Raw genomic sequence first — 57,671 nt, 5'->3', positions numbered from 1 at the left:
ATCGGAACCTCGCCCAGGAGATCCAACACGTGCTGCCCGACACCCGCGTGGTCAAGGCGCTGAACACGGTGGGGCCGGCGCCGCTGATGGTCGCCCCGGCCAGCTTGGCCGTGCCGCCGTCGACCTTTCTGTGCGGCGACGACACGGATGCCAAAATCGCGGTGGCCGGGCTGCTCACCGACCTGGGCTGGGCGCCGCAGCGGATCATCGACCTCGGTGGCGTCGCGAACGCCTGGTGGCCGGAGTCCTTCGTGCTCATGGTCCGGCCACTGATCGCCGCCCTGGGACCGATCCCGTTCGCGCTGGCGATCGCGCATTGAGGCACCGGCGCTGCACAGTGCCCCATCTCGGACCTCGAGCGGATGGTGTGGTTCAAATGAAGGGTTCGGCGTAGACCCAGTGCTCCACCAGCAGCCCGTCGACGACCCGGACCATTTCCATCCCGGAGACTTCGAAGGTCTTGCCGGTCGGTGGCTGGCCGAAGAAATCTCCGGTGTGGGTTCCGGTGAACCGGTACCGGTGCGCCACCCACTCGCCACTCTCAATGCTGTGCAGCGAGGTCATGGCGAAGTCAGGCACGCCCGCGACGATGCCACGCCACTTGGCCAGCCAGTCCTCACGGCTCACTTCCTGGCCTTGGTCGAGCGAGTGGGGGGCGATGTGGCCTACGGCCGTCTCGAAGTCGCCGGCTGCCCATGCCTCATTGATCGCCCGCACCGTCTCGGCTGGACCCGTGGGAGACATCTCATCCCTCCATACAGGGGATACTCCCCGTTCGACAATACGGGGATTATCCCGGAAGGCCTCGACATCGTCATCGAGGGGCTCCGGCCGAACACAGTCGAGTAGGCGTCGACCGCCTCGCAAACCCAGCTATCCTATGGATCCAGTATGGATTCGTCCACGGTTTACCTCACGGTCGTGACAAGGGTGACAGGACGGGCCATCGAGCGTTGACACCGTCGACGAGTGCTGCTGCACTTGCGCCATGGCACCAGCGTTACGGTCTGCGATCCGCGGCCACATCGACGTCGGCCGCGTTCGGCCGACCCTCTGTCCGGCCTGACCTGCGCTCACCGCCTTCGTTCCCGCACGTCCGGGCAGGCGCACTCCCCCGTCGAACCAACAGCAGACCATTCCGGTGCGGCATCACGCCGGCCGAGCGGTACGTGCTGTCCGTACATCACGCCCGGAGGTTCGTGATGACCATCGCCCCCGTCCGACCCGAGACATCCACCGTGGACGCCGACCTGTTCCGGCGGCTGCTGCGCCACCACGCCGCGTCCGCCGTCGTGATCACCGCGGCGGGCGCTCCCCCGGCCGGCTTCACCGCCACGTCGTTTACGTCGGTCTCGCTCGACCCGCCGCTGGTGTCGTTCAGCCTGTCCCGCACCGCGTCGGCGTGGCGCACCGTCGAGCACGCCCGCACGGTCGCCGTCCACGTCCTGGGCCGCGAGCACGAGCACGTCGCCCGGACGTTCGCCACCAGCGGCATCGACCGCTTCGCCGCAGGCGTGCCGTGGGAGCCCGGCCCGGACGGCGTGCCGCTGCTGCACGGCGTGCCGGCCCGCCTGATCTGCCGGGTCACCGACCGGATCGCGGCCGGCGACCACACCATCGTGCTGGCCGCACCGGTTGCCGGACAGCACACCGACAACGAACTCGCGCCGCCGCTGGTCTACCACGCCGGCCGGTACGGCACCCTGCACCACGGCGGGCACCGGTGAGCCAGGTGTCCTCCCCGACGTCCGAGGTCAACCCGCCCGACCCGTCGCTCGACAACACAACGAGCGAGATCCTCGACAGCGCCGTCTGGGCCGCCCTCACCGGGCCACACCACCGGCCCTTCGCCGAGATCCGGGGGCAGGCCGCCCGCTACCACCCTGACGTCGCACCGTTCGTCACCATCTCGGGCCAGGCCGACGAGCGGGTGTGGGACGACCTCGCCGGACTAGTCGGCCCGGGCGCGACGTTTGCCCTGACCGGCACCAGCCTGACCCCGCCGGACGACTGGGACGTCGTCACCAGCGACGGCGGCGTCCAACTGGTCGACGTCGCCGTCGAGTTCGCCGACGACCCCGAGGCGGTGCCGCTCACCGCCGCCGACGTGCCGGAGATCCTCGCCCTCATCGAGCGGACCAAACCCGGTCCGTTCCGGCCGCGCACCATCGAGCTCGGCACATATCTGGGCATCCGCCGGGACGGTGCGCTCATCGCGATGGCCGGCGAACGGCTGCACCCGCCCGGCTGGACCGAGATCAGCGCGGTCTGCACCGATCCCGCGTACCGCGGGCAGGGGCTCGCCACCCGGCTCGTCCGGGCGGTCGCCGCCGGCATCCACCGCCGCGGCGAGACACCGTTCCTGCACGCCGCGGCGACCAACACCAACGCCATCCGGCTGTACGAGTCCATCGGCTTCAAGCTTCGCCGGCGTACCAAGTTCAGCGTGGTGCGGGTCCCGGAGGCCCGGACGGCATGATCAGCGGGAGGCGACACCGTCGTTCGCGGCGGTGAGCCGCAATCCGTCAGGCCAACTTGACGTCAGGGTGGCCTGACGACATGCTGGACGCATGGTCACACCGGACGAGGTGGAGCGTCGGTTCACACTGCTGACCGCGGCGACGCGGTTCGATGAGCTGCGCCGCCGCGACGCGCTGGCGCCGCCAGGGGCGGAGGACCCGGATCCGCAGGCGGTGCCGCTGACCCGGGACGAGGCGTTGGAACTGCTCGCGTTGGGCGAGGTGCTGATCCGCAAGGCGGGTTACGGGCGGCAGCTCACGGTGCGCACGGCCCGCGCCACCGGCGCCTCGTGGTCGCAGGTCGGCTCCGCACTGGGCACCAGCAAACAGTCCGCGTGGGAGACCCACCTTCGCTGGCTGGAAGAGCAGGCGGACCCCGATGAGTGACGATACGACCCTGCGTCCGTTCCGGCTGGCGGTGCCTGAGGCTGACCTGGCGGACCTGCGGGACCGGCTGGCGCGGACCCGCTGGCCACAACAGCTGCCGGGCACCGGCTGGAGCCGCGGCGTGCCGGTCGAATACCTGAAGGAGTTGGCCGAATACTGGCGCACCGGCTACGACTGGCGGGCGCAGGAGATCCGGCTCAACCAGATCCCGCAGTTCACCACCACCATCGACGCGGTCAACGTGCACTTCCTGCACGCACGTTCGGCCGAACCGGACGCGTTGCCGCTGATCATCACCCACGGGTGGCCGGGCTCGGTGGTCGAATTCCTCGACGTCATCGGCCCGCTCACCGGTCCCCGCCGGCACGGCGGTGATCCGGCCGACGCCTTCCACGTCGTGGCGCCGTCCATCCCCGGCTTCGGGTTGTCCGGACCCGTCCGCGAGTCAGGGTGGGACGTGCCGCGTATCGCCCGAGCCTGGGCCGAGCTGATGCGGCGGCTGGGCTATCACCGCTACGGCGGGCAGGGCGGCGACTGGGGGCACGCCATCACCCGCGAGCTGGGAATCATCGACAGCGACCGGCTGGTCGGGGTACACCTCAACACCGTGCTGACCCTGCCGTCGGGTGATCCCGGCGAGGCCGCGGCACTGGACGATGCGGATCGGGCCCGGCTGGAGCAGTTCTCCCGGGCAGAGCTGGAGCTGTCCGGCTACGCGAAGATCCAGGGCACCCGGCCGCAGACCCTGGCGTATGGACTGACCGACTCCCCGGTCGGCCAACTCGCCTGGATCGTCGAGAAGTTCAAGGAGTGGACCGACTCGAGGCAGTCGCCCGACGACGCCGTCGATCGCGACCAGCTGCTGACCAACGTGACGCTGTACTGGTTCACCGGCACCGCCGGCTCCTCGGCCAACCTGTACTACGAGACCTACCACCCCGCGACACCCCCGGCCAACCGGCGGTCGAGCACACCGACCGGGGTCGCCGTCTTCCCCCGCGACGCCGCGCTACCCGTGCGGCGGCTGGCCGAACGGGACAACCACATCGTCCACTGGCGCGAGTTCGACCGGGGCGGCCACTTCCCGGCCATGGAACAGCCCGCCCTGCTCGTGGACGACATCCGCGCCTTCTTCCGCCCGCTCCGGCAACGACGACAGCAGCCAACCTGAATCGCGACCTCGAGGCGCGGTGCGGCCGTTTCAGTACACCCGGAAATCGAAGGCGTCCGTGTACTGTCGCGTGCGTCCGGCCACGACCGTCAACGTGGCGGTCCAGGTGCCGGCGGAGGGCACGTTGACGGTGGTGCTGGAGAAGGTCATCGGGGTGGGTGCGCCGGGCTGGATCGCGCCCGGGATCCGATACGGGAAGCGGACCTCGAGCGCCCGCACCGGCCCGTCGGGCTGGCTCAGCACGAGCTGCAGCGACTCGGCCGGCGGCGTCGCGTCGGTGTGGCCGGCGACGGTGATCCGGAAGCTCTCCGGGCCTCGCCGCAACGGCGCGACAGCGATGCTCACAGCGTACGGGCCGATCGCGGTACGCAGCTGAAGTTGGGGGGCGTACGCCGCCTCGGCCGGTGTGATCGAGGAGAGTACGCCGGACACGACCACGACGGCGGCGCCGGCAGCGGCCTCAAGGCGAACCCGTCCGCGCAGCCGGGCCGTCTGCCCGGGAGCGGGCCGGGCGTCGGTGTCCGAGGAGCCGGCCAGGGCGATCTGCCGGCGAATCCAGCGGTAGCCGGTGAAGCCCAACGCCACCGCCACGACCACGAGGAGCACCTTCGCCGCCAGCACGAACCCGTACGTCGTGGTGGTCAGGGCACCGGGAAAGCGGACCTCGACGACCGATTGCAGCAGGCCGGAGGTCAGCAGAACGGCCACCGACACGGCGGCGTACACCGACCACAGCGGTAGGCGCCGTAGCCGCTCACCGGTGATGCGCCGGCGCAGCAGGAGCCAGCCGAGGGCGGCCAGTCCGCCCAGCCAGGCGGTCATCGCGGTGACGTGCAGCAGCGTGGACGCGAACTGCCACCACGCCCCGCTGCCGCCGTGGCCGTTGCGCACCACGCTGCCGAGCGTGGCGAGTGCGAGCAGGCCCGCGACCGTCCAGCGGATCCGCCGGTGCGCGGGCCGGCGCCAAGGCGGCAGCACCAGGACCGCGGCGCCCAGCAGGGCGAGCCTGGCCCAGACCGCCGCGGCGTACGAGGCTTCGGCGAACGTGCCGAGACCCGTCCAGCTGGCTCCGCCGCGCGTGGCGGAGGCCTGCCACAGGTACTGCACCACGGCTTGCGCCACGGAACCGGCCGCGACCACGGCCGCGCCGATGCGGGCCGATCGCCACAGGATCCGCCGTTCGTGCTCGTCGGCACCCAGGACCAGGGCCGCGGGGACGAGCCCCAGGGCTGCGATCAGTCCGAGGTACACCAGGGCCTTGGCGGCGGCCACCGCGAGCTCCCACCCGGTGCTCGGCGCGCTGCCGGCCGCCGGGGTGGAGACCGCGGTCGCGGGCACGCCGTAGCCGAACTCGATCGAGCCGCCGATCGGGTGTGTGTCCGCGGAGACCACCGACCAGCTGACGATGTACACGCCGTGTGGGAGGCCGCCGCGGAGGCCGATGACGAGGGTTCGGCGGCCGGGCTCCAGCCGGGCCTGCCCGGTGTCGACGCGCCTGCCGTCCTCGTCGATCGCACTCGCGGCATCGGCCGCTGACGGCAGTGTCACCGGCTCGTCGAACGTGACCCGCACAGCGGACGGTGCCGTCTGCAGTTGCGAGCCGTTGGCGGGGTCGGTGGACACCACATACGCGTGGGCCTGGGCCGGGGTGGCCCACAGGAGCACGGCGACCAGTGGCGTCGCCAGGACCGCGAGCACCGCCGCGGCACGTGTCACCGGCGGCCTCGGGTGAGGGCCGCGCCTGCCGCCGCCCCGGCGAGCAGCGCGAGGACGATCCCGGTGACGCCCAGCCCGATGCCCCACCCGTCCCCTCCGGCGGACGGGCCCACGGTGGTGGGCGGCTGCGCGCCGACGACGATGCTGGGGGCCGGATGTTCGGGCTTCGCGTCGCCCTGGGCCTGCTGTACCCAGTCGACGTCCGTGCCGTCGGAGTAGTGCTGGATCGCCGGCAGGTACACGGTGCCGCTGCCCGGCAAGGGGCCCACGGCGAGCGCGAAGGTCCCGAACTGGCCGGGGCCGATGCCGTCGCCGGTGGCGGTCCACTCCACCTTCGTGATCGCCGATGTGATGGTGTCGCCGTCGTCGTCGGTCAGCGGCTTCGGCAGCGTCGACCGGTACGTCTTGACCGTCCACCCGGCAACGGCCTGGGTCAGCACCGACGTGAACGGGGTGTCCGTGGGCAGCTGCACCGTGAGGCCCGTCGTGCTGGCCGTGTCGGACTCGGTCGGCACCTTGAATGTCAGGGTCGCCCAGGAGCCGGGCTGCGCCGACGAGGCGGAGACCGTGACGTGGGCACCGGCCGGCGAGGCGAGCCCGAGCGTCAGGACGAGGACGGCGGACACGACAACGGCGAACCTGTACATCGATCGTTCCTTTGTAGACGGTCAGCGGGCGGGCTTGAGCTCGTCGGGCGGTGTCGTCGCCTCTTCGTCCAGCAGTCCGAGGATCCGTTGCCGGAGCGCGACGAACGCGCCGTCGGACTGGTCCCGTGGACGGTCGAGGCCGACCTCGATCACCTCCCGGACCCGGGCCGGGCGCGGCGAGAAGACGACCACCCGGTCGGCGAGGATCAGCGCCTCACTCACGTCGTGGGTGATGAGCACGGCGGTGAATCCGCGGCTTCGCCACAGCCGCTGCAGCTCGTTCTGCAGCGCCCGGCGGGTGAGCGCGTCCAGCTTGCCCAGTGGCTCGTCCAGCAACAGCACCGACGGGTCATTGACCAGAGCACGGGCGAGCGCGGCGCGTTGCGCCATGCCGCCGGACAGCTGGGACGGCCAGGCGTCGGCGAACTCGGTGAGGCCGACGAGTCCGAGCGACTCGTCGACCCGGTTCCGGGACTCCCGGGTGGACAGGCCGCGCGCCTGCGGGCCGATCGACACGTTGCCGCGCACGGTGCGCCACGGCAGCAGCGTCGGATCCTGGAAGACCAGTGCCCGGCTCGGATCGGGGCCGCTGACCCGGCGACCACCGACGTTCACGGCGCCGAACAGCGGCTTGTCAAGCCCGGCCAGCAGCCGGATGAGGGTGGACTTGCCGCTCCCGCTCGGACCGATCAGGGCGACGAACTCGCCCGGCTCGACCGCGAGCGAGACGTCGTCGAGCACCGGCAGGTCCCGGCCGCCGCTGCGGAAGGCCTGGGTCACGTGGACGATGTCGATCGCGGAACCAGTGCCCGCACTCACCATCGGGTCAGCTCCTTCTCCCAGCGCAGCACCCAGTTGCGGGCGCGGAACAGCAGGGTGAGCAGAATCCCGCAGACGACCACGAGCACGACGATGCCGGCGTAGACCGCGGGGAAGTCGCCCCAGCCCTTCTTCCAGTTGAGGTACCAGCCGAGGCCGGAGTTGACGCCGAAGTTCTCCGCGACCGTGAGGCTCACGAACGACACGCCGAGAGCCATGAAGGCGCCGGTGAAGATGCTCGGCAGCGCCGCCGGCAGACTGACCCGCAGCACCAGGAACCAGCTGCGCGCCCCCAGCGTCTGCGCGACGTCGAAGTACGAGCGCGGGACGCTGAGGATCCCGGCCCGGGTCAGCACCGTGATCGGGAACCACACGCCGAGCGCGATCAGGAACACCGCACCGGAGTACGCCGTCGGGAAGAGCACGAAGATGATCGGCACCCAGGCCAGCGACGGCACCGGACCGAGGAACACCAGGACCGGGTGCACCCAGTAGTTGGCCGCCTGGAACCACCCGATCACCACACCGGTGAGCAGGCCTGCGACCAGCCCGACGACGAAGCCGGAGGCGAGCAGCAGCAGCGAGTTGCCGAGGCTCTCGGACAGGATCACCCGGTCGTCCCACAGCCGGTCGACGATCTGCTGGGGAGCGGCGAAGTAGGGCGGCGCGAGCACGACCGTCTTGGCCGTCGAGATCTCCCAGAACAGCACCCATATGCCTGAGCCGAACAGCCAGGCGGCGCCGTGCGACACCCGGTCGACGGCCCAGGCGCCCGTGCGCCCGCGCACAGCGGTCAGGGCCCAGATCGCCACCCACACCGCGGCCACGACGAGGCCGGCGATGACGGTGAAGGTCGTGGTCGCCCGGATCGACTGGGTGTCGCGCATCGGCAGTTTGTCGCTGTTGGGCACCGCTGTTGCGACGACGGAGAAGACGATCCAGGCAAGGATGCCCGCGCCGATGAGGATCGGGTTGACCCGCGCCGGGTTGGCGACCTTCTCCAGGGCGGCATGAATACGGACCGCACCCTGGACGGTCGCCTCGGCCTTGAGCGAGGCCGGGGCGGCAGTGATGGTGTCAGCGGCCACGGTCGTCTCAGAAGTTCAGGCCGAGGTCGACGAACGCCTTGTCGGCCAACGCCTGGACATCCACCCCGGCCGGCAGGAAGCCCGTCTTGACGTACTTCGCGATGCCCGGCTGCAGGGACTCGCGGAGGTTCTTCGGCGACGGGTCGAACGTGAGCGTCTTGAGCACCTGCAGGATCTCGTCGGGCTTGCCCGCGACGTAGTGCTTGCTCGACTCGATCTCGGCGGTCTCCTCGAGGTTGGCGCCCACCCACCGGGAGCCCTTGGCCCAGGCGGTCACAAGCTTGCCGGCGGTGACCGGATCCTCGCTCACGAACTCGTTGTTGATCGCGACCGCGCAGCAGGGCTGGTTGGCGTTGGCGCTGATGTCCCGGTTGTTCGAGATCTCCTTCGCCCAGCCCTCCTGGACGCCCAGGATGATCGGCAGGAAGCCGCCGCCTGTCGCGATGGCGTCCACCTTGCCGTCCTTCAGCGCCTGGGGCAGCAGGGCCTGCTCGATGACGACCCACTCGACCTGCTTGGCGGCCGGGCTGGAGTTGATGCCGGCGTCGAGCAGGTCGAGGGAGAAGAAGTTGGTCGCCGAGCCCTGCAGGTTGCTCACGCCGATCTTTTTGCCCTTGAGCGAGGCGACCGTGGGCACCGAGCCGTCGTTGCGGACGTAGAGGTCCAGGCAGCCGTGGTGCAGACCACCGCTGAGCTTGACGGGGGTCCCGTTGTAGATCGGGCCGAGGTAGTTGAAGAAGATGCCGTTGGAGGCGACGTACTTGCCCGAACCGACGGCCGCGGTGACGTCCTCGTCGGTGCCGGTCTTCTTCAGTACGACGTTGAGGCCCGCCTCCTTGAAGAAGCCCTTCTCGTAGGCGATGACCAGCGGTGCGTCGCAGACGCCACTGGGCGTGGTGAGGGTGAGCTCGCGGTCGGCCCACGACTTGGTCACCGTCAGCCCGTTGGCCGAGCTGGCTTCCTTGTCACGGCTGCGCACGAATGCCCAACCGGCGAGGCCGCCAGCGATCAATACACCGGCGCCGACGCCGGCTGCCGTGAGCAGGCGCCGGCGGGAGACGCCCTGCGGTGCGTCGAGGTCGACGTTGGCCTCGACGAGAGCGTCACCGGCCGGAGCGGGAGTGGGATCCGGCTCCTCCGGCCCGTGTTCCTGAGGTTCCTGCACAGGGCTATCCGTCATGGTGGACCACCTTCTATGCCGCGCTGGACCGCTTGTGTGGCTGGACGGACCGCATGGCGGCCCGGAGCATCTGGACCGTAGCGCGCGCCATCGCAAAGGGCAACTATTCCTATCTGTTAAATATATATTTAGCCATGTACCGGTATCTTCACACAGCCAGGGCTGGACGCATCCCACATTACCTATATGCTTGATAGGAAAACCTGCCTGGGAGGTCACCATCGCGATGGAACACGTCTACGAGTCGGTCCTCGACGCGGTCGGCCACACGCCGCTGATCCGGCTCACCCGGGTCACCGAGGACATCAGCACGCCGGTGTACCTCAAGGCGGAGTTCCTCAACCCGGGCGGCAGCGTCAAGGACCGCGCGGCCCGGCACATGGTCGCGGCGGCCGAGCGTGACGGGCTGCTGAGGCCGGGCGGCGTCGTCGTGGAGGGCACGTCGGGCAACACCGGCATCGGGCTCGCGATCGCCGCCGCGCAGCGCGGTTACCGGGCGATCGTCGTGGTGCCCGACAAGACCAGCACCGACAAGCTCGCCGTGCTGCGCGCGTACGGCGCCGAGGTGATCGTCACCCAGGGCGCCCTGCCGCGGGAGGACCCCAGGCACGTCAGCCAGGTCGCGCGACGCATCGCCGAGGAGACGCCCGGCGGATGGTTCGCCAATCAGTACGACAACCCGGCCAACCCGCAGGCGCATGTGGACACCACCGGCCCGGAGATCTGGGCGCAGACCGGCGGCCGGGTCACCCACTACGTGGCCGGCATCGGCACCGGCGGCACCGTCTCCGGCACCGGCGCCCACCTCAAGCGCGTCAGCGGCGGCAGGGTGCGGGTGATCGGCGCCGACCCCGAGTACTCGACCTACGGCGGCGGCGACGGCAGCCCCTACTACGTCGAGAGCATCGGCCACTACCTGCACCCCGAAACGGCCGAGGACGTCTGGCCGCAGTCCTACCACACCGACGTGCTCGACTCGATCGAGCGGATCGACGACCGCGAGGCGATCGCGATGACCCGCGCGCTGGCCCGCCGGGAAGGCCTGCTGGTCGGCGGATCGGGCGGCGCCGCCGTGGCCGCCGCGCTGCGGGTGGCCCGCGGCCTCGGCCCCGACGACCTGGTCGTGGTGGTCGCACCCGACTCCGGCCGCAACTATCTTTCCAAGTACTTCGACGACGACTGGCTGCTGCGCAACGGGTTCCTCGACGGCGACCGGACCCGGCCGGTGCTCGGCGACCTCGCGGCCGACGCGCCGGAGCCGGCCGCCGTGCCGGCCACGGCAACCGTGGCCCAGGCACAGGAGGTGTTCGACCGTACCGGCGCCGGGGTGGCGCTCGTCGTCCTCGACCGCTCCTCGACCTCACCGTCCCGGGCTTTCGGCGACGTCGTCGGCGCGCTGTGGCGCGACTCGCTGAAAGGCGACTCGATCGCGCCCCTGATCGCCGCCGCCCTGCCGACGGCCGGCATCGGTGAACCGGTCGACGCCGCACTCGCCCGTATCGACAGCAACTGGTTCGCGGTCCTCGCCGACGGCCGGGTCCGCGCGATCCTGCCCCGGCCCGCCTGAACCAGCCATCAGGCGATACCGCCGAAATCGGATGCCGCGATCAGCGGACTTCGATACGCTCCCCACGCCCAGGCAACGACGACACTCAGGAGATCGAACGATGAGGACCGCAGGCACCTCGCCGACCCCCACCCGATCTTTCATGTCCTCCTGGGAGCGCATCCTTGTCTCGCTTGTTCGACCTGCTCGAGAACTTCGTTGACCCGTTTGACCAACGCGATCTGAGCACGCCGCCGTCCGGCGCGCGTGCCTTCCGGTGCCGCGCCCATCGGCCTGATCGCGGCCGCACTCGCGCTCAGCTTCCGGATCACGGCGATGGCCGAATGGCTGCTCGACGGTGTGTCGTCGGTGTTCGGCGCGGTCGGTGCGCTGCGGCGCTCGCTGCGCACGATCGCCCAACCGCTGGCCGTGGCCGACCGGCCCGGTGCCGGCCCACTCGTCGTGCGCGGGGGCCGCATCCGGCTCACCGGGGTCAGCCATCACTACGGCAGCCCGGACGTGGCGGGCTGGACGGGGTGTCGCTCGAGGTCGCGCCCGGCGAGCGAGTCGGACTCGTCGGGCGTTCCGGCGCGGGCAAGTCCACGCTGGTCAACCTCGTGCTGCGGTTCTACGAGCCGGAGACGGGCACGATCGAGATCGACGGCCAGGACATCACCTCGGTCACCCAGGAGAGCCTGCGCCAGCAGATCGCCGTAGTGACCCAGGAGACGATGCTGCTGCATCGCTCGGTGCGCGACAACATCGCGCACGGCATCTCAGATCCCGGCGAGAGGACACCTGCGGACGAGGCAGCGGTCCGGGCGGCGGCGCGCCGGGCGGCGGCCGACGACTTCATCGCCGCGCTGCGCGACACCGAGGGCCGGCAGGGGTACGACGCGCACGTGGGCGAGCGCGGCGCGACGCTTTCAGGCGGCCAGCGGCAGCGCATCGCGCTCGCTCGGGCCTTCTACAAGAACGCGGCGGTCTGCGGCCTGTCGGCCGCGACCCGGACGTTCAACTGGATGCCGCTGGACCACGTCGGCGGCCTGGTCATGTTCCACGTCCGGGACGTGTATCTCGGCTGCCACCAGGTCCACGCCCGGATCGAGTGGGTCCTGGAGGATCCGCTGCGGTGGCTCGCGGCGATCAGCGAGCATCGCTGCGACACCACGTGGGCGCCCAAATCCGCCTTCGGTCTCGTCGTCGACCGGGCCGTGGACATCGCGGGCCGAGACTGGGACCTGAGCCGGCTGCGGTACATCATGAACGGCGGCGAACCGATCCGGGTGCGCACCGCGAACCGGTTCCTGGCGCTGCTGCGGCCCTACGGCCTGCCGGAGACCGCCATGCATCCCGGCTGGGGCATGTCGGAGACGTCGGCCGGGGTCGTCGACTGTGTCTTCCCCGCGGGGCTGGACGAGGCCACCCGCTTCATCCCGGTCGGCACCCCGCACCCGGGTGTGTCCCTGCGCGTTGTGGACGCCGAGGACACCGTCGTGCCGGAGGGCGTCGTCGGCCGGCTCCAGGCGGCGGGGCTGCCGATCACCCCCGGCTACCACGCCAACCCGGCACAGAACGCCCGCAGCTTCACCGCGGACGGCTGGTTCCGCACCGGCGACCTGGCGTCCATCACCGGCGGCGTGCTCACCGTCACCGGCCGCGTCGACGACGTCATCGAGGTCGGCGGGGTGCGCTGCCACGCCCACGAGGTGGAGGCGGCGGTCGAGCAGCTGCCGTTCGTCACCCCGACGTACACGATCGCGGCCACGGCACCGATCGACGGCACCGAGGCGCTGGTGATCTACTACCACCCGCGCTCCGGCGGCGGGACCGGCGAGGAGGCGTGGCGGATCGTCGCGCACGTCCAGGCCGCGCTGCGGGTGGCGGTCGGGCGGGTGGTACCGATCGCGAAGGACGAGGTGCCGAAGACGGGCATCGGCAAACTCCGCCGCGCCGCCCTCGCATCCACGTCCTGAGACTCCGCTCCTGCCGGCACCCGGGACGCAGGCCCGGGTGCTGGCACTCGGACCGAGACTGTCAAGAAAGTTCCCCGGTCACCCGCGGCACCCCTCGCCACCGGCTGCGCGATGGCCGCCGCCTGGGCGGGGCTTCAGTCCGTTTCGACGATCCGGTTTTCCCAGGCCCACACGGCGATCTCGGTACGGTTGCGCAGGCCGAGCTTCGCCTGAATCGCCGAGACGTGACTCTTGACCGTACTCAGGGAGATGAACAGCTGGGCACCGATCTCCAGGTTGGTGCGGCCGCGCGCGATCTCCCGTACCACCTCGACCTCGCGTTCCGACAGTGAACGTACCGATTTGTCAGGTTCTCGCAGGGGCGCGGTCAGGTGGCGCAACAGTCGTACGGTGACTGACGGGGAGACGAGTGCGTCGCCGTTGTGCGCCGCGCGCACCGCCTCGACGAGCAGCGCGGGGCCGGCGTCTTTGAGGATGAAGCCCACCGCGCCGCCGCGCAGGGCACCGTAGACGTATTCGTCGAGGTCGAACGTGGTGACCACGATGACCCGCATCGGGTTGGGCACGCCCGGCCCGGCCAACGCCCGGGTGACCTCGATGCCGTCGAGCCGGGGCATCCGGATGTCGACCAGGCAGACGTCGGGGCGTAGCCGGCGGGCCTGCGTGATCGCGTCGACACCGTCTGACGCCTCGGCGATGACGTTCATGTCCGGCTGGTCTTCGAGGATGAGCCGCAGGCCCCCGCGGATCATCGCCTGGTCGTCGGCGAGCAGCACGCGGATCGTCATCTCATCCGCCCGTTGTCGATAGGAAGGGTGGCCAGGACCGACCAGCCCGTATCGGGCCGGGGACCGGCGTGCAGCGTACCGCCGAGGGTTTCGACGCGTTCGCGCATGCCGATGAGTCCGTACCCGCCGCGTTGAGCGACGCGGGCACCGCCTCGGGGTGCATCGTCGAGCACCTCGACGGTGAGGCCGGAAGGGTTCTGCCCGACGGTGACGGTGACACTGTGGGCATCCGGCGCATGACGGGCCACATTCGTCAGCGCCTCCCGGACGATCCGGTACACGGTGCTGGCCACTTCCGGCGGCCACGCCGCACTCTCATCGGGTAACCGCAGGCGCACCGGCGGGCCCTGCCGGTTGAAGCGCTCGACGAGTACACCGAGCTGTTCCGGCCCGGCCGAGGCGGGTGGCGCGTCGTCGGTGTCGCGCAGCAGCCCGACCAAGCGACGCATCGCGCGCAGCGCCTCGGTGCCAGCGGTCTCGATCCCGGCCAGCGACTCGGTCACCTGCCGCGGGTTCTTGCGGGCGACGAGATGGGCGGCCTGCGCCTGGATCAGCATGCCGGTGATGTGGTGGGCCACCACGTCGTGCAGTTCCTGGGCCAGCTCCAGCCGCTCGTTCTGGCGTACCTTCTCGGCCGTGGCCGCGGCTCGGTCGTCCAGCAGTCGCAGCGCCAGCCCGACCGCGACGGAGCCGAGCCAGGCCGTGACGTTCATCGCCACGACCGCCGACGCGCCCGACGAGTGCGGCCGGGCGGCCAGGTAGGCGACGGCGACCACGGCGAGCCCTCCGGCGGCGAGCGCGCCGGCCGGCATCGGAGACAACGCGCGCAGGGCCGACCCGATGAGCACGGCGAGAGCCAGCGCCACGGCCGGTCCTGGCTCGGCCGGCAGGTGGAACACCCACGCCCCCGCGATGGCCAGTCCCGCGATCCCGAGAGCGGCGGCCGTTGTCCACGCCCGCTGCCGCCGCCGTACGAGCGCCAGCGCACAGACCAGGACGGCGGCCGCACCACCCGCGAGCCAATACCGGATGCCCCACGTCTGGGCGATCCCGACGGCCTCGATGCCGATCGCGCCGAGAAAGACCACGGCGAGGCCCGCCGTCGAAGCGGCCCCGAACAGCCGGTCCCCGATGCTCACCCAGGTCACGTTACGAGGCCCGGCCGGGCCGCGCGCAGACTGGCCTCGAACGCCACGGCAACCAGCCAGGCGACCGCGCGGTGTGTCGTGTCCATGTCGAGGACGCTAGAACGTCACCGTCCCGCGCGAACCGGCCGAAAGTAGGATCGTCCGCACGCCAGCCCCCGCTTTGGACCGATGCCAGGCCCGCGCACGGTTCGCAGGATGAGCCCATGGAAACCCAACTCGTACTGCACGCCGAGCGGCTGAGCAAACGGTACGGCCGCCGTGTGGCATTGACCGACTGCGACCTGGTGGTCCCGCGCGGGCATGTCGTCGGGCTCGTCGGCCCGAATGGGGCCGGCAAGTCGACACTTCTGCAACTGGCCTGCGGACTGATCGGCCCGACCTCCGGGACCTTGTCCATTCTCGGGTCCCGGCCCGCGGCCAACGGGAGGCATCTGGCCCGGGTCGGTTTCGTCGCTCAAGACACTCCGGTGTACGCGTCGTTCAGCGTCGCGGAGCACCTGAAGATGGGCGCGTGGCTGAACCCGTCCTGGGACTCCGCGCTGGCCGAGCGGCGAATCGCGGAGGTGGGTCTGGACCCCGCGCAGAAGGCGGGCCGGCTGTCCGGTGGCCAGCGCGCGCAGCTCGCACTGACCATCGCCGCCGCGAAGCGACCTGACCTCCTCATTTTCGACGAGCCCGCCGCAGCGCTGGATCCTCTGGCGCGCAGGGCCTTCATGCGCGGCCTGGCGGAGTTCGTGCGTGAATTGGGAGCCAGCGCCGTGCTCTCCTCGCACCTGTTGAGCGATGTCGAGCAGGTCTGTGACTACCTCGTCGTGCTCTGCGACTCACGCATCCAGATCGCCGGCCCGGTACGCGATCTGCTCGCCGCACACCACAGCATCATCGGCGATCCGGCCAGGATGGCCGCCGGGGTCGAGGTCATCTGGACGGAGCACGGCCGGGCCCTGGTCCGAGGCCACGCAGGGGCACACGACGGCACGGCTCGCAACATCGAGCCGGTCACGCTGGAGGAACTGGTCCTCGCCTACATGTCACGGGCCGCCGCAACGGGTGCCGCAACCACGAGTGCGGCGGTGGCACGATGATCCGGATGACCCTGCGGCAGTTCCGCGTCCCGGCGCTCGTCGCGGCGATCCTGTTCGTCCCGGCCGCCGGCTACCTGGTCCACCTCGGCCAAGACATCCGGGCCGCGCGCGACCCATCCCAGCTTCCGAGCCAGTACGAACAGACGATGCTGTTCCTCGCCGCCGGTTTCGCTCTGGTGCCCACGCTCATCGGGGCGTTCTGGGGCGCGCCACTCGTCGCCCGGGAACTGGAGACCGGCACCCAGCGACTGGCGTGGAACCAAAGCGTGCCCCGCCGTCGCTGGCTGGCGGTCAAGCTGACGGTCCTCGGCCTTACCAGCATGGCCGCCGCCGGCACGCTCAGCGCACTGCTGACCTGGGCGGCGGCCCCGGTCGACGAGGTGGCCGACGAGCGGTTCAGCACGATCCTGTTCGGCGCGCGCGGCATCGCGCCGATCGGCTACGCCGCCTTCGCCTTCACGCTCGGCGCCGTCACCGGGCTACTGGTACGCCGTACCCTGCCAACGATGGCACTGGCGTTCCTGGCCGTGATCGCGATGCAGTTCGCCGTACCCAACCTGCTGCGACCGCACTACATGCCCCCCGAACGGATCACCGCGCCGATGACTGCGGACGCCATCAACCAGGCCCGAATGCTGGGCAGCATCACCGGCGGGCCGGTCGTCGGGGGGCTGCGGATACCGCACGCCTGGATCACGCACGCCAGCAACCTCTTGACGCCCGACGGCCGGCAACTCTCCGACGCGGCCTTCAACGAGTGTTTCACCAACGCCCCCAAGACCGGCGCCACCGGCACATTCGGTGACATCGCAGTATGTCTCGGTAAGCTCGACCTCCACGTGGACCTGACATACCAGCCCAACCGGCGCTTCTGGCCGTTCCAATGGATCGAACTCGCCCTGTATCTGGCGTTCAGCGCGCTGCTCGCGGCGATCGGCCTGCGAACCGTTCGCTGAGGCGTTACGCCGGCTCGCCCGCGCGCGCGACGATGCGAGCGAGCAGCGCGACCAGTTGCTCGCGCTCGGCATCGCTGAGCGCGGCGGTCAGTTCGGCGTTGGCTTCCTCGCCCAGCTTCTCGGTGCGGCGAAGCAGGCGGGCGCCCGCATCCGTGAGCGATACCGCGTTCTTGCGCCGATCCACCGGGTCCGGCATGCGGACTATCAAGCCTTGCTCATCCAGGTCGTGCACGATCGAGGCCATGTCCTTGGGGTCGACCCGCAGAGTCCTGCCGAGCCCGGCCTGAGACACGGGCCCCAGTTCGGCGACCGTGGCCAGAACGGCATGATGCATCATCCGCATCCCCTCGCGAGCCAACGCCTGCGCGACGAGCCGATGACCATAGGCGGCGGCCCGGCCGAGAAGCCAGCTCGGCAGCACACGGATACCGGCGGGAGCGTAGGGAGGACCATCGGCCACGTTCGCCAGCGTATCCAAATCGTTGGGATGACCCAAGAATTTAGTCGCACCGACGCGCACCGCCAGCCACATTCCCGACCACGCCGACTACGTCCAGGCCGCGGCGCTGGTACGAAGCGGGCACGTCGCGTCGGCAGCGCTGCACACCGCCCACCTAACCGGCGCGGAATCCGTGCTCATCACCGGCGCGGCCAGCGGGGTGGGGCACCTGGCCGTCCAACTGGCCAAGATTCACGGCGTGCAGCGCGTCGTGGCGGCTGCCGGCACCGCCGAAAAGCGAGCCTTTCTGCGCGATCTCGGAGCCGACGAGGTCGTCACCTACGCCGACGAGCACTGGGGCGAACCCGTCGACGTCGTCCTCGACGCCGTCGGCGGAGACATCCTCCCGCGAGCCATCGCCGCGCTGCGCCCCGGCGGACGACTCATCTTCTTCAACTCCGGCGGAGGCACCGTCTCCGCGTTCGACCTGCTTGCCGGCTCCAAGACCATCACGGGCCTCACCATGGCCAGGTTCGCCAGCACCCAACCGGAGCTCTACCACCGCCATCATGAGCAGCTGTGGCTCCTGCACCGGACCGGGCAGCTCCGCGTGGCCATCCACGCCGAAATCCCGCTGTCCGACGCGTCATCCGCGCACGAGATCATCGAGGCGCGCGCCAATCAGGGCAAAGTGATCCTCCGACCCTCAATGCCACCGATCAGGAAGCCAGGCTGACCCGCAGCATCTCGTACGACGGGATCAGCACCCTGCGCCGGTACCGGCGCGCCACGATGCGATACGGCCGGCCGGTGTCGAGCAGTGTGCTCAGCAGCGCGCCGATCTCCGCTCGGGCCACCGGCGCCCCCAGGCACAGATGCCGGCCGGCACCGAACCACAACTGCCGGTTGTCCCGCAGATAGGAGCGGTCGAGCGAGAAGCCGCCCGGTGCGGTGTTGGCGGTCCAGGTGAGGATCATGACCCGGTCACCGGCCCGCAGCCGGCGCCCGGCGACATCCGTGTCGGCTCGGACCGAGCGCCCGATCAGCGGGGCCGGTGTGCTGACCCGCAGCCCTTCCCTGACGGCGTCCGGCAGCCGTTGCGGCTCAGCCCGCAGCCGGTCCTGCGCTCCGGTGTCGTGCAGCAGCGCGACGGTACGCGCCATCGCGCTCGCCGCCGTCTCGGTTCCGGCGACCATCAGCAGCGTCGCCAGGCCCTCCGTGTGCCGCATCTCGACGCCGAGCTCGCGGCACCGCCCGAGCAGCGTGTCCGCCGGCGCGGTCCGCCAGACCTGGGCGACATTGCTCGTCATCCGTGCCACGATCTGCTTGGCCCGGGCCACCGTCGCCGGCTCCAGCACGGTGGAGGTCGTGGTGCCCAGGGCGAGCGCGGCCAGCTCTTCGCCGGTACTGAACACCTCCCGGTACGCCGCGTCGTCGTCGCTCGCCACGCGCAGCCCGAGCAGGTCGGCCACGATCCGCCCGACCATCACCCGGGCCAGGTCCGCCACGTCGACGGTGCCGCCGCCCGCCAGTTGCGAGCCGGCCGCCGCCAGCCGCGGCCCGATCACCCGGCGCACCAGCGCCGCCGCGTTGTCCTCGGTGAACAGCTCCCGGGTCTGCGTCCGCAGCGCGTGGTGGCCCGGGCCGTCGAACACGTCGTACACCCAGTCACCCAGCACCTGCGCCCACAGGTGCCCCACCCCGCCCTCACCGAGCAGCGTGAAGTGGGTTGCGTCGTTGAGGATCAGCCGCGCGGTCACCGGGTCGGACACCACCCAGCCGAGGCGCGGTATCCGCCGGATGGGCCGGGCGAACCGGCCGATCGTCAGCAGGAGCGGTAACGCCGGGTTGGCGGCGGCCAACACCCGTAGCTCGTGCCGGGCGGCGGTGTCCATGCCGCTATCCTGCCCGATGAAGATCCAGGTCCGGACATGGGTGCGGCGTGACAGGGTTGGCTACGCTGCCCGGCAGGCGGGCGGAGGGAGGCAGAAACGTGTCGGCTGTGCGGGCAAGGCTGGTCGGCGTCGCCGTGCATCTGCCCGAATCGCGCCTGGACAACGCCGAGCTGGTGCGCCGCGTGAGCTCGGCCAGTGACGGATTCGTCCCACCCGCGGATCTGGTCCGCCGGCTGGCCGGCGTGACCACACGGCATCTCATGCCCGATGACTGGCAGGCGTCGGACCTCGCGGTCGCCGCGGCCGGCAAGCTGCTCGCCGAGACCGGCACGGCCGTGGGCGAGGTCGACCTGCTGATGTTCGCGTCGGCGTCACAGGACCTGTGCGAGCCGGCCACCGGCCACATCGTCGCCGCGAAGCTGGGCGCGAGCTGCCCGGTGTTCGACGTGAAGAACGCGTGCAACAGCGTGCTCAACGCGATCGAGCTGGCGGACGCGCTGATCGCGGCGGGGCGTTACCGGCGGATCCTCATCGCCTGCGGGGAGGCGCCGTCGCGGGCGATCCGCTGGCGGGTGGCCGATCTTGCCCAGTATCTCTCCGCGTTCGCCGGCTACACCATGTCCGACGCGGGCGCCGCGCTGCTGCTCGCGCCCGGTCCCGCCGGCCCGGCCGACCCAGGGGTGCTCGCGTGCGCGTTCACCGCCGACTCGACCGCGTGGCAGGTCGGCACGCTGCCGGGCGGCGGATCGGCGTTCCCGCGGGATCCGGAACGCACCTACTTCGAGCTGGACGGTGCCGGGCTGCGCAAGGCGTTCGAGGCGCTCGGCCCCGAACTGCCGCTGGAGACGTTGCGCCGGCTGGGACTGCGCTGGGAAGACTTCGCCGTGGTGGCGGCCCACCAGGTGTCCCTGGACTATCTTGAGGTCTTCCGGTCCGGGCTGGGCATCCCGCAGGACCGGCTCGTGGTGACACTGCCTGACCACGGCAACGTCGCGTCGGCGAGCCTGCCGCTGCAGCTGGTCCGGGCCCGGGAGGAGAGCCGGTGCGGGCCCGGTGACCTGGTCGCGCTCGTCGGCCTGGCCGGTGGCGTCAGCCTCGGCATCGTGGTGTTGCGCTTATGAACCTCTGGGTGGTGGTCCCGGCCTTCAACGAGGCCGCCGGCATCGGTGCGACACTCGGCGCCCTGGCGGCACAAGAGGATCCGGACTTCACGCTGGTGGTTGTCGACAACGGCTCGACGGACGGGACGGCTCGCGCGGTGCGCGCGGCGGCGGGCGGGCTGCGGCTGCACCTCGTCGACGAAGCGCGCAAAGGCACCGGCGCCGCCGCGGACACCGGCATGCGGTACGCCATCGCCCACGGCGCCACCCACCTCGCCCGCACCGACGCGGACTGCCTGCCCCTGCCCGACTGGACGGCGCGGATCCGCTCCGCCTTCGCCGGCGGGCTCGAGTTCGTCGCCGGGCAACTGGTGCCACGGACCGACGAGGGGGTGTCCCGGCCCCGCCGGGTCCTGCTCACGACCACCGTCGAGGTGGCCGCCGCCTTCGGCCGGGTCCGGCCCGGCAACCGGGATCCGCGCTACCTCGGCCCGTACATCATGGCGCCGGGCTGCAACCTTGCGATCACCGCGGACCTGTACGAGGCGGCGGGCGGCTTCCCGCGCACCGCCATCGAGGAGCTGCACGAGGACCGGGCCCTGGTCAACGCCGTGCGCTGCCTCACCACGAAGTACGCACTGCGGCGCGACGTGCGGGTGCGCAGCTCCTCCCGCCGGGTGCGGGCCTGGGGGCTGGTGAAAACCCTCGCGTGGTACGCCGACCATCGGTACCGGCCAGAGGTGGTCGACGTCCGGTGAACTGGGAGCGGCGGATCCAGTACGGTGCGCACCCGTTCGCCTACCCGGCCATCCGGGCACTGGCCCGGGTCGGTCCGGTGATCCGGGTGCCGGGACTCGGTGTGGTCGTCAGCGACGCCGCACTCGCCCACGAGGTGCTCGGCGATTCCGCGACGTACACCAAAACGGGACCGGGATCGTCCGCGGACCTGTGGACCCCGGTGCTCGGACCGGCCGTGCTGCTGAACATGGAGGGGGAAGAGCACCGGGCCCTGCGCCGCCGGCTCGCCGGACTGTTCTCAGCGTCCTATGTGGACCGGCTGTGCACCCGGGCACTGGGCGCGCCGCTCGCCGACCTCACCGACCGGCTCCGGTCGGGCGAGCCGGTCGAGTTCGTCGGCGTGGTACAGCGCCTCGTCGGCGCGGTGATCGCCGAACTCGTCGGGCTCAGCCCCGATCCGCGGACTGTCCAGGCGGCGTACCGGGAGGGTACCGCGATCACGTCGATGGTCCGGCTCGGCCGGCGTACCCTCACCCCTCGGCAGGTCACGATCGCCAAGCGGACCCTGGCAGCCCTGACCGCTCCCGCGTCGGTCGCCTACGCCGCCGGCGATCCGGAGACCGTGCCCGGCAGGCTCCGGGAGCTCGGCATGAGCGAACCGGAGGCGCGCGGCGCGGTGGCGGCGCTGGTGCTCACCGGGACCGAGACCCTGGTGTCATACCTGCCGCGGCTCGTCGCGCTCGCGCACGACAGCGGGTGGCTGGCCCGTCTCGCGGCCGACCCGAGCCGTGTCCCGGCGGTGGTCGCCGAGGCGCTGCGGGTGACGGTGCCGTCGCCGGTGATGCTGCGCAGTGTGATCGCGCCGGCCCGCCTGGGCAAGGTGCCGGTCCACCCCGGCGACCGGATCGTCATCGCGACGCTGTCCTGCGCGCAGGCCTACGGGCCGTTCGATCCCGAACGGCCGCACCCGCCGCAGTTGCGCCGGCTGTGGTTCGGCGGCGGGGCACACTTCTGCCTCGGTGCGCCGCTGGCGATGGCCGAGATCAACGCGGTGTTCGCTGCGGTGCTGGCCGCCCCCGAGGTGCACGTCGTCGAGCGCCGCGTGGCCCGTCGGGTGCTCATCCCCGGCTACGCCCGACTGGTGCTGCGATCATGACCGATCTCCTCGCGGCGGTCCTGAGATCCTGTCAGGCTCAAGGTGACGCCCCGGCGCTGACCGGACCCGACGGCCGTCCGCTCTCCTACCGCGACCTGGCCGCGCGGATCACCGCGACCGCACAGGCACTGACCGGTGGCGGGATGCGCACCGGGGACCGAGTCCTGTTCTCGGTACGTCCGTCCCCGGCCTGCGTGGTCCTCGCACTGGGCATCGTCGCAGCCGGCGGTACCGTCGTGTTCGCCGATCCGGGCGCGGGCGCGGAACTGTTCGCCGCCCGCTTCGCCCTGGCGGCGCCGCGCTGGGCCGCGGCGGAGTCGCTCCTGTACGCCGCGTCGGGCCGGATCGCGCGGGGCCTGACCCGGCGCCGTGGCCTGCTCCTGCCGGACTACGCCGCGCTCGCGGTCAAGCACATCTACGCCGGGCGCTGGCTGCCCGGCGTCCCCCGCGGCGCGCTGTCCGCCCGCCGCCTGGCCGGCGGTCGAGACGGCCGCGCTGTCCGCCCGCCGCTAGACACGATCGAAGCACCGCAGCGGGAAGCGCTCGTCGTGTTCACCTCCGGTACGACCGAGGCGCCGAAGGCGGTGGTACACACCCGGGGGTCGCTCGGTGCGTCGCTCGCCGTGCTCGCGAACGCCTGCCGGCTCGGGCCCGGGGACGTGGTGCACACCGACCAGCTGATGCTCGGCCTGCCGGCGCTCGTGGCCGGTGCGCACTGGACGATGCCGCCGTACGGGTTCAACCCGGCCACCGACCCGGCCCGGTACGCCACCGGACTCGCCGGCGCGACGCACACGTTCACGACACCGGTCGACCTCGCCGCGGTCGTCGATCTGGTCGGGACGGGCCGGCTCGGGGTACCGCAAACGCTGCGGCACCTGCTCGTCGGTGGTGCACCCGTCCTCGCCCCGCTGCTCACGAGGGCGCGCAATGCCTTGCCACACACCGAGATCCGCGCCGTCTACGGGATGACCGAGATCCTCCCGGTGTCGGTTGCCACCGCCGAGGAGAAGCTGACCCACGACGGTCCGGGCGATCCGGTCGGCGGCCCGCTGCCGGGCGTCCGCGCCAGACTGGGACCGGACGGGGAGCTGTACCTCAGCGGCGAGCATCTCTGCCACGGCTACCTCGGCGAGCCGCCGCTGACCGAGCACGCCACCGGGGACCTGGCCAGGCTCGACGACCAAGGCCGGATCATCCTGGTGGGGCGGAAGAAGGACATGCTGATCCGGGGTCGCACCAACATCTACCCCGGCCTCTACGAGCCGACGCTCGCCCGGCTGCCCGGCGTGGCGGACGTCGCGCTGATCGGCGTCCCCGACGAGATCGGCGACGACCGCGTCGTCCTGGTGGTGGCGCCGGCCGCCGACAGCGACGGTGTGCCGCGCGTTCTGCCCGGACACCCCCTGGCCGAACGGGTGCGCGAGGCGTTACCGGCGCTGATCGACGCCGCCGCGCTGCCCGACGAGGTGCTCGTGGTGAGCCGCCTGCCGGTCAGTGGCCGCACCGGCAAACCCGACCGAGCCGCGCTGCGGAACCTGGTGCGGGGCAACGGATGAGACTCGCCGTCACGGGTGCGTCCGGATTCATCGGTGCGGCGGTCTGCCGCGCCGCGGCGGAGGCCGGCTGGCAGGTGTACGGGTACGGCCGGCGGCCCGGCGTCGACCTGCCGGGCGTCGAGTACCGCCGATGGGACCTCAACGACGGCGCGCTGGCCGACCCGCCCGAGGTCGACGTCGTGCTGCACACCGCGGCCACGGTCACCGACTGGGGACTGCGGGCGGCGAGGATCCTGTCCGATGTGGACGGTCTCCGCCACGTTCTCACCACGTTTCCCGGCACCCGGCTGGTCCACATCTCCAGCGCGAGCGTGTACGACCCCAGTCGGCCGACGGTTCTCGCGAACGAGTCCGAGGCGCCGATCGAGCGGTACCCCACCGAGTACGCGGCCTCGAAGGCAGCGGCCGAACGGCTGCTGGCCGGCCGCGGCGACACCGTGATCCTGCGCCCACGCGCGGTCTACGGCCCGGGAGACCGGACCGTCATGCCCCGCGTCCTGTCAGCGGTCCGGCGCGGCACCCTCTGGATCGCCGGCGCCGGCACCCACCGCCAGTCGTACACCTCGATCGGCAACATGGTCTCGGCCACCCTCCTCGCGTGCCGGGCGAGCGCGACCGGGACCTACAACATCACCGACGCCGAACCGGTCATCCTGATCGATGCGCTTCGGGAGCTGCTCGCGCAGCGTGGCCAGCGGGTCCGGATCCGGCACGTGCCGGTCGGGCCGGCCACGGTGCTCGCGGGCACAGCGGAGCTTGCCTACCGAGCGGTTCGCAGCCGTACCCCGCCCAGACTGACCCGCTACGCGATCGGCCAGATCGCCGTCGAACGCACCCTCGACCTCACCGCCGCCCGGACGCACCTCGGCTTCCGGCCCACCTCGACCTCGTTCGACGGCGCGGCGGACTGGTGACGCTGTCCCGGCCGGGCGAGCGTTGCGCCCGCCCGGCCGGAGTGTGTCAGCCTACGGGTAGCTCACCACCTTGACCGGGCTGGTGCCAGACGGTGTGGTCGCACCCGTGTCGTTGATGACATGGGTGATGGTGCCCTTGAAGTTGAGCGACACGGTCAGCACGCTGTGGAACCGCACGCCGGTCGTGTTCGGCACCTCGAAGGCATGGTAGGAGCTCACCGCGGGGTTGTCGTTGAAGAAGCAGTAACTGCCCAACCCCCATGCCTCGTGCGTGGTGACGTTGGCACCCACCTTGTACGCGGCGTACCCGTTGATCCCGCTCGGGTTCATCCACGCCGCCTGGTTCGGCACGTCGTACGGCATCTCGTTCTGGAAGAAGATCGTCTTGCCGTTCTGGCCGTTCCAGACGACCTCGTACTTCTGGTAGTGCTCGACGAACAGGCCGGACGCCAGGACGTTGTCGCCGTTGACGATGACGCCGGTGTCTGCCGTGTTGATCGTCCAGCCGTAGGTGCCCGCGTTGCCGTGGTCGGCGCGCCAGGCCCAGGTGTGGTCGACGATCGCGTCGTTGCTGTTGACGATGAGGCTCGTCGTCGCCTTACCCGCGATCGAGCCGCCGATACGGAAGAACACGTCCTGCACCGTCGTCGGGTTGGCCGCGTGACCGGCGGTCGAGCCGGACTGGCCGATGGTCAGCAGCGAGGACGAGTTGACCGTGCCGGCGTCGAACAGCAGACCCTTGATCCGGACGCCGTCGACGTCGGCGACCTGCATGGCGTCGACCCCGTTGTCCGGGATCAGCGTCGGGTAACCGATGCCGAGGACCACGGTGTTGGGCCTCGTCACGTTGAGCGTCTGGTTGAGGTGGTAGACGCCCGGGGTGAAGAACAGGTTGCAGCCCGCGGCCAGTGCGGAGTTGATCGTCGAGGCGGTGTCGCCCGCGTTCACCACGTAGAACTGGCTCATCGGCAGCGACGTGCCCGGGGTGCTGCCGCCTGCCCAGCTCGGGCCGACGGCGTTGGTACGCAGCGACGGCAGGAACACCCGGTACTTACCGGTGCCGTCGATGTAGAGGTACGGCACGTCACGGGAGACCGGGGTGGTGGCGAGCGTGGTGTACGGCGGGGTCGGGAAGCTGTTCGCCGGGGCACCCGTGGTACCGGAGAACACCATGTTCCACACGCTGCCGTTCCAGCTACCGAAGTTGCTGTCCCGGGTGTACCACTGCTGCTGCGAGGCCGAGGAGGTCTGCCCGGAAACTCGCGTGTCGGCGATATAGCCGCCGCTGGCAAAGCCGAAGCTCGCCGGGTAGAGAATCAGGTTGCCGTTCACGTTGATCCGGCGGAACGGAGCGGCCTGCGCCACCGCCCAGCGGTTGGAGCCGTTGCTCGGGTTGATGGTCAGGTTCTCGGCGGAGCGCCAGAAGTTCTGCGTCGCGTTGCCGGCGTCCGAGGCGTTGAAGGCGTCGACCGTCACGTCACCGTTGATGACCACGTCGCCCGGGTTCTGGCCGAGGCCGGCGACCGAGGTGTAGAAGCCGACGTCGTCGCGCACGCCGTACGTGCCCGGCTTGAACAGGTGGGCGACCCGTCCACTGGCCATCTGGGCGGTCTGCGTGCTCTTCTGCGCGTTGAAGTCGGCGTCCAGCTGCGCCTGGATCGACGCGGTGGACATGCTCGGGTCGAAGATCCGCGTGTTCGGGCCGAAGTTCGGGATGTCGGGCTGGGTCGTGCACGTCGCCGTGCCGATCGTGTAGGTCGCGCTCGCGACCGCGGAGTTGCTCAAACCGGCCGCGATGCCGATCGCCCGCACCGTCGTCGTCGCGGACACCGTGATCGCCCCGCTGTACAACGCCGACGACGCCGTCGGAGTCGAACCATCCAGCGTGTACCGAATGCTCGCACCAGCCGTCGTCGTCGCGATCGTCACCGACTGCGCCGAACTGTACGTACCACCCGGCGGGCTGAACGCCGGCGTCGCAACTGCCGCAGTGTTGATCGTGTAGGTCGCGCTCGCGACCGCGGAGTTGCTCAAACCGGCCGCGATACCGATCGCCCGCACCGTCGTCGTCGCGGACACCGTGATCGCCCCGCTGTACAACGCCGACGACGCCGTCGGAGTCGAACCATCCAGCGTGTACCGAATGCTCGCACCAGCCGTCGTCGTCGCGATCGTCACCGACTGCGCCGAACTGTACGTACCACCCGGCGGGCTGAACGCCGGCGTGGCGACCGCCGCGGTGCCGCCGCCGTGGGTGTAGAAGAAGTGCGGCGTGTCGAACTGGGGGCCGTTCTTCTCGTACGTGAACCAGTACTCCAGCACGAAGCCGCTGGACAGCGAGCTGACGGTCCGCTGCCAGGTCCCGGCGTTGTCGGTCATGCGGAAGTTCTGCTGGCCCGAGTTGGGCGAGAGGTAGTGGACGTCGACATAACGCGCGGGCGTCGTCGGCGTGAACGAGATCTGCGCCTGCGTCGCGTTCAGCTGCGTGACGCTCTGGGTGTAGTCGTCGGCAGCTGCGGCCGGGCTGGCGGTGCCGGCGAGGACGACGACGACGGCGGATGCGGCGACGGCGACCCGGCCTAGGCGGGAGCGCCAGCGTGAGTGATGACGGACGATGCCTCGAGAGCTGTGATTCATCGGGTGGACGCCTCCAAGCATGGAAATCCGGGTGGGCGGACAGGCGTGTGAGAGCGCTCTCTCGTGGCGAGACGATAGACTGGCAACTCTGGCAACGGAAGGTTTACAAGCCAGAAACATCCCCATGGATGAAAACAGCCGGGGATAAGCGCGCCGCGACGCCACCCTCGACGGGTGGCTTTTGCGAGGGTGGCGGGCTACGCCGTCTCAGCAAGCGACGGCCGCGTGGCCGGGGCCGGCAGCACCGTGGTGGGGCGCGGCGCCGATTTGACCGGTACCGCGAGCAGCAGCACCAGGCCGGTGATGACGTGCATGTTCGCGCCCGGCAGGTAGAGCGGGTTGGCGGGGTCCTTGAACAGCCAGAGGACCCTGGTGGCCATCAACCCGTAGATGCCGGCGCCGAGCAGCAGGTACCAGTACCGGTGGCGCCGATCGGCCCGCCGGTCGACGAGGACGAGCAGCGCCGGAATCTGCCAGACCAGGTGGTGCACCCAGCTGATCGGGCTGATCAGACACACCGCCACACCGGTCAGCGCCAGGCCGGCCCAGGCGTCGTCGGCGGCGGCCCGCCGCACCCGGTAGGCCCAGACCGCCAGGATGACCACGACGAGCGCGGGCCACACCGCCGCGGGCGCGTGCATCCTGGTCAATGCGCCGTCGAGGGACTGGTTTGGCACGGAGAAGATCTCGCCGACCCGGCCGGTCCGCCAGACCAGCGACGTCCAGTACGCGCGGGATGCCCCCGGGGCGATCAGCCATCCGAGGCCGACGGTCGCCAACGCCGTACCGGCGGCAATGAACCCTGCCCGATAACGCCTGGCGAGCAGCAGGTATGCGATGAACACCGCCGGGGTGAGCTTGATGCCGGCGGCGACACCGATGAGGATACCGGCGGCGGGATGCCGTCCGACCAGGTACAGCAGGTCGACCGCGACGAGCGTGAGCAGCACCAGGTTGATCTGGCCGAGACTGAGGGTGTCCCGCCAGGGTTCGGCCGCGGCGAGCAGAATCCCGCCGGCGAGCGTCGGTGCCCACCGGTGAAACCGTCGCCAGAGCAGCAGCAGCGTCCCCGACACCGACGTGATCGCGAGGGCAACGGCGGCGACCGGCCACGCCACGATCGTCATGGGCAGCATGGCGATCGCGGCGAACGGTGGATAGGTGAAGCCGAATACCCGCACGGTCTCCGGTTGGCGGTAGGCGTACAGGTCACCGCCGTGCGCCCAGGAACGGACCGCGCCGTGGTAGATCCGCAGGTCGAACTGGTGCTGCCAGCGCGCCGAGGCGGCGACGAACAGGGCGACGCAGACCGCGAGGACGGCCAGGCCGACCCATTGCCGCCCGGACACGCTCGACGCTGACGCGGATTCGCCCGCCCGGGTGTCCAACGTTCGGCTCTCCCGTCGGTATCGATGAGGCGCGAACCGCGGTCGACACCGCACGTGTACACATGTGGTGTCGTCCAGGAATGCGGTTCGACCGCAGCGAATGCCGGGCGGAGGCCTCGCGGCGCGATGTCGCGGTCCAGTGTTCCAAGCAGCGGGGCATCCCCGTGGCGTCTTGGCGAGACCGGGCCGGACGGACCGGGCTGATCGCCCGGCGGACTCACCCGCCGGGCGAAGTACCGACTGGGCGGTACTACTAGCGAGCCGACTCGCCGCCACCGCCTGGCCGACCCGGACTGACGGGCGGCGGAACCGGGCACCATGCCCGTCGCCGCCTCGCGTAAACCCGCCGGCCGCGGACGTCCAACGCACGGCGCCAACTCGCTCGATTACCCGGATCCGGCGGCGGCCGCCGTGGTACGCAATACCTGCAAGGCGTACAGAACGGATCAATCGTGAGTTTCTATTTCTGGCATCACGGGACAGTCGTCGCCCGTATACGAGGTCCGCGTCCCGCCGCGATGGCCGAGCTGGTCGGCTGATGGCGCTCGGGCACCTTCGCTCCGGCGCGCTCGCTGCGCTCACCGCCGCCCTACTGCTGGGTGCGTGTTCTTCCGGGCCCGCACCGAAGAGCGCGGGCGTCGGCGACCACCACACGCCGGAGGCCATGCCCGGCATGAGCATGCCCGGCGTGGCCACGTCCCGGCCGCCCGGGAGTTCGGGCGGGGCCACCGCGCCGAGCGCCGCGCTGCCCGGCATGCCGCCACCGCTTGACCCGCGCGACCTCTACGCCGCGGACCGGCCCGGCGCGCTCGCCGACGCGGTCAGGAACGACCCCGTCCGGGTGTACGTGCCGAACCTCGACAGCGACACCGTCTCCGTCATCGACCCGGCGACGTACAAGGTCATCCAGACGGTCAGGGTGGGCGACGCACCGCAGCATGTCGTGCCGGCGTGGGATCTGCGCACGCTGTGGGTCAACAACAACGACGGCAACACGCTGACCCCGATCGACCCGGCGACCGGGACGTTCGGCACGCCCGTCCCGGTCGAAAACCCGTACAACCTGTACTTCACCCCCGACGGCAAGTTCGCGATGGTCATGGCGGAGCTGCTGCACCGCATCGACTTCCGTGACCCGCACACGATGGCGCTCGCGCGATCGGTGCCGGTCGACTGCTCCGGGGTCAACCACGCCGACTTCTCAGCCGACGGCCGCTACTTCATCGCGACCTGCGAGTTCTCCGGAGACCTGATCAAGGTGGACGTCCAGCGTCAGGAGGTGGTCGGCCAGCTGCACCTGCCACGCGAAGGGGCGATGCCGCAGGACGTCAAGATCACCCCGGACGGGCGCACCTGGTACGTCGCCGACATGCACACCTCCGGTGTGTGGATCCTCGACGGGGACGCGTTCACCGTGCGGATGTTCCTGCCGACCGGGGCCGGCGCGCACGGGCTGTACGTCAGCCGCGACTCGAAGCGTCTCTACATCGCCAACCGGGGCGAGGGTTCGGTGTCGGTCCTCGACTTCGCCACCGGCACCCTCGTCGCCAAGTGGAGCATCCCCGGCGGCGGCAGCCCGGACATGGGCGGGGTCTCGGCGGACGGCAAGGTCCTGTGGCTCTCCGGCCGGTATAACGGCGAGGTCTACGCCATCTCCACGGACGACGGGCACCTGCTCGCCCGGATCAAGGTCGGCGGCCAGCCGCACGGGCTGTGCTTCTGGCCGCAGCCCGGCCGTTATTCCCTCGGCCACACCGGCATCCTGCGCTGACAACGGCGTACCGCCGGCGCAATGCGGATGCGCGACCGTCGATCACCTGTTTGGATCGAGGGCATGACGCATGGCCTTGTCCATCCTCCGAAGGCCCGGCCGGGAGATCGCATCGCGGTCATCTCGCCGTCTTTCGCGGCGGCCGGTGCCTTCCCCGAGGTGCATGAACAGGCGATGCGTCGGCTCACTGACGTGACTGGCCTGATTCCGGTCGAGTACCCGACGACGCGCGAGGTCGGCGCCACACCGGCGGCCCGCGCCGCGGAAATCAATGCCGCCTTCGCGGACCCCCGGATTCGCGGGATTCTCGCCGTCGTCGGCGGCGAGGACCAGATCACGGTGATCCCGCACCTGATTGCCGACCTCGCTCGCACGGATCCCAAGCCGTTCCTCGGCACCAGCGACAACACCAACCTGCATCACTGGCTCTGGGAAAACGGCATCGCGAGCTTTTACGGTGGCTCGTCCCAGGTGCACCTCGGTCCTGGGCCCGCCGTGGACGACATCCACGCACGGTCCCTGCGTGCGGCCCTGCTGACCGGAGAGAGACTCGAGCTCACCGATCCGGGAGAGTCCGAGGACTTCGGCATCGACTGGGCCGACCCTCGTGCCCTGGAGTCCTTCGGAGAACGAGAGGCAACTGCGCCGTGGAGCTGGCACGGGCCGGCCAGGTCCGTGAGCGGCAGCGCTTGGGGCGGCTGCCTCGAGGTGATCGAGTGGATCCTGACTGCGGGACGGTTCCCGTTCCCCCCGGAAGTCCTCCAGGGCGGGGTGCTCATCATCGAGACTTCCGAGGAGCTTCTCCCCGCGCGCAACGTCGGATGGATCGTCCGCTCGCTCGGCGAACGCGGGATTCTCCGCGCGGTGGACGCGGTCCTGGTGGCTCGTCCGCCGGTCTCCGATTTCACTCGCCGCCCCTCTGCCCAGGACCGGGCACGACTGCGCGATGAGCAACGAGATGCGGTCGTGGAAGTGGTGACCCGCTACAACCCGGAGGCCGTCGTCTGCGTCGGCATTCCTTTCGGCCACACCAGGCCGCAATGGATCCTGCCGCACGGCGGCACCATGACCGTCGACGGCGCCGAACGCCGGATCTTCGCCGACTACCGATAGCAAGACTCCAGTTGCTGCCGTGGTCGCTCGGGCCGCCGCGGGAACGAGGGCGCCGGCCACAGCCGCCGCCCCCGGCCGCAGCGGCCCGGGTACCTCCGGAAAGTGCTTTGTTGCTCCTCAGCCTCAGTTGATGGGGGTCGGGACCGGCAGCGGCGCGGGCACCGGGGGCAGGGTCTGTCCGCTGAGCGTGTCGAACGTGCCGTCGACGTCGACGACCGCGTTGGTCGTACCGGCGAAATTGGCCAGGTTGAACGTGTTACCCGTGCCGAGGCCGGCGATCGTGGCGTTGGACCGGATCTCGCCCGGCCTGAGGTTGAGCGTGCTGGCCGTGGGCCTGGTCCCGCCGTTGGGCCACACCGTGAGGTACGTGTTGACGGTCGGCTGGACGCCGGTCACGTTCAACGCCAGCGCCTTGGCCGTCGGGCCGGTGACGGTGACCTGGCCGCCGGCGCCGAGCGCTTGAGTCGTGCGGGTGTCCAGCAGCCGGGTGGGCACCGTGGGCGTGTAGTGCAGGCCGCCCAGCGTCGTGCCGTCGTCGTAGTAGCCGATCACGTCGACGATCAGGTCGATGCCGGCGGACGACCGGTTGGCGATGACGATCGACGGCAGATTGAACCGGGCGTCCGTATCAGGATCCGGCCCGGCGGAAATGATCGCGAAGTTGGCGACCGTGTCGCCGGGTGTGAAGTTGAGCGTGGACGTCGGGGTGACCGAGGCGTTGCTGCCGACCGCGAGGAACCCGCTGCTCTTCGGGTTGGTCACGGTCAGGTTGACCGCCAGCGCCCGGACGTGCGGGTTGATCGCCGCGCCGTAGTCGACCGCCACCCGGGCCGACTGATTGGTACCGAGCTGCTTGGATCCGGTGCGGGTGTCGAGCACCCGGGTCGGCGCGTGCGGGAAGTACTGGCCGCCGCTGGAGTTGGTGTCGTCGGCGCCGCCGGTGGCGTAGTAGCCGACCAGGTCGACGATCACGTCGACGGTGCCGGCATGGTTGAAGATGACGACACCGCTCGGGCCGTTGGCGACGGTCACCGAGTTGGCCTCGACCACGCCCTTGGGGAAGTTGATGCTCGACGCGTTTGGCGTGCTGGCGCCGGTCGGGTAGAGCGTCAGGAAGTCGTCGACGCTCGCGTTGACGACGGTGACGTTGAGCACCAGCGCGGCGGCACCCGGCTTCGGGTTGATCGTCAGCGTGCCCCCGGGGCCGAGCGGTCCGGACGTGTTGCGGGTGTCGAGGATCCGCTGCCCGCCGTCCGGCCCGATGGGGTAGAAGTTGCCTGCCGACGTGATCGTTCCCTTGACGCTGACCGGGATCGCACGGGAGCGGCCCGCCGCGTCGACGACGGTCAGGGTCGCCGTGTAGGTGTCGACGGTGGGCACGCTCTTTGCGGACAGCCGCACGGTGCAGGTGTGCCCGTAATCCAGCGCGACGCCTGGGGCGCAGGTGCCGCCGATGACGCTGAACGTGCCGGAGGTGTCGTTGCTCAGCCCGATCGACCCGATGGCGGTCGGGTCGCTACCGCTCGCGGTAACTGTGACCGTTCCGTTCACGGGGGTGGATGCGTGGACGTTGATCGTGCCAAGGTCGGCCTTGGGTGTGACATCCCAAGCCGTGTATGGGGTGGGCGAGTTGAACCGCAGCTCGCTGTGCAGGTCACAGCTGGGGTTCTGCACAGTTACCGCGATCGAGGTGATGGCGTTCTGCCCGTCGCGGGTCAGGTCGTGCACGGTGAAGCTGCCGTCGCCCGACTGGCAGCCGGGTGCGCCGGTGGCGACGATAGCGATCCAGGAGTTTCCACTCCCGCTCGTGTAGGTGGTGTCGGCCGTCAACCGCTGACCGACAGCCGAGTAGATCCTCGCCGCGTAGTTGGTGGAACCCCCGGCGCCGTTGCTCACGTTGCCGAACCACACCAGCACCTCACGGTCGATGGTGCGGGGCACTTGGTAGGTGAACTGAAACGCGCTGCTGGTGCTGTCGATGACCACGGTCGGCTGGGTGGGCACCTGGATCGTCATGACACTGTACGGCGTGGGTGGGGCAGCCTGTGCCCCACTCGGGAGGAGGGCGACCACCGCGGCGATCACACCACCGATGACGCTCCATGTACGCGAAATGCGCATATCATCCCCGTTTGTTGAGAGAGCGCGAGAGCCGTGATCGTACCGCGGTCACTCGATGGATACCGATGCTCGAACGCCACAAGTGCGCCCGCGAGATCGACATCAATAATCAGCTACTCGATTGGTGCTGAAGCCAGCACCGCGAGTGGTGTCAGCGGCCGGCCCAGGCGCCGCCGTTGACGTGGATGGTCTGGGCGGTGCACGGCAGCATGACGCCTCGCACAGCAGGGGAGTCACCCCGGCGGGGTGGCCGATCGGGCAGCCGTCGGCCAAACCTCCCTGGCCAGCCGCGGAGCGAGGCCATGATGCCCGAATGACACAGACCACGGGCCGCGACCGCTACCTCGACGCGCTACGCGCGATCGCCATCGTCCGGGTCGTGACATACCACATGTTCGCCGTCCCGTGGCTGAGCTGGGCGTTCCCGGCGATGGGCGTGATGTTCGCGTTGGGCGGCTCGCTCATGGCGGCGTCGATGCAGCGTTCCGCCGCCCGCGCGGTCCGCGGCCGGATCCGGCGGCTGCTGCCGCCGCTGTGGGCGATGGGCCTGATCGTGGTACCGGCGATGTTCTGGCACGGCTGGACCGCGGCCGACGGCAACGGCCGCGACCTCGCCGCCCTGGTCTTCTGGGTGGTGCCGCTGGCCGAGCCGCCCGGCAACGCGTGGGCCGCCAACGTGACGGTGGTGCTGTGGTACCTGGTGACATACCTGTGGCTGGTCCTACTGTCTCCGGCGGCGTGGTGGCTGTTCCGCCGCCGGCCGTTGCTGACGGTGCTGCTGCCGCTGGCGCTGCTCGCGCTCCTCAAGCTCGGCTCGTCACCCGGTCTGACACGGCTGGACCCCTTCGCGCTGAACGGTCGCGCGGCCGCCATGCTGCTCCACGTCGCCACCTACGGCGCATGCTGGTGCACCGGGTTCGCGCACCGCACCGGGGCCCTGCACCGCATGCGCCTGCCGCTGCTGCTCACGGCCGCCGCCGCGTGCATCGCGGCCGGGGTGGCCTGGGCGCTGATCCACCACGGCGATGCGAGCGCCGCCGACCTCAACAACTTCCCGGCGGCCCAGGCGCTGTACTGCCTGGGCTTCGTCCTGCTGGTCCTGCGCGCCGCCCCGGCGATGTCCTGGCTGCGGCGCGCGCGCCCGCTGGACGCCCTCGTCACGGTCCTCAACGCCCGGGCCATCACCGTGTACCTGTGGCACAACGCCGCCATCGCCGTGTGCTTCCCGATCGGCGACCGGCTGCAGGCCTGGCGGGCGGGCCAGTTCGGCTACTTCGCCGTGGCGCTGGTCCTGCTCACCCTGGTCGTCGCGGCGCTCGGCTGGGTCGAGGACCTGGCCGCGAAACGCCGGCCGGCGCTGTTGCCAATCCATCACCCACACGCCGCGCAGCCCTCGCACGTCGCGCCACCGCCACCACCGGAGTCCCAGCAAGCCGCAGCCGGCTATCGCGACCGGTAACACGGCGCTGCTTCTTGAACACCGGCGCGCCGGACCGCCCGCCTCGCGAACACGAAGCACGGGGCCCCCCGGCCTGGGTGAGCGCCGGGGGCGGACGTGAGGGTCAGGCGTGCCGCCAGAAGTGGCTGCGGACCGAGATCTCGGCCGCCCGTACACAGGAGCGGACCTCCATCAGGTCGGCCTCGGACAGCTGCTGGGCGGTCACCACAGCCGGCAGCAGCTGCTGCGCGGCCTCAAGCAGGCACAGCACGATGTTCGCCTGCTCCGTGGCGGGATGCCGGCGCAGGTCGTCCACAACCCCGCGCAGGGTCTGGACCAGGTCCCTTTCCATGGCTCACCTTCCGTCGCCGGTGTGCTCCGCCGAGTCGCTGAGGGTGGCCACCGAGATCGCCGGCTCGGTGGCGGGTGCGGCCGCCGGCGCGGGTTTCGCGCCGAACCGGCCGGCGAACTGGTTGACGCAGAGCCCCAAAATCATGAGGCAGGCCGCCAAGACCTTGAGCACGGTCAACTCCTCGCCGAAGATGAGCATCGAACCGGCCATCCCGAAGAACGGCACAAGCAGTGTCAAGGGGGCGACCAGCGAGGTGGGGTACCGGCGCAGCAGGCCGTTCCACACCGAGTAGCCGAAGAGGGTCGTCGGGTAGACCAGGTACAGCACGGCGCCGGCGATGCCCCACGACAGGTGCGAGAACGAGGTGCGCACCGAGTCGGTGCCCTCGACCAGGACCGTGACGATCGCCAGGGGTACCACCGGCACCGTGCTCGCCCAGACCATGAACCCGACCGGGTCGGCCGGCTTCGCCTTCTTCACGATCACGTTCGCGAGGCCCCACGACAAGCCAGCACCGGCCACCAGCAGCAGACCGGCGATGGTCACCGAGCCGTCCTGCACCAGGCCGGTGACCGCCACCCCGCTGAAGCCGAGCACCACACCGGCGATCTGCCAGGGCTTGATGTGCTCCTTCATCAGCAGGACACCGAGCAGGATGGTGAAGAACACCTGCAGCTGCAGCACGACCGACGACAACCCGGCCGACAGGCCGGCGGCGATGCCGGCGAACAGCAGGCCGAACTGCAGCGCTCCGAACACGAACCCGTATGCAAGCACCAATTTGAAGGGCACCTTGGGCCGCGGGAAGAAGAAGATCGCTGGTATGACGGTCAGCACGAAGCGCAGCGTGGCCAGCAGGAACGGATGGAATCCGTCTTCCGCCACCTTGATGAAGGAGAAGTTGAATCCCCAGATGACGGTGACGGACAGGCCGAGCAGCAGCGACCTCAGTGGCATGGTGCCGGTTCCAATCGCGACGACGGACTAGGACAGGGAGATCAGCCCTCCCACGGATCCGGCGGCGGAGAGCACGGGTTCACGCTCGAAGCCGATGGCCGCGGCGGCCTTGACGAGATCGATGCCGGTCGTGCCCAGTGCCCCGATCAGCTCTCCGGTCAGGCACGTGTCCACACCGATCACCCGAAGGCCGTCGGCGGTGACACGGAGGGTGGTGTTGGTGACGCCGAAGTCGATTCCCAGCCGGCTGTGCACTGCGCCAACGACCTCCTCGACCTGCCCCGACCACGATTCACCGGCAAGTGACTGAGCCTCGTACCCGGTGGCCCGAAGGGGGTCATCGGCATCGAAGATTGCGCGCACCGCCGCGATGGGGACGGCACGCCCAGACGATACCGCACTGTGCACGTTCAATTCCGTTCCGTCGATGTACTGCTCGATCAGAACACCGTCGTCGGCCACCACCCCGGCCGCGGAACGGCCCGCCACGTCGACGAACGCCTCGCGCAGGTCGCCCTCGGACGCCGCATACGACACGCCGGCGGTGCCACGGCGCCGCGCCCGCAGGACAACCGGATAACCGATCCTCTCCCCCGCGCCGACGACGTCGTCCTCGATGTAGAAGAGTTGCCAGGGCACGACCGGCAGGCCGGCTTCCGCCACAGCGGCGCGGACCTCGAGCGTGTCGGCCGCGTCGCTCACCGCGTCCGGCGAGAAGTAGCGGATTCGCAGCTTGCGCGCCGCCACAGCGAGCGGCAGCACCGAGTGCGGGTTCCAGGTGATCACCGACGCGTCGGCGACCTCGCCGCGCAGGTCGGCCACCGCGTGGAAGAGCATCGAACTGTTGGTGATGTCGGCGATGCGGTGCTTCTTGGCGTAGCTGCCCTGCCAGGTCGGGTAGTCGCGGTCGATCGTGACCAACTCGTACTGCTCGGCGAGCGCGGCGAACACGGGCGCCCACAACTCCTGGCTGCCACTGCCGACGACGATCAGCCGGCGGGCCTCCGAAGTGATCTCGGAAGTTGTCGAAGTCATGCTAGCGATTCCCTTCGAACATCAGCGGTGGGTGGACGGGACCAGCCAGGCCAGCGCCGCGACGACGAGAGCCTGCACGCCGACGACCAAGGTCGGCTCGACGACCGGGGCGAACGTCGCGGCGTGGTTCTGCGGGATGTCGGTGTCGACCGTGCCGGCCGCCATGGCCGCGCCGTAGGTGGCCTGGTCGATGCCGCCGAAGAACCAGTACACCGAGGGACGGCCGGCGGCCTGGCCGAGCAGCCCGAAGTCCTCGCTGGCCGTCGTCGGCGGCACCGGGATGACGCGCTCGGGCCCGAAGAAGCCGCGGTGGGCGTCGGCGACACGCCCGGTGCCGGCCGGATCGTTCACTGTCGCCGGCAAGTGGTACACCGAGGTGATCTCGGGGTCGCGCGGGGCACCGGCGGCGGCGGCCTCGGCGCGCGCGAGCCGTTCGATGGCGGCGATGACGCGGTTACGGGTCGCCTCCGACGACGTGCGCACGTTCACGTTGAGTTCGGCCGTGTCGGGGATGACCGCGGCCGTCGTGCCGGCGTGCAGGGCACCGACGGTCACCACGACCGGCTCGGCCGCCGCTACCTCGCGCGACACCACGGTCTGCAGGCGCAGCACCAGTGAGGCGGCCATCACCACGGGATCGACCGCCGCCTCGGGCTTCGAGCCGTGCCCGCCCCGGCCGAACAGCCTGATGGTGATGCTGTCCGTGGCCCCCATGACAGCGCCGGAGCAGGTGGCCACGATGCCGGCCGGGCCGGGGCCGACGTGCTGGCCGAGGATGACGTCGGGCTTCGGGAACCGGTCGAACAGGCCGTCGTCGATCATCGCGCGAGCGCCGTAGCCGCTCTCCTCGCCGGGCTGGAAGATCGCCACGATGGTGCCGGACCAGGACGCACGGTCACCGGCGAACACCGCGCACGCGCCGAGCAGGCAGACGACGTGCATGTCGTGGCCGCACGCGTGCATGACGGGCACGGTGGCACCCGACGAGTCGGTGCCGGTGACGTCGCTCGCGTAGGGCAGGCCGGTCTGTTCCTTGACCGGCAGCGCGTCCATGTCGGCACGCAGCATCACGACCGGGCCCTCGCCGTTGCGCAGCACTCCCACCACGCCGGTCTGGCCGACGCCGCTGGTCACCTCCCATCCCAGGGCCGTGAGCTGCTCGGCGACGATCGCGGCGGTGCGCTTCTCCTGGAACGCCAGCTCCGGGTGCGCGTGCAGGTCGCGGTACAGCTCCTCGAGCTCGCCGAGCCGTTCGCGCACGCCGTCAAACTGCACTGACATACTCGTCCCTCTCCGGTAGCGGTGATTCGGAAGACTGCGCGGATCGCGGCACGCCCCACGACGCCAGCAGTGCCACCAGCGCGATGCCGGCGATCCACCACGGAATCCACGACGTGCGGCCATGCGTGCGCAGCAGCTCGGCGAACGCGGGGAACCCGCCGCCGAACACGCTGATCGCGAGCGCGGCCGGCAGACCGGCGGCCACCACGCGCACGGCCGGTGCGAACAGCAGGCCGGCGAAGACGTTGCTGACCGCGAGCGGCAACGCCAGCGCGACCAGCAGCACGACCACCACGACCAGCACCGGAACGGCGCCCGCGGCCATGCCACGCAGCAGCGGTACGCTCAGCAGCGCCAACGCGCCGAACCCGATCCGTAGTACCCACATGGCGCTGAACCGGTCAGCCAGCATTCCCGCGGCCAGCATCGCCACGAGCAGTGCCACCATCCCGACGAGCAGCGCACTCGACGTCGTAACCTTGGGGATGCCCGCCACGTCGGACGCGTAGACGGGCAGGTGCACGGTGCAGAAGTAGAAGACCGTCGTGGCGGCGGCAGTCACCGCCAGGATCACGGCCATCGCCCGGACGTGGTCGCGCAGTATCCGGGTGGGCCGGGGACGAGGCCGTGCCGCGACCTCGTCGGTGAAGACGCGGCTCTCCGTGACCCCGGTGCGAATCCACAGCCCGACCAGCCCGAGCAGGGCGCCGGCCAGGAACCCGATCCGCCAGCCACCGGCCCGCAGGCCGCTCTCGCCGGCGATGGCGAGCAGGGCCGACACCACGGCGAGCGACAGCGCGCTGCCGATCACCACACCGCCGTAGGAGACCGCGCTGTACAGGTAGCGCCTTGCGGCGGGCGCCGTCTCGGTCACGTACGCGGCAGCGCTGGGGTTCTCCGCCCCGACGGACAGGCCCTGTACCAGCCGCGCCGCGACGATCCACAGCGGCGCGGAGATGCCGACGGAGGAGTACCCGGGCACGACCGCGATCGCCAGAGAGGCCGTGGCCGCCAGCGTGATGCTGAGGACCAGGCCGAACCGGCGGCCGCGGGTGTCGGCGAGCCGCCCGATCACGATGCTGCCCACCGGGCGGACCAGGAAGCCCAGCGCGAAGCCGAGATACGCCGCCAGCAGCCGCGCGGCCGGCGACGAACCTGGAAACAGCTGGTCGGAGAAGTACGGCGCGAGGGCACCGTAGATGGTCCAGTCGTACGCCTCGACGATCGAGCCGATCGTCGAGGCGCCGAGAGCCCGGCGGGCGCGCACCACTATCCTCCTTCGACGACCGCGTAGACGCGGGCGGGCCCGGGACCATCCCCTGTGGACAGTGCGACGACATGCAGCCGCGCGCCGGCCGACGGCAGCGCGTCGAGCCCGCCCACGCCGGTGACCACCGGCACCGCGACCGTGTGCGGTAGCTGCGCATCGGTCACCACCAGCGCGGCGCTCTGCTCGGCGAGCCAGGCCGCCGCGGCGTCGTTCAGGTGCCCGTCACCGCCGGTGTGCAACACCACGGCGGTGCCGGCGACCTCGAACGGCACAAGGGTCGAGCGGTCTATCTCCGTGCTGGCGCTGCCGAGGGTGCGCACCAGGGTCACCGGCAGGTCGACGAGCGCGGCCGGGCCGGCGTGCAGCGTGCCACCGGTCAGCTCGACGACCCGCCGCGGGCCGGTCGCGGCGGCGACACCGCGACCGCCCTTGTGCGCTTCCCGCAACAGCACCTTGCGAGTGATCTTCGTGCTGCCCACCATGAGCAGCCCGAGGTGACGCACGAACAGCTCGCCGAGCGCCTCGTCGTCGATGTCGCTGCCCGGGATGTCGAGCCGGAACTCCTGTGCCTGCAACGCACCGCCGTTGCTGAACTCCACCTCGGCGTCGAACTCGACCCGCCACTGGGGTCCGGTCCGCGTCGTCATGCCTGACCGTCCACTTCAGCCACAGTCCACAAAGGCCTTCTCCAACTTCTGGATCATCTCGTCGATCTCGCGGTCCGAGATCACCAACGGTGGCAGCAGCCGCAGCACCGCTCCGTGCCGGCCACCGCTCTCGACGATCAGACCATGTTCGAGACAGCGCCGCTTGATCGCCCGCGCCCGCTCGCCGTCGCCCGGCCGGCTGCCCAGGGCGTCGGCCGGCGCGTCGGGGTCGATCACCTCGACGCCCCACATCAGGCCGCGGCCCCGCACGTCGCCGATCTCCGGCCGGCTGCGGGCCAGCACGCGCAGCGCGGCGCCGATCCGCTCGCCATTCGTCCGGGCCTTCGTCACGAGGTCGGCGGACTTGATGACCGCCATCGTGGCGGCGCCTGCCACCATTGCGACCTGGTTGCCGCGGAAGGTGCCCGCGTGGGCGCCGGGCTGCCATACGTCGTACCGCTCGTGGTACAGCACCAACGCGAGCGGGTAACCGCCGCCGACGGCCTTCGACAGCAGCACGGCATCGGGCTCGATGCCCGCCGCCTCGAAGGCGAACATCGTGCCGGTGCGGCCGAATCCGGTCTGGATCTCGTCGAGGACCAGCGGGATGTCGAGCCTCCGGGTGATCTCGCGCAGGCCGCGCAGCCATTCGGGCGGGGCCGGCACCACGCCGCCCTCGCCCTGCACGGCCTCGACAAACACCGCGGCAGGACGGGTGATGCCGCTCTCCGGGTCGGTGAGCACCCGTTCGATGTACGCGAGGCCCGCCCGCACCCCCGCCGCACCGCCCAGTCCGAACGGGCAGCGGTAGTCGTACGGGTACGGCAGGAAATGCACGTCGGGCATGAGCGAGGCGACCGCCGTCTTCGCGACCAGGTTGCCGGTCAGGCTCAGCGCGCCCGCCGTCATGCCGTGGTAGGCGCCGTGGAAGGCGACCACGGTACGGCGGTTCGTGGCGGTCTTGAACAGCTTCACCGCGGCCTCGGTGGCGTCGGCACCTGCCGGGCCGCAGAACTGCACCTTGGCCGTGGCCGCGAAGGCCGGCGGAAGCTGGTCGTACAGCGTGCGCAGGAACTCGTACTTGGCCGGCGTGGTCAGGTCGAGCGCCTGCTGGATCTGGCCTGACGCGAGGAACTGCTGCACCCGCTCGGTGACCACCGGGTGGTTGTGCCCGAGCGCGAGGGTGCCCGCCACCGACAGGCAGTCGAGGTACTCGCGACCCTCAGTGTCGTGTACCCGGGCCAGGTTGCCGTACTGCAGAACACGATCGACCGAGCGCGCGTAGGTGCGGGCGCTGGACTCGCGGCTGCGCACGAACGCGTACGCCTCGTCGGCGGTGGTGGCGGTCATGGCCGTTGCCTCCCCGCGGCACGTACGGCGTCGGCCACCATGACCTGGCCGAGCGCGATGCCGCCGTCGTTGGTGGGAACCTGGCGGTGACAGCGCACGTCGAAACCGTCGGCCCGCAGCGTGGTCATGCAGTTGACGAGCAGGAACTCGTTGAGGAAGACGCCGCCTGACAGCACGACCTGGTTGACCCCGGCCTCCTCACGCAGCACCAGGCACCGCTTGCGCACGGCCGCCACGACCGCACTGTGGAACCGGCGGCTGATGGTGACCAGGTCGACCCCGGCGGCCAGATCGGCCGCGACCGCCCGGACCACCGGCCGCGGGTCCATTTGCAGCACCTCGCCCCACAGGTCGAACGCGAACCGGTAGCCGGGTTCGGCCCTCATGTCGCGCCCCAGCAGTCCCTCCAGCTCGATCGGGCCCTGCGCCTCGTACTCGGCACGGCCACACACCCCGACGAGTGCCGCGATGCCGTCGAACAGCCGGCCCATGCTCGACACCAGCGGGGCGTTGACGCCGCGGCGGGCCATCGTCGTGTACACGTGCCGCTCGTCGGACGTGAGCACCGACAGTGCCGGGAAGGCCTCGACGGCGTACTCGGACGCGCCGAACGCGTCGAGCGCGAGCGCGAACCCGGCGCGGATCGGCTCGCGTACCGCGCGGTCGCCGCCGATCAGCGGCAGTGGGCGAAGGTGCGTGACCCGCTCGACCCCGGCGAAGTCGCCGAGCAGGAACTCGCCGCCCCAGATCGTGCCGTCGGTGCCGTACCCCGCGCCGTCGAAGATCACCCCGAGGGTGGTACCGGTGAGCTGGTGCTCGGCCATGCACGAGGCCATGTGCGCGTGGTGGTGCTGCACATACACGGTCTGTGCGGGGTCGCTCCCCACCCCGCCGCCGGCGCGCGTCGAGCGGAACTGCGGGTGCATGTCGTACACGCCGAACTCGGGCGTCCGCTCGTACAAGGCCGCCAGGTGCTCGGCGGTGCGGCGATGCGAGGCGTAGGTCTCGTCGTTCTTCAGGTCGCCGATGTGCTGGCTGACGAACACCTGGCTGCCGGCCGCCACCGCGACGGTGGTCTTGAGCTCCGCGCCGTAGGCGACGCAGGTGGCCACCTCACGACCCACGTTCACCGGGTACGGCGCATACCCGCGTGCCCGGCGGATGAACGTGAACAGCGGTTCCTCGAGGCCCGGATGCTCCGAGAGCCGGACCACCGAGTCGTCGACACGGATCTCGATATCGCGGTCGTGGTACAGGATGACGTCGGCGACCGCGAACAGCTGCGCGAGCGCGTCCTCGTTGCGGTACGCGATCGGATACCCGGAGATGTTGCCGCTGGTCATCACCAGCGTCTCCAGCCCCGGCTCATCGAGCAGCAGGTGGTGGTGGGGCGCCGACGGCAGCATCACACCCAGGTTCGGGTTGCGCGGCGCGACGGCTTCCGGGAGTACACCCTCATGCTTGCGGGCCAGCAGAATCGGACGTGCGGGCGAGCTCAGCACCGCACGTTCGGAGTCCGACAGCCGCACCAGGCGCTCGGCGGTCGCCATGTCCCGCGCCATCACCGCGAACGGCTTCGAATCGCGCCGCTTGCGCTTGCGCAGCAGCGCCACCGCGTCGGCGTTCGTGGCGTCGACGGCCAGGTGGAAGCCGCCGACACTCTTGATCGCCGCGATCGCACCGTCGGCGAGCGCCTGCGCGCACCGGCGCAGAGCCTGTTCGCCCGTCAGGGACTCACCGGCCGCGTCGGTCAGTGTCAGCTGCGGCCCGCAGACCGCGCACGCGTTCGGCTGTGCGTGGTAGCGGCGGTCGGCCGGGTCGTCGTACTCGCGCTGGCAGTCCGGACACATGGTGAACGCGACCATCGTGGTCTGCGCCCGGTCGTACGGCAGAGCGCGCACGATCGAGTACCTCGGGCCGCAGTTGGTGCAGTTGATGAACGGGTACCGGTGGCGACGGTCGGACGGGTCGCGCAGTTCGCGCTGGCAGTCGGCACACACGTGGGTGTCGGCCGGCACGAGGGCCGACCGTCGGCCCTCGTGTCCACTCTGGACAATGGTGAACGCGGCCGGGACATCGGCGCCGGCGGGTGCCCGATGCAGCACCCGCACGTCATCGACGCGCGCCAGTTCGGGCGCCGCGGCCTTGAGGTCGCGCGCGAAGCGCTCCAGTGCCGGGCCGGCGCCGACGACCTCGGTCAGCACACCCTCGGGGTCGTTGCGCACCCAGCCGGTCAGCGCGCATTCGTGCGCCAGCCGGTAGACGAACGGCCGGTAGCCCACGCCCTGGACGACGCCGACGACCCGGATCGTCCACCGTTCGGCGACGGTGTTCTGATGCACGACGTCTCCTAGCACAGCCGGGGCAGCTCGGCGCCGAGCAGCTCCTCCAGCACCGACTCGCGCCCGTCCGCGTCGCGCAGCACGACGTCGGACCCCGGCCGGTCGGTGACCTCACCGATCACGACCGCATGCGGGCCGTACTTGTGCGCGTGCAGGGCGGCCAGCACGTCGGACTCCGCGGCCGGGTCGACGAACAGCGCCAGGCACCCTTCGTTGGCCGAGTGGACCGGGTTGATGCCGAGCATGTCGGCCGCCATCGCGGTCTCGTGCTGGATCGGCAGGCTCGGCGTGTCCACGCCGATCACCCGGCCGACCCGTGCCGCGTACTCGTGCAGGACCGCCGAGAGCCCGCCGCGGGTGACGTCGCGCATCGAGTGCACGGTCCCGGCGGGTGCCTTGGTGAGGACGTCGTCGATCATGCCGTTCAGGGGGGCGCAGTCGCTGTGCACCCGTGTCTCGAAGCCCAGCCCCTCGCGGATCGACAGCAGGTGGACCGTGTGGTTGCCGATCGGCCCGCTGAGGATCACCTTGTCGCCGGCGCGCACGTCGGCCATGCGCAGCGGCTCGCGGCGGTAGAAGCCGACTCCGGCGGTGTTGATGTAGATCTGGTCGGCCTCCCCGGCGCGCACGACCTTGGTGTCGCCGCAGACGATCTGCACGCCCGCCTCGCGCGCGGTCTCCCGCACCGACGTCATGGCCCGTAGCAGCTTCTCGATGGGCAGGCCGGTCTCCAGGATCAGCCCGAGCGTCAGGTACCGCGGCGTCGAGCCGGCGACGGCCAGGTCGTTGACCGTGCCGCAAACCGCGATCTTGCCGATGTCGCCGTTGCCGAAGAACGGCGGGTCGGCCACGAAACTGTCGGTCGTCATGGCGATGCGGGGAGAGTCGACAGTCAGGGTGGCGCTGTCCTCCATCTCCCCGACGTACACGTCGCCGAGGGTCTGGGCGATCAGGTGGACCAGCTCCTGGCTCAGCAGCGCGCCGGTGCCGTGGTCGAGAACGATCTGTCCGTCAGTTGCCGTGCTGGTGCTCATGCGGGATCACCTTTCAGGGGGTCTTGATCACCTTGCGCGGCAGTTCGCCCTGCGCGTCGAGGGTCTCGAACAGCTCCTGCGATGTGGAGACCGTCGCGCAGTAGCCGGCCAGCCACTCCAGGGCGCGGTCGCGGTCCTCCGGCCGGGCGGAGACGACGCAGTCGGCCGGGACCCAGATGTTGTACCCCCGGAAGAACGCGTCGGCGGCGGTGGTCTGTACGCAGATCTGGGTCTGCATGCCGGTGATGACCACCGTGTCGACGCCGAGGCTCTGCAGCCGATCATGCAGGTCGGTCTCGTAGAACCCGCTGTCCTTGCTCTTCTCCAGCACGACGTCGTCGGGCGCGAGGAACTCCTCGATGATCTGCGCACCACGGCTGCCTTGCTGCACCGGCAGGTGGCCCTCGTAGCGCTCGGCGTTCGGGTCGTCGGGCCGGTTGATCAGTTGCAGGTGGAAGACGTGGTGGCCACGGCGGCGCACGCCGTCGAGGAAGGCGGTGAAGTGCGGAGTCGCGGCGGCCACTGCGGCCACCCGCTCAGGGTTCTTCTCGACCAGCTCGTACTGCAGGTCGTTGGTGAGCACGGCGATCTTCGACACAGAAAGCTCCTATGTGGACGCGACGGTGGACGTGATCAGCGTGCGACAGCGACGGCCGGCGCCTCGTGCACCCAGCTGCCGGTCCGCTCGAAGTGCTCGAGCAGCTCGCGGCACCGCGCGTACATGAAGAACCCCGTGACCGGGTTGCCGTCGTTACGCGCGTAGTCGGGCAGCCGCCCGTACTCGTTGAAACCGATACGCCGCCACAGGGCGACCGGGCCGTCGTCGCGCACCTCGAGGGTCACGACGGCGCAGCCCATCTCTACCGCCTTGCGCAGCGCGTGCTCCCAGCCCTCGATCAGGAACTGCCCGCGGTAGTCCGGGTGGACCACGCACCGGCGCATCTCGACGACGTGACGCCGCGCCGGCAACGGCGCCCGCGCGAGGGTGACCATGCCGACCATGCGGCCCTCGTCGTTGCGAACCGCGAGCAGCTGCACAGTGCCACGGCGAAGGTCGGCGTCGAACGCGCGGAGCAGGTTGAGCCCCTTGCCACGGTCGAGGGGCTCGAAGAAGCCCAGGGTCCGTTCACGAACGGCGACGGCGTTCATCATGTCGAGCATTTCCAGCATGTCGTCTTCGGAAAGCTCGGTCGGCCAGGTGTACTGCATGGTGCCTCCAACAGCGGTCGACAGGGTGCGGCCGGGACGACGGCGGTCGCCCCGGCCACCGGTGAACGTCAGACGAGCGAGGCGACGGTCTCGAGATTCGTCGTCACCGCCGCGGCCGGCGCCGCCTGGGCGATCGCCGATGCGTCGGCCTGGTCGGCGGCCTGCTGCCGCAGCACGGTCGCGGTGTACACCTCGACGAAGTACGAGACGAACAGCGCGTTGATCTTGATGAGGTGCTCGACGAGCTTCTCCTCCTCCTCGGGCGTCTTGATCACCCGCATGATCATGTTCCAGACCATGTCGGTGTGGTCGTCGTCCTCGTCGAGGGCGAGGTGCGCGCGGGCACCCTTGGTCTTGTCGGCGCCGACGTGCGGCTCCATCGCGTTGAGCCAGTCGGGCTGCGTCTTGCTGGCGATGTACTCGAGGTAGAAGCCGCTGATCATGGACGCGAGCGGACCCTCGGTGGCCAAGGTGTAGTAGAAGTATCCATTGAGGATCTCGGTGGCGAAGGTCGGCTTCGTGCCGTAGATGTCGGCGTCGCTCATGCCGACCTTGTGCAGGTCACCGGCGAACATCCGGTCGTGGCGACCCTCCTCGGCACCGTAGAGGCCCCACTCCTTGCACAGTTGCGGGTCACGGGTGGCCCAGTAGTTGGCGATCAGCGGGTCGACCGCGCGCTTCAGGGCGATGCGCAGGATCGTCTCGACGTTGTGACGCTTGTACAGCTCCATCGAGAACGCGTTGACGTCGAGCATGCCCTTGGCGCCCTGCATCTTGGCGTAGAAGTCCTGCTCGAACTTGATCAGCAGGTCATCGACGCGCTTGCGCAGCTCGGGGCGCTGCAGGTTCGAGTACGTGTTGTACGACTGGCTTCGAGGCATGACCTTCCCATCCCAGAACGTTGTCGGGCACGGCCTGATCCGTGCACACCTAACCAGGGTGCGGCGAGACACGGCATTCCCTTGGCCGGGAAAACCACCGTGATTATCGGATGAATTCGTCGGGCAAATACAAACGTTTGACATTGACGAATTGACTGACCGAGGGACGCAGACCTTCATCGCGAATGCAATTCGCAGGCCAACTGTAGGTAGCACTTTTGATCGACATCAATGATGAATCCGTGTGACCCACGTCACATTGTGACGCCGACCCGCGGCCGTGACGCCGTCGACATCACGGCAGGGCTGGCAGCTTGCGGCGCGGATGGTAACGGATCGATACGAACATCGCCACCCACCACCCCCCGATATCCCCGCTCCGGTGACGCAACGGCAGATCGCGCGGTGCACGATTCTCAAAAACTCTCGAATCCGCTTGACAGTAGCGATCGATCTCGAAAATCATCGCCAGTTGCCGCGTGCGTGCGAATTCCCCCGAACGTCAAGTGCGGAGGCTTTTGGTATAGATGATCATAACTTCAATGATCCATGAGTGCCGCGAGATCCCGGCGCCCATCGCGCGGGGTCAAGCTCCGTAAGCGGACTCGTGGCGGGCGGCGCCCTTCGCTGCGTGTGCGGGCGGATGCCGGGCGGAGAGCGGCTCCGCCCGGCACGCGTTCACGACTCGCCGGCGAGAGCCGACCGGTAGGCCTCGTGCTGCTCGCGCAGGTAGGCGATGTCCTTCAGGTAGTGGTCGAGGTGTCCTTCGGCGATGTGCCGCGCGAAGTTCTCGTCCCCGTCGGCGGCCGCGGCCCGCATCAAGTCGGTGTGTGCGCTCAGCCGGGGCACGACCTGATCGATCGCGGCGACCCGCAGCGCGGGGCCGGCACCATACGCGTCCAGGAAGAGCCGCGACCGAACCGCCTGGCGCCGGGTCACGTCCTCGACGGATTCGCCGTCTCCCGGGCGGCTGAGGGGAGCGAACCGGTACAAGGCGAGGGCCAGGTCCCACGCGCGTGGACCGGGGGCCGCCGTGTCGAAGTCGATGATTCCCATGACCCGCTCGCCCTGATAGACGCAATTGTAGGGAGCGAGGTCGTTGTGGCAGATGACCTCGACCGGTTCGCGGGCGGCCCACTGCCAGCCGTCGAGCCACCGGCCGGCGACGTCCGCGGTGGCCGCGTGGAAGTCGCGCACCAGGCGGCCGGCGCCGGCCAGCGCCGCGTCACTGGCCACCGCCGACGTCCAGGGATAGTGGCCGACTTCGCCGTCGAGGTATCCGAAGATGTCACGTCCCCGCTCGTCGCTGCCGAATGAACGGGGAGCGCCGGTGAAGCCGGCCTTCTGCAGATGCGTGAGGAGCTGGTGCATCCGCGGGCTCCATGGCTGCGGCGGCCGGCGCACGGTCTCACCCACGCGGACCACCCGGTTGATCCCTCCGCCGGCCAACTCCTGCTCGTCCCTTGCAGCATCATTCGTCAACCGCTTTGCCCCTCGGGCACCCGGTCTTTGACCTCGTCGTAGCCAACCGGGGCGGGCGCCTCGGCCGGCGCGTAGATCACCCGGATCACGCCCGTCGGAAACGTCTCCGTCGCCGTCACCTTCAGGTGGTACGGCGCGTCGCCGTCGTCGAACAGCCTGCGGCCCTTGCGCGCCGCCACCGGATGCACCAGCAGGCGCAGCTCATCGATCAGTCTCGCGGCCAGCAGCTGCTGCACCACGGAGATCGAGCCGGGGATGAGGATGCCTTTGATGCCGGCATCGGCCTTGAGCGCGGCGACGGCCTCGACGAGGTCGCCCCCGATCAGCTCGGAGTTGCGCCAGGAGAATTCCAGCGGCTGGCGCGAGACGACCACCTTCCGCATGTCCCCGAGCTGCTTGGCGAACGACGCGTCGTCGCCACCAGCCGCCTCGCGGCCGGGCCACGCTCCGGCGAAGCTGTCGTAGGTCTCACGGCCGATGAGCAGCACGTCGGCCGTGTCGTAGTCCTCGCCGACGGCGCGGCCCATGTTCTCGTCGAAATACGGGAAGTGCCAGTCGGGGTCAACCTCGGCCACACCATCAGCCGAGACGAACAGCGTGGAGATGACCTTTGCCATTGCGGTGATCCCTTCGAGTGGCATCGATAGATGGTCGGCGCACCCGCACCCATTCCCCGACCATGGAGTCTATCCTCGGCAGCGATCGCGGGGACGCTCACCGGCCAGATCGACGCTGCCGATCCGGGGCTCGCCGGCCCCGGCTCAGGCGGTGCGGTCGCGCAGCGGCCGGCTGGCCCGCTCGCGCAGCAGTGCCAGCACCTCGCGCACGGCCGGTGGCACCCGGGTCTGCCGGCGGTGCAGCGCCGCCATCGTCACGAGGGTGCTGTCACCGGCGAGGGGTCTCGTCACGATCAGGCCGGCCCGCTCGAGCGGGTCGCCGAGCACGCTGTAGTCGGGCAGGACGGTGAGCCCGATGCCCTCGGCGACCATCATCTTGCCCATCTCGGCGCCGTCTGTGGAGTGCCATTCGGCGGGCAGGTCGGAGCCGAAGAGCCGATGCGCGAAGCGGTACATGAGATAGCCCGACCGCATCGCGACGAACCGCTCAGCGCGCAGGTCGTCGGCGGAGACCTCGGACTGGGCGGTGAGGGGGTGCCCGGCCGGCAACACCACCGCCGGGCGGCCCACGAGCAGCGGGGTCGGCTCGAGGCCGGGCGGCACGTCGTCGCCGTCGAGCAGGTTCACCAGGCCGAGGTCGAGGGTGCCGTCGAGCAGCGACGTGTGGATCTCGTCCTGTTGCACGTTGCGCACCTCGACCGCCGCGCGGCGGTGGGTCGCCTGGAAGGCACGCACGGCCGGCAGGACGAGCGAGGCGGTGCCGGCGTTGACGGTGCCGATGCGCAGCAGCCGCCGTGTGGCCAGCTGGTCGCCGGCGGCGGCCTTAAGCCGGTCGACGGACTCCAGCACGTCGACGATCGGCTGCAGCAGCTCACGGCCGGCGAGGCTGATCCGAGCTCCGGAGCGGTGCCGCTCCAGCAGCGTCACGCCGAGCTCCGACTCCAGCTTGCGGATGGCCTCGCTGAGGGCCGGCTGCGAGACGTGCAGCTGCTCGCTGGCACGGCGCAGCGAGCCGTAGCGGGTCACGGCGGCGAGGTACTCGAGCTGTTCGATGCGCACGGCGTACTCCGGTGATCGGTGACGGCTTTCAGGGGATCGACAACGCCTTCCGGGCAAGGTCTTGCGCGGCAATAACCTACTAACCCTATAGTTTTTACCAACATACCTCCAGTGCCCCGCCCCCAACCAGGACAGGTGTGATGACCGACCTCAAGTTCCACTGGTTCCTGCCCACCAACGGCGGCGACGGCCGGCAGGTCGTCGGCGGCGGCCACGGCACCCCCGCCGGCAACGGCGGGCGCCCCGCCTCCGTGGCCTACCTCGGGCAGATCGCACGCTCGGCCGAGCAGCTCGGCTTCGAGGCCGCACTGACCCCCACCGGCGCCTGGTGCGAGGACGCCTGGATCACCACCGCGATGCTGGCCGGCGTCTCCGAGCGGCTGAAGTTCCTCGTCGCGTTCCGGCCCGGCCTCACCTCGCCGTTGCTCGCCGCGCAGATGGCCGGCACCTTCCAGAACCTCTCCGGCGGCCGGCTGCTGCTCAACGTCGTCACCGGCGGCGAGAGCCACGAGCAGCGCATGTACGGCGACTATCTGGACAAGGACGCCCGCTACGCCCGCTGCGGGGAGTTCCTGCAGATCGTGCGGGACCTGTGGACGGGCCGGCCGGTGACCGTGGAGGGCCGCCACTTCGCGCTCTCCGACGCGGTCCTGGCCCAGGTGCCCGACCCGCTGCCGCTGCTCTACTTCGGCGGGTCGTCGCCCGCGGCGCTCGACGTCGCGGCCCGGCACACCGACGTCTACCTGACCTGGGGCGAGCCCCCGGCCGCCGTCGCCGAGAAGGTCCGCCGGGTGCGCGAGCTGGCCGAACGGGAAGGCCGGACGCTCGCCTTCGGCCTGCGGGTGCACACCATCGCCCGCGACACGGCGCAGGAGGCGTGGGCAGAGGCCGACCGGCTGCTTGCCGGCATCTCCGAGGAGCAGATCCGCCACGTCCAGGCCGGGCTGCGCCGCAGCGAGTCCGAGGGCCAGCGGCGGATGCTCGCCCTCAACGGGGGCACCAAGGACGGCCTGGAGGTGTACCCCAACCTGTGGGCCGGCGTCGGCCTGGTCCGCGGCGGCGCCGGCACCGCCCTCGTCGGCAGCCACGAGCAGATCGCCGATCTCATCGAGGAGTACGTGGCCGCGGGAATCTCGGAGCTGGTGCTCTCCGGCTACCCGCACCTGGAGGAGGCCTACCGGTTCGGGGAGGGCGTGCTGCCGGAGCTTGCCCGGCGTGGCCTCTGGCGGCACCCCGCACCCGGCCGGTCGCCGGCGTCAACCGTCCCGTTCGGGGCGGTGTCCCGCAAGGAGGACGCGTGAGCACCGTCGCGGACGCCAAAACTGTTGGCAGGCAGTGGTCCACGTTAAGGAAGGTTTAGAGACCTGTCCGATACGGGGCGGGGGTGCCTACCATACCGGCGGCCGTGGCCGCCCGGCCGCGCGCGTCGTGTCGTGCTCGTTGGGGAGAGACCCGTGTCGTATACCGCGCTCCGTGAACCCGACGCCGGCCCGCCGCCGTCGCGTCCCGGTCTCCTGGGGCGACTCGTCCGGGACAAGCGGAGCATCGCCGTCGTCGTGATCGTCGGCGCGGCCGTGTATCTGACCGGCTGTGCCGCCGAGCCCGAGCCGTCGAACGCCACCAACGCCGCCGCCAACGCCACCGCGTACACCTCGCCGCCGGGCGCGCCGGCCGCGGAGTCGTCCGGCACGTCGCTGTCCGCTCTCGGCTCCGCGACACCGTCGGCCTCCACACCACCTTCGGCCTCGGCCTCGGCCCCGCCGAAGGTTCCCGCGACCGGCTGGGTCGCGGTCGACCACGCGGCCTGGAAGGCGCAGGTCGACGCGTACCAGGCGTTGAAGACCGATCCCGTCCCGGCCGGTGTGGGCAACCTCCCGGAGTTCCGGGCCGACTGCCAGTACAGCCACTCGCTGGCGGACGACCCGATCGTCGCCCCCGGCCTCCCGGGCGCCTCGCACATGCACTCCTTCGTCGGCAACAAAGCCGTCAACGCCAGCACCACGGCCGCGGATCTGACGAAGTTCACGGCCACCACCTGCAAGCCGGTCCAGGACCACTCCGCCTACTGGGTGCCGACGCTCTACGACAACGCGACCGGCAAACCGGTCGAGACCACGGGCTTCCGGGTCTACTACCGCTCGCTCACGAACACCTCGACCGGCCAGATGCCAATGCCCAGCGGCCTGCGCATGATCAGCGGCGACGCCAAGAAGAAGCAGCCGACGCCGCGCGGCGCGAGGGGTCAGTTCTACTGCGCCTTCTACGGCCCCGGCGACCTCGACGGCGTTGCCCGCAGCACCAACGAGAACTGGCCCATCTGCGGGGGTAACGCCACGCTGCACTTCATGCTGCAGTTCCCGGACTGCTGGGACGGCGAGCACCTGGACAGCCCCAACCACAAGGATCACGTGGCGTACGGCACCGGCAACGCCTGCCCGGCCAGCCACCCGGTGAAGATCCCGGCGATCACCTTCGACATCCAGTACGGGGCCAAGGGCACCCCGGAGGGCTACTACCTCTCCTCCGACAAGGAGGGCAAGAGCGCCTCGTCGATGCACGGCGACGCGTTCGTGATGTGGGACGTCGACACCATGAACAAGCGCACCAAGGAGTGCGTCCTGCAGCGCAGGACCTGTGACAACAACGGCTACCAGAAGTAGCCCGACCGCGACCCGGACCCAGGGGCCGGACCAGCGCCTGTGCTGGTCCGGCCCCTGGGGTGTCCCTGGCCGGGCTCTGGCCGCCGGCGAGCCGGCGTCTGCGCGCAGACCGCGCGATCGAGACATGGAGAGTCTTCACAACGTCGGGTTGAGTCTGCTTAACTGTCCGCACCCCGGTGAGAGAGCGCTCTCTCACACCACCCACCAAGGTGGAGGGAGGCTACCGCACGCACACCCTTCGATAGACCCGCTTGACGAACCACCTGGACAGACCCGGTCGTCGCCGCTAACGGCGACCGGCACACCGACCCCGCGCAGCCTTCGGCGAGGCGCCGGGAGTCGAACACACCCCACCGACCGCAATCGCGGTGTAGACGTGATCGGCGCACGTCTTCGGCAACCTTCAACGAGAGGTGCAAACCGATCATGTTTCGCAGAGTGCTGCTCTGCGTCGCCATCGTGCTGGCCGGAGTCGGCGTCAACGTCGCCCCGGCGTTCGCCGCCGACTACGCGGTGCTGATCTTCAGCAAGACCGCGGGTTTCCGGCACGACTCGATCCCGGCGGGCATCGCCGCGATCCAGCAGCTCGGGACGCAGAACAACTTCACGGTCGAGGCGACCGAGGACGCCGGCCAGTTCACCGACGCCAACCTGGCGAGGTTCAAAGCGGTGATCTGGCTGTCCACCACCGGTGACGTGCTCGACGCGAACCAGCAGGCCGCGTTCGAGCGCTACATCCGGGCCGGCGGCGGCTACGTCGGCGTACACGCCGCGGCCGACACCGAGTACGACTGGGCGTGGTACGGCAACCTGGTGGGTGCCTACTTCGCCAGCCACCCGGCGATCCAGCCGGTCAAGGTACGCGTCGAGGACACGGTCCACCCGTCCACGGCCGGCCTGCCGGCCAACTGGAACCGGACCGACGAGCTGTACAACTACCGCACGAACCCCCGCGCGACGACGCACGTGCTGGCCAACCTGGACGAGTCGACGTACACCGGCGGCAGCATGGGCGCCGACCACCCGATCTCCTGGTGCCGCGCCTACGACGGCGGACGCTCGTGGTACACCGGCCTCGGACACACCCAGGAGAGCTACACCGAGGCCAACTTCCGCACGCACCTGCTCGGCGGCATCAAGTACGCGGCCCAGGGCACGGGCAACTGCACGGTGGGCGGGACCAACCCGCCGCCCGCCGGCACGTTCAGCCAGGTGACCCTGGCCAAGGGCGTGGCCGAGACCGGTGAGCCGATGGGTCTGACCGTGCTGCCGAACCGGGGTGTGCTGCACACCGCGCGGGACGGCGTCGTCCGGTACACCGACGTCAACGGCAACACGAAGGTCGCCTTGACGCTGCAGGTCTACAACCACGACGAGGAGGGTCTGCAGAGCATCAAGGCCGACCCGAACTTCGCCAGCAACCGGTGGGTGTACGTCTACTACGCTCCCCCGCTCAACACGCCGGGCGGCGATTCTCCGACGACCGGTACGGCGGCGCAGTTCGCCCCGTTCAACGGCAGCAACAAGCTGGCCCGGTTCACTGTGCGGGACGACTACACGATCGACCCGGCCTCGCTGGTGACGATCCTCGACGTGCCGACCAGCCGGGGGCAGTGCTGCCACGTCGGTGGTGACATCGACTTCGACGCGGCCGGCAACCTCTACCTGTCCACCGGTGACGACACCAACCCGTTCGACTCGGCCGGTTCCGCGCCGATCGACGAGCGGCCCGACCGCAACCCGGCGTTCGACGCGCAGCGCACCGCGGGCAACAGCAACGACCTGCGCGGCAAGGTGCTGCGCATCAAGCCCTCGGCGACAGGTGGCTACACCATCCCGGCCGGCAACATGTTCGCCCCGGGCACGGCGAAGACCCGGCCCGAGATCTACGCCATGGGCTTCCGCAACCCGTTCCGGATGAGCGTGGACAAGGCCACCGGGGTCGTCTACCTCGGCGACTACGGCCCCGACGCGGGCACCGCCGACCCGCAGCGCGGACCCGCCGGCACCGTCTCCTTCGAGCGGATCACCCAGCCGGGCTTCTTCGGCTGGCCGTACTGCTCCAACTACAACACGCCCTACCAGAAGTACACGTTCCCCAACGGGCCGTCGGCCGGTCCGTTCAACTGTGCCGGTGGTCCGACGAACAACTCGCCGAACAACACGGGTATCACCAACCTGCCGCCATCCCAGGCCGCCTGGCTGCCGTACGGTGGCGCGGGTCCCTGGCGTCCCGAGTTGGGCGGCGGCGGGCCGATGGGGGGTCCGGTCTACAACTACAACCCGACGCTGGTCTCCGATGTGAAATTCCCGGCCTCCTACGACGGGAAGGTCTTCCTCGGCGAGTTCACCAGTCGTTGGATCAAGACGGCCACCGTGACGAGCACCGGCGCGGCCGGCGCGATCGACTCGTTCCCGTGGTCCGGAACCGCGATCATGGACATGGAGTTCGGACCGGACGGCGCCCTGTACGTGCTCGACTACGGCACCACCTGGTTCGGCGGCGACGCCAACTCGGCCCTCTACCGTATCGAGTACAACAACGGTGGCAACCGGGCACCGATCGCCCAGATCAGCGCCACCCCGTCGACCGGCGCGGCGCCGCTGACCGTGCAATTCAGCTCGGCCGGCAGCTCCGACCCGGACGGCGACCCGATCACGTACGCCTGGGACTTCACCACCGACGGCATCACCGACTCCACGGCGGCCAACCCGACGTTCACCTACCCGGCGAACGGCGAGTACACCGCGACGCTGACGGTACGGGACAGCGGCGGCAAGATCTCGACGGCCAGTACCACCATCGGGGTCGGCCGGCCGTCGGTCCAGGTCATCACCCCGGCCGACGGATCGGTGTTCAAGTTCGGCGACCTGGTGCCGTTCGAGGTGCGGGTCACCGACCCGAACGTCGGCGCCGTCGACTGCAACCGGGTCGTGGTCAACTACGTCCTCGGCCACGACAGTCACGGTCACCCGATCACCAGTAAGAACGGCTGCACCGGGACGATCCAGACCACAGTGGACGGTGAGCACGACTCGTCCGCGAACGTCTTCGGCGTGATCGCCGCGGTGTACACCCCGCCGACCGGGACCGCGGTGCAGGAGCAGCGCGTGCTCCAGCCGCGAACCCGCCAGGCCGAGCACTACGGATCGATGAACGGCGTCCAGATCGCCGCCAAGCCCAGCGCGCACGGTGGCAACGCCGTCGGGTACATCGAGAATGGCGACTGGATCTCCTTCAACCCGTACAACCTGACGGGCGTCACCGGCTTCTCCGCGCGGGTCGCCTCGGCCGGCATCGGTGGCACGATCACCGTGCGGGTCGACTCGCCGACCGGCCCGGCCGTGTCGACGGTGCAGGTCAACCCGACCGGCGGGTGGGAGACGTGGGTCGATGTGACCGGCACGGTGACCCCGCCGTCCGGCACGCACCAGCTGTACCTGGTGTTCACCGGCGGTACCACCGGATCGCTGTTCGACATCGACGACTTCACGTTCACCTCGGGCACCACGACGCCCCCGCCGGCGTCGGGGAACCTGGCGCTGAACCGCCCGGCGACCGCGTCGAGCACGCAAGGGGCCGAGTTCCCGGCGTCGGCGGCGGTGGACGGTTCGGCGACGACGCGGTGGTCCAGCGCGTTCGCCGATCCACAGTGGATTCAGGTCGACCTCGGCCAGTCGTACGCGATCGACCGGGTGAAACTGACCTGGGAGGCCGCGTACGGTAAGGCGTACCAGATCCAGACGTCAGCGGACGGGACGAACTGGACCACGGTCCGTTCGGTGACGAACGGTACCGGCGGGGTGAACGACAACACCGCGCTGGGCGCCACCGGCCGCTACGTCCGCATCTACGGCACCACCCGCGCCACGGCGTACGGCTACTCGCTGTACGAGTTCGAGGTCTACGGCGCGAACACCACGACGCCCCCGCCCCCGACGGGGAACCTGGCGCTGAACCGCCCGGCGACCGCGTCGAGCACGGAGGCGGCCGCCTATCCGGCATCGGCGGCGGTGGACGGCTCGGCCACGACACGTTGGGCGAGCGCGTTCGCCGATCCACAGTGGATCCAGGTCGACCTCGGCCAGTCGTACGCGATCAATCGGGTGAAACTGACCTGGGAGGCCGCGTACGGTAAGGCGTACCAGATCCAGACGTCAGCGGACGGGACGAACTGGACCACGGTCCGTTCGGTGACG

Annotated in this window: 50 protein-coding genes (1 of these 50 only partly in view); 21 read left to right on the top strand and 29 right to left on the bottom strand. The window is 70.3% G+C overall.

The window, feature by feature from the left end; all coding sequences use genetic code 11:
* Positions 1–320: the 3' portion of an NAD(P)-binding domain-containing protein gene (locus tag AB0367_RS23015; RefSeq protein WP_366228435.1), read on the top strand. Its footprint begins 268 nt before the window's first position; the window shows 320 of its 588 coding nt (coding positions 269–588); the start codon falls outside the window, past its left edge; the stop codon is at positions 318–320.
* Positions 321–372: 52 nt separating this feature from the next.
* Here AB0367_RS23015 and AB0367_RS23010 read toward each other — a convergent pair whose 3' ends face one another.
* On the bottom strand, positions 373–744 hold the full coding sequence (locus tag AB0367_RS23010) for an ester cyclase (protein WP_366228434.1): 372 nt from the start codon (positions 742–744) through the stop codon (positions 373–375).
* Positions 745–1,202: 458 nt separating this feature from the next.
* Here AB0367_RS23010 and AB0367_RS23005 point away from each other — a divergent pair, with 458 nt between their 5' ends.
* The 4 genes from AB0367_RS23005 to AB0367_RS22990 all read left to right on the top strand — a co-directional run bounded on the left by AB0367_RS23005 (position 1,203) and on the right by AB0367_RS22990 (position 4,077).
* Positions 1,203–1,727: a flavin reductase family protein gene (locus AB0367_RS23005; protein ID WP_366228433.1), complete on the top strand. Its 525-nt coding sequence runs from the start codon at positions 1,203–1,205 to the stop codon at positions 1,725–1,727.
* Complete coding sequence (locus AB0367_RS23000; RefSeq protein ID WP_366228432.1) at positions 1,724–2,479, top strand: GNAT family N-acetyltransferase; 756 nt, start codon at positions 1,724–1,726, stop codon at positions 2,477–2,479. The genes AB0367_RS23005 and AB0367_RS23000 overlap by 4 nt, the downstream gene beginning before the upstream one ends.
* A gap of 91 nt (positions 2,480–2,570) precedes the next feature.
* Complete coding sequence (locus tag AB0367_RS22995) at positions 2,571–2,906, top strand: hypothetical protein (RefSeq protein ID WP_366228431.1); 336 nt, start codon at positions 2,571–2,573, stop codon at positions 2,904–2,906.
* Positions 2,907–2,916: 10 nt separating this feature from the next.
* Positions 2,917–4,077 (top strand): epoxide hydrolase family protein, encoded by a 1,161-nt coding sequence (locus AB0367_RS22990; RefSeq protein ID WP_366228517.1) that lies wholly within the window; start codon positions 2,917–2,919, stop codon positions 4,075–4,077.
* A gap of 30 nt (positions 4,078–4,107) precedes the next feature.
* On the opposite strand, the gene AB0367_RS22985 is transcribed toward AB0367_RS22990, so the two are convergent.
* From AB0367_RS22985 to AB0367_RS22965, 5 genes are read right to left on the bottom strand one after another with little or no spacing between them, the layout of a single operon-like run.
* Complete coding sequence (locus AB0367_RS22985; RefSeq protein WP_366228430.1) at positions 4,108–5,793, bottom strand: copper resistance protein CopC; 1,686 nt, start codon at positions 5,791–5,793, stop codon at positions 4,108–4,110.
* Entirely contained in the window at positions 5,790–6,440 is a 651-nt protein-coding gene (locus AB0367_RS22980; protein WP_366228429.1) for a YcnI family protein, read from the bottom strand. Before AB0367_RS22980 ends, AB0367_RS22985 begins: the two co-directional genes overlap by 4 nt.
* Before the next feature lie 21 nt (positions 6,441–6,461).
* Complete coding sequence (locus AB0367_RS22975) at positions 6,462–7,259, bottom strand: ABC transporter ATP-binding protein (RefSeq protein WP_366228428.1); 798 nt, start codon at positions 7,257–7,259, stop codon at positions 6,462–6,464.
* Positions 7,256–8,347: an ABC transporter permease subunit gene (locus tag AB0367_RS22970; protein ID WP_366228427.1), complete on the bottom strand. Its 1,092-nt coding sequence runs from the start codon at positions 8,345–8,347 to the stop codon at positions 7,256–7,258. Before AB0367_RS22970 ends, AB0367_RS22975 begins: the two co-directional genes overlap by 4 nt.
* Positions 8,348–8,354: 7 nt before the next feature.
* A complete protein-coding gene (locus AB0367_RS22965; RefSeq protein ID WP_366228426.1) occupies positions 8,355–9,527 on the bottom strand; it encodes an ABC transporter substrate-binding protein in 1,173 nt (390 codons plus the stop codon).
* A 226-nt stretch (positions 9,528–9,753) separates the two neighbouring features.
* On the opposite strand from AB0367_RS22965, the gene AB0367_RS22960 reads away from it, so the two are divergent.
* Positions 9,754–11,094 carry a pyridoxal-phosphate dependent enzyme gene (locus AB0367_RS22960; protein WP_366228425.1) on the top strand — a complete coding sequence of 447 codons (1,341 nt, stop codon included), beginning with the start codon at positions 9,754–9,756 and terminating at the stop codon, positions 11,092–11,094.
* Between the two features lie 140 nt (positions 11,095–11,234).
* Here AB0367_RS22960 and AB0367_RS22955 read toward each other — a convergent pair whose 3' ends face one another.
* Complete coding sequence (locus AB0367_RS22955; RefSeq protein ID WP_366228424.1) at positions 11,235–11,483, bottom strand: hypothetical protein; 249 nt, start codon at positions 11,481–11,483, stop codon at positions 11,235–11,237.
* A gap of 126 nt (positions 11,484–11,609) precedes the next feature.
* Here AB0367_RS22955 and AB0367_RS22950 point away from each other — a divergent pair, with 126 nt between their 5' ends.
* Positions 11,610–13,049, top strand: coding sequence for an ATP-binding cassette domain-containing protein (locus AB0367_RS22950; RefSeq protein WP_366228423.1), 1,440 nt, complete (start codon positions 11,610–11,612; stop codon positions 13,047–13,049).
* A 134-nt stretch (positions 13,050–13,183) separates the two neighbouring features.
* Here AB0367_RS22950 and AB0367_RS22945 read toward each other — a convergent pair whose 3' ends face one another.
* Positions 13,184–13,837: a response regulator transcription factor gene (locus AB0367_RS22945; protein WP_366228422.1), complete on the bottom strand. Its 654-nt coding sequence runs from the start codon at positions 13,835–13,837 to the stop codon at positions 13,184–13,186.
* A complete protein-coding gene (locus AB0367_RS22940; RefSeq protein WP_366228421.1) occupies positions 13,834–14,976 on the bottom strand; it encodes a histidine kinase in 1,143 nt (380 codons plus the stop codon). The genes AB0367_RS22945 and AB0367_RS22940 overlap by 4 nt, the downstream gene beginning before the upstream one ends.
* A 212-nt stretch (positions 14,977–15,188) precedes the next feature.
* On the opposite strand from AB0367_RS22940, the gene AB0367_RS22935 reads away from it, so the two are divergent.
* Positions 15,189–16,070, top strand: coding sequence for an ABC transporter ATP-binding protein (locus tag AB0367_RS22935; RefSeq protein ID WP_366228420.1), 882 nt, complete (start codon positions 15,189–15,191; stop codon positions 16,068–16,070).
* Positions 16,071–16,075: 5 nt separating this feature from the next.
* Entirely contained in the window at positions 16,076–17,026 is a 951-nt protein-coding gene (locus AB0367_RS22930; RefSeq protein ID WP_366228419.1) for a transmembrane transport protein, read from the top strand.
* A 4-nt stretch (positions 17,027–17,030) separates the two neighbouring features.
* Here AB0367_RS22930 and AB0367_RS22925 read toward each other — a convergent pair whose 3' ends face one another.
* Positions 17,031–17,546 carry a MarR family winged helix-turn-helix transcriptional regulator gene (locus AB0367_RS22925; RefSeq protein ID WP_366228418.1) on the bottom strand — a complete coding sequence of 172 codons (516 nt, stop codon included), beginning with the start codon at positions 17,544–17,546 and terminating at the stop codon, positions 17,031–17,033.
* A 112-nt stretch (positions 17,547–17,658) separates the two neighbouring features.
* On the opposite strand from AB0367_RS22925, the gene AB0367_RS22920 reads away from it, so the two are divergent.
* Positions 17,659–18,201 carry a zinc-binding dehydrogenase gene (locus AB0367_RS22920; RefSeq protein ID WP_366228417.1) on the top strand — a complete coding sequence of 181 codons (543 nt, stop codon included), beginning with the start codon at positions 17,659–17,661 and terminating at the stop codon, positions 18,199–18,201.
* On the opposite strand, the gene AB0367_RS22915 is transcribed toward AB0367_RS22920, so the two are convergent.
* Entirely contained in the window at positions 18,185–19,360 is a 1,176-nt protein-coding gene (locus AB0367_RS22915; protein WP_366228416.1) for a cytochrome P450, read from the bottom strand. The genes AB0367_RS22920 and AB0367_RS22915 overlap by 17 nt on opposite strands.
* A 107-nt stretch (positions 19,361–19,467) precedes the next feature.
* Between AB0367_RS22915 and AB0367_RS22910 the strand changes: the two genes are divergently transcribed.
* Genes AB0367_RS22910 through AB0367_RS22890 form a run of 5 tightly spaced genes read left to right on the top strand, consistent with a single transcriptional unit; the run spans position 19,468 to position 24,827 of the window.
* Complete coding sequence (locus AB0367_RS22910; protein ID WP_366228415.1) at positions 19,468–20,481, top strand: 3-oxoacyl-[acyl-carrier-protein] synthase III C-terminal domain-containing protein; 1,014 nt, start codon at positions 19,468–19,470, stop codon at positions 20,479–20,481.
* On the top strand, positions 20,478–21,218 hold the full coding sequence (locus tag AB0367_RS22905) for a glycosyltransferase family A protein (protein ID WP_366228414.1): 741 nt from the start codon (positions 20,478–20,480) through the stop codon (positions 21,216–21,218). The genes AB0367_RS22910 and AB0367_RS22905 overlap by 4 nt, the downstream gene beginning before the upstream one ends.
* Complete coding sequence (locus AB0367_RS22900) at positions 21,215–22,354, top strand: cytochrome P450 (protein WP_366228413.1); 1,140 nt, start codon at positions 21,215–21,217, stop codon at positions 22,352–22,354. Before AB0367_RS22905 ends, AB0367_RS22900 begins: the two co-directional genes overlap by 4 nt.
* A complete protein-coding gene (locus AB0367_RS22895) occupies positions 22,351–23,913 on the top strand; it encodes a class I adenylate-forming enzyme family protein (RefSeq protein WP_366228412.1) in 1,563 nt (520 codons plus the stop codon). The genes AB0367_RS22900 and AB0367_RS22895 overlap by 4 nt, the downstream gene beginning before the upstream one ends.
* The gene (locus tag AB0367_RS22890; protein ID WP_366228411.1) at positions 23,910–24,827 is read left to right on the top strand and encodes an NAD(P)-dependent oxidoreductase; all 918 of its coding nucleotides are present in this window, start codon (positions 23,910–23,912) and stop codon (positions 24,825–24,827) included. Before AB0367_RS22895 ends, AB0367_RS22890 begins: the two co-directional genes overlap by 4 nt.
* Before the next feature lie 51 nt (positions 24,828–24,878).
* Here the strand turns inward: AB0367_RS22890 and AB0367_RS22885 are convergent, their stop codons facing one another.
* Positions 24,879–27,464, bottom strand: coding sequence for a chitobiase/beta-hexosaminidase C-terminal domain-containing protein (locus AB0367_RS22885; RefSeq protein ID WP_366228410.1), 2,586 nt, complete (start codon positions 27,462–27,464; stop codon positions 24,879–24,881).
* A gap of 197 nt (positions 27,465–27,661) precedes the next feature.
* Positions 27,662–28,852, bottom strand: coding sequence for a glycosyltransferase 87 family protein (locus AB0367_RS22880; RefSeq protein WP_366228409.1), 1,191 nt, complete (start codon positions 28,850–28,852; stop codon positions 27,662–27,664).
* A gap of 538 nt (positions 28,853–29,390) precedes the next feature.
* On the opposite strand from AB0367_RS22880, the gene AB0367_RS22875 reads away from it, so the two are divergent.
* Positions 29,391–30,623, top strand: a complete 1,233-nt coding sequence (locus AB0367_RS22875; protein WP_366228408.1) for a YncE family protein — start codon at positions 29,391–29,393, stop codon at positions 30,621–30,623.
* Positions 30,624–30,686: 63 nt separating this feature from the next.
* Complete coding sequence (locus AB0367_RS22870) at positions 30,687–31,736, top strand: LD-carboxypeptidase (protein WP_366228516.1); 1,050 nt, start codon at positions 30,687–30,689, stop codon at positions 31,734–31,736.
* A gap of 123 nt (positions 31,737–31,859) precedes the next feature.
* Here AB0367_RS22870 and AB0367_RS22865 read toward each other — a convergent pair whose 3' ends face one another.
* Positions 31,860–33,752, bottom strand: coding sequence for a hypothetical protein (locus tag AB0367_RS22865; RefSeq protein ID WP_366228407.1), 1,893 nt, complete (start codon positions 33,750–33,752; stop codon positions 31,860–31,862).
* Positions 33,753–34,170: 418 nt separating this feature from the next.
* Here AB0367_RS22865 and AB0367_RS22860 point away from each other — a divergent pair, with 418 nt between their 5' ends.
* Entirely contained in the window at positions 34,171–35,316 is a 1,146-nt protein-coding gene (locus AB0367_RS22860; protein ID WP_366228406.1) for an acyltransferase, read from the top strand.
* Between the two features lie 103 nt (positions 35,317–35,419).
* On the opposite strand, the gene AB0367_RS22855 is transcribed toward AB0367_RS22860, so the two are convergent.
* From AB0367_RS22855 to AB0367_RS22785, 15 genes are all read right to left on the bottom strand, one after another.
* On the bottom strand, positions 35,420–35,647 hold the full coding sequence (locus AB0367_RS22855; protein ID WP_366228405.1) for a hypothetical protein: 228 nt from the start codon (positions 35,645–35,647) through the stop codon (positions 35,420–35,422).
* A gap of 3 nt (positions 35,648–35,650) precedes the next feature.
* Positions 35,651–36,604, bottom strand: a complete 954-nt coding sequence (locus AB0367_RS22850; protein WP_366228404.1) for an EamA family transporter — start codon at positions 36,602–36,604, stop codon at positions 35,651–35,653.
* Between the two features lie 27 nt (positions 36,605–36,631).
* Entirely contained in the window at positions 36,632–37,639 is a 1,008-nt protein-coding gene (locus AB0367_RS22845; protein ID WP_366228403.1) for an ATP-grasp domain-containing protein, read from the bottom strand.
* Positions 37,640–37,660: 21 nt separating this feature from the next.
* Positions 37,661–38,920 carry an amidohydrolase gene (locus tag AB0367_RS22840; protein ID WP_366228402.1) on the bottom strand — a complete coding sequence of 420 codons (1,260 nt, stop codon included), beginning with the start codon at positions 38,918–38,920 and terminating at the stop codon, positions 37,661–37,663.
* On the bottom strand, positions 38,904–40,187 hold the full coding sequence (locus AB0367_RS22835; RefSeq protein WP_366228401.1) for an MFS transporter: 1,284 nt from the start codon (positions 40,185–40,187) through the stop codon (positions 38,904–38,906). Before AB0367_RS22835 ends, AB0367_RS22840 begins: the two co-directional genes overlap by 17 nt.
* A gap of 2 nt (positions 40,188–40,189) precedes the next feature.
* On the bottom strand, positions 40,190–40,837 hold the full coding sequence (locus tag AB0367_RS22830; protein ID WP_366228400.1) for a hypothetical protein: 648 nt from the start codon (positions 40,835–40,837) through the stop codon (positions 40,190–40,192).
* Positions 40,838–40,852: 15 nt separating this feature from the next.
* The gene (locus AB0367_RS22825) at positions 40,853–42,187 is read right to left on the bottom strand and encodes a diaminobutyrate--2-oxoglutarate transaminase family protein (protein WP_366228399.1); all 1,335 of its coding nucleotides are present in this window, start codon (positions 42,185–42,187) and stop codon (positions 40,853–40,855) included.
* A complete protein-coding gene (gene hypF / locus AB0367_RS22820; protein ID WP_366228398.1) occupies positions 42,184–44,529 on the bottom strand; it encodes a carbamoyltransferase HypF in 2,346 nt (781 codons plus the stop codon). Before hypF ends, AB0367_RS22825 begins: the two co-directional genes overlap by 4 nt.
* An 8-nt stretch (positions 44,530–44,537) precedes the next feature.
* Positions 44,538–45,563, bottom strand: coding sequence for a hydrogenase expression/formation protein HypE (hypE, locus tag AB0367_RS22815; RefSeq protein ID WP_366228397.1), 1,026 nt, complete (start codon positions 45,561–45,563; stop codon positions 44,538–44,540).
* Positions 45,564–45,576: 13 nt separating this feature from the next.
* Entirely contained in the window at positions 45,577–46,161 is a 585-nt protein-coding gene (locus AB0367_RS22810) for an isochorismatase family cysteine hydrolase (protein WP_366228396.1), read from the bottom strand.
* A 35-nt stretch (positions 46,162–46,196) separates the two neighbouring features.
* The gene (locus tag AB0367_RS22805) at positions 46,197–46,772 is read right to left on the bottom strand and encodes a GNAT family N-acetyltransferase (protein WP_366228395.1); all 576 of its coding nucleotides are present in this window, start codon (positions 46,770–46,772) and stop codon (positions 46,197–46,199) included.
* A gap of 68 nt (positions 46,773–46,840) precedes the next feature.
* Complete coding sequence (locus tag AB0367_RS22800) at positions 46,841–47,653, bottom strand: hypothetical protein (RefSeq protein WP_366228394.1); 813 nt, start codon at positions 47,651–47,653, stop codon at positions 46,841–46,843.
* 678 nt (positions 47,654–48,331) lie between these two features.
* Complete coding sequence (locus tag AB0367_RS22795) at positions 48,332–49,024, bottom strand: phosphotransferase (RefSeq protein ID WP_366228393.1); 693 nt, start codon at positions 49,022–49,024, stop codon at positions 48,332–48,334.
* 107 nt (positions 49,025–49,131) lie between these two features.
* Complete coding sequence (locus AB0367_RS22790; RefSeq protein ID WP_366228392.1) at positions 49,132–49,752, bottom strand: dihydrofolate reductase family protein; 621 nt, start codon at positions 49,750–49,752, stop codon at positions 49,132–49,134.
* Between the two features lie 144 nt (positions 49,753–49,896).
* Entirely contained in the window at positions 49,897–50,811 is a 915-nt protein-coding gene (locus AB0367_RS22785; protein ID WP_366228391.1) for a LysR family transcriptional regulator, read from the bottom strand.
* Positions 50,812–50,951: 140 nt separating this feature from the next.
* Between AB0367_RS22785 and AB0367_RS22780 the strand changes: the two genes are divergently transcribed.
* The 3 genes from AB0367_RS22780 to AB0367_RS22770 all read left to right on the top strand — a co-directional run.
* On the top strand, positions 50,952–52,112 hold the full coding sequence (locus AB0367_RS22780) for an LLM class flavin-dependent oxidoreductase (protein WP_366228390.1): 1,161 nt from the start codon (positions 50,952–50,954) through the stop codon (positions 52,110–52,112).
* Positions 52,113–52,265: 153 nt separating this feature from the next.
* The gene (locus tag AB0367_RS22775; protein ID WP_366228388.1) at positions 52,266–53,471 is read left to right on the top strand and encodes a DUF1996 domain-containing protein; all 1,206 of its coding nucleotides are present in this window, start codon (positions 52,266–52,268) and stop codon (positions 53,469–53,471) included.
* A 426-nt stretch (positions 53,472–53,897) separates the two neighbouring features.
* On the top strand, positions 53,898–57,671 hold a 3,774-nt coding region (locus tag AB0367_RS22770; protein WP_366228387.1), incomplete at its 3' end, for a ThuA domain-containing protein.

It is taken from the genome of Dactylosporangium sp. NPDC051484 (assembly GCF_040689395.1).
Taxonomy (GTDB): domain Bacteria; phylum Actinomycetota; class Actinomycetes; order Mycobacteriales; family Micromonosporaceae; genus Dactylosporangium.
Note: the sequence above shows the minus strand (reverse complement) of the source record. Positions and strands in the feature narration are given on the sequence as shown.

Bases quoted from the DNA above. Each gene is read 5' to 3' on its own strand.
- AB0367_RS22905 (WP_366228414.1), top strand. From the start codon at position 20,478: ATGAACCTCTGGGTGGTGGTCCCGGCCTTCAACGAGGCCGCCGGCATC.
- AB0367_RS22995 (WP_366228431.1), top strand. From the start codon at position 2,571: ATGGTCACACCGGACGAGGTGGAGCGTCGGTTCACACTGCTGACCGCG.
- AB0367_RS22895 (WP_366228412.1), top strand. From the start codon at position 22,351: ATGACCGATCTCCTCGCGGCGGTCCTGAGATCCTGTCAGGCTCAAGGT.
- AB0367_RS22800 (WP_366228394.1), bottom strand. From the start codon at position 47,653: ATGCCTCGAAGCCAGTCGTACAACACGTACTCGAACCTGCAGCGCCCC.
- AB0367_RS23005 (WP_366228433.1), top strand. From the start codon at position 1,203: ATGACCATCGCCCCCGTCCGACCCGAGACATCCACCGTGGACGCCGAC.
- AB0367_RS22980 (WP_366228429.1), bottom strand. From the start codon at position 6,440: ATGTACAGGTTCGCCGTTGTCGTGTCCGCCGTCCTCGTCCTGACGCTC.
- AB0367_RS22840 (WP_366228402.1), bottom strand. From the start codon at position 38,920: ATGTCAGTGCAGTTTGACGGCGTGCGCGAACGGCTCGGCGAGCTCGAG.
- AB0367_RS22890 (WP_366228411.1), top strand. From the start codon at position 23,910: ATGAGACTCGCCGTCACGGGTGCGTCCGGATTCATCGGTGCGGCGGTC.
- AB0367_RS22935 (WP_366228420.1), top strand. From the start codon at position 15,189: ATGGAAACCCAACTCGTACTGCACGCCGAGCGGCTGAGCAAACGGTAC.
- AB0367_RS22830 (WP_366228400.1), bottom strand. From the start codon at position 40,837: ATGACGACGCGGACCGGACCCCAGTGGCGGGTCGAGTTCGACGCCGAG.
- AB0367_RS22960 (WP_366228425.1), top strand. From the start codon at position 9,754: ATGGAACACGTCTACGAGTCGGTCCTCGACGCGGTCGGCCACACGCCG.
- AB0367_RS23010 (WP_366228434.1), bottom strand. From the start codon at position 744: ATGTCTCCCACGGGTCCAGCCGAGACGGTGCGGGCGATCAATGAGGCA.
- AB0367_RS22945 (WP_366228422.1), bottom strand. From the start codon at position 13,837: ATGACGATCCGCGTGCTGCTCGCCGACGACCAGGCGATGATCCGCGGG.
- AB0367_RS22845 (WP_366228403.1), bottom strand. From the start codon at position 37,639: ATGACTTCGACAACTTCCGAGATCACTTCGGAGGCCCGCCGGCTGATC.
- AB0367_RS22865 (WP_366228407.1), bottom strand. From the start codon at position 33,752: ATGACGATCCAGGTGCCCACCCAGCCGACCGTGGTCATCGACAGCACC.
- AB0367_RS22870 (WP_366228516.1), top strand. From the start codon at position 30,687: ATGACGCATGGCCTTGTCCATCCTCCGAAGGCCCGGCCGGGAGATCGC.
- AB0367_RS22965 (WP_366228426.1), bottom strand. From the start codon at position 9,527: ATGACGGATAGCCCTGTGCAGGAACCTCAGGAACACGGGCCGGAGGAG.
- hypE (WP_366228397.1), bottom strand. From the start codon at position 45,563: ATGAGCACCAGCACGGCAACTGACGGACAGATCGTTCTCGACCACGGC.
- AB0367_RS22795 (WP_366228393.1), bottom strand. From the start codon at position 49,024: ATGCACCAGCTCCTCACGCATCTGCAGAAGGCCGGCTTCACCGGCGCT.
- AB0367_RS22915 (WP_366228416.1), bottom strand. From the start codon at position 19,360: ATGGACACCGCCGCCCGGCACGAGCTACGGGTGTTGGCCGCCGCCAAC.
- AB0367_RS22930 (WP_366228419.1), top strand. From the start codon at position 16,076: ATGACCCTGCGGCAGTTCCGCGTCCCGGCGCTCGTCGCGGCGATCCTG.
- AB0367_RS22885 (WP_366228410.1), bottom strand. From the start codon at position 27,464: ATGAATCACAGCTCTCGAGGCATCGTCCGTCATCACTCACGCTGGCGC.
- AB0367_RS22860 (WP_366228406.1), top strand. From the start codon at position 34,171: ATGACACAGACCACGGGCCGCGACCGCTACCTCGACGCGCTACGCGCG.
- AB0367_RS22790 (WP_366228392.1), bottom strand. From the start codon at position 49,752: ATGGCAAAGGTCATCTCCACGCTGTTCGTCTCGGCTGATGGTGTGGCC.
- AB0367_RS22780 (WP_366228390.1), top strand. From the start codon at position 50,952: ATGACCGACCTCAAGTTCCACTGGTTCCTGCCCACCAACGGCGGCGAC.
- AB0367_RS22875 (WP_366228408.1), top strand. From the start codon at position 29,391: ATGGCGCTCGGGCACCTTCGCTCCGGCGCGCTCGCTGCGCTCACCGCC.
- AB0367_RS22825 (WP_366228399.1), bottom strand. From the start codon at position 42,187: ATGACCGCCACCACCGCCGACGAGGCGTACGCGTTCGTGCGCAGCCGC.
- AB0367_RS22850 (WP_366228404.1), bottom strand. From the start codon at position 36,604: ATGCCACTGAGGTCGCTGCTGCTCGGCCTGTCCGTCACCGTCATCTGG.
- AB0367_RS22855 (WP_366228405.1), bottom strand. From the start codon at position 35,647: ATGGAAAGGGACCTGGTCCAGACCCTGCGCGGGGTTGTGGACGACCTG.
- AB0367_RS22805 (WP_366228395.1), bottom strand. From the start codon at position 46,772: ATGCAGTACACCTGGCCGACCGAGCTTTCCGAAGACGACATGCTGGAA.